Source organism: Actinoplanes flavus, assembly GCF_017592555.1.
Classification (GTDB): domain Bacteria; phylum Actinomycetota; class Actinomycetes; order Mycobacteriales; family Micromonosporaceae; genus Actinoplanes; species Actinoplanes flavus.
Map to the genome: position 1 here is coordinate 299446 of NZ_JAGFNS010000006.1, position 46592 is coordinate 346037.

Here is a 46592-nt window from a genome sequence, read left to right on the forward strand (position 1 = left end):
GCCAGTGCGTCACGGTCGGTGACTCGGGCCTGAATCATTGCGCCGCCCCTTCCAGGTCGCCGTCCAGCAAATGCCGAAGAGTCGTCACGGTCAACAGGTTCCGCAATGGAACCTCGACCACCACGCTGCCCGGCTGCCCTTCACCCATGGGACGAAGATCCTGGTCCGCCAGCGAAAGCCAGTATGCGGCGGTCGAGAGCGTCATGTGCGCATCCGTGCAGACCGCGTACTCGGCGGCATCAGCCGGCACCGAGACCAAGGCAAGGAAGCGGGGAATCTGAAAACCCGGGCCTGCCAGGTGGTTGAAGTGCGGGACCAGCAGCCGATGGCGAATCCTGCCATCCCTGACCTCGATCTCAGCCGAGGTCTTCACCTGAACCTCGATCTTGGGCGAGCGGGTCGTCCCGCGCGGGCCAGGGCATGCGATCTGCCAGTCGACACCGTCGATGTCCAGGTTCATCTTGGAAGTGGTGAGGTCACGTCCACCGAAGTGGTGTATGAACTGGACTTCCAGGACGAAAGAGGCGGCCACCGCAGATCCTTCGGATTGATTGAAGATCACGAAGGAGAGACCTGCGATGGCCGCAGAACCGAGTTTGGACCTTGCCGGGTTGCTGGGCGCGCATTTGGAATCGGCGAGCCCTGATCTGCTGCAGTCCCTGGTCAAGACGTTCGCCGACGCGTTGATGTCCGCCGAGGCTGATGCTCTGTGTGGTGCCGGCTACGGCGAACGCACGCCTGAGCGGACCAACTCGCGTAACGGCTATCGGCAGCGCGAGTGGGATACCCGGGCCGGCACGATCGAGCTGGCGGTCCCGAAGCTGCGGTCCGGTTCGTATTTCCCGGACTGGCTGCTGCAGCACCGGCGCCGGGCCGAGCAGGCCCTGGTCAGTGTGGTGGCCACCAGCTACCTGCTCGGGGTGTCGACCCGGCGGATGGAACGCCTGGTGGAGCAACTCGGCGTCAAACAGCTGTCTAAGAGCCAGGTCTCGGAGATGGCCCGGCACCTCGATGCCCAGGTCGAGGCGTTTCGCAACCGGCCCCTCGACCAAGGCCCGTACACGTTTGTGTGGACCGACGCCCTGGTCATCAAGGTCCGCGAACACGGCCGCACGGTCAACGTGCACGCCCTGGTCGCGGTCGGCGTCAACGCCGACGGCGGCCGTGAGGTCCTCGGCCTTGACGTCGCCAGTGACGAGGACGGTGCCGGCTGGCTGGCCTTCCTGCGCGGCTTGACCGCCCGCGGCCTGTCCGGCGTCCGGCTCGTGATCTCCGATGCCCACCGCGGCCTCGTCAGCGCGATCGGCGCCGCGCTGCCCGGCGCGCAGTGGCAGAGATGTCGCACTCACTACCTGCGAAACCTTCTCTCACGCGTCCCGAAGAGCGCGCAGCCGTGGGTGGCCACCCTGGTCCGCACGATCTTCGACCAACCCGACGCCGTCGCGGTCAGCCAGCAGTTCGACCGCGTCTTGGACAGCATCACCGAGAAGTTCCCGGCCGCTGCCGAACACCTCGACGACGCCCGCGCCGACCTGCTGGCCTTCACCGCGTTCCCCCGCGAGCTGTGGCGCCAGATCTGGTCGAACAACCCGCAGGAACGGCTGAACAAGGAGATCCGCCGCCGCACCGACGTCGTCGGGATCTTCCCGAACCGGGCCGCGATCATCCGCCTCGTCGGCGCGGTCCTGGCCGAACAGACCGACGAATGGGTCGAAGGCCGCCGCTACATGGGCCTCGAAATCCTCGCCAAAGCACGCCTGACCAGTATCAACACCGACGGACACGACACCGGAATCATCGAAACGACCGCAATCGCCGCATAAGATCAACACACACGGATCAGCGCTGGCCGCCTCTTACACCACGCCAGCGGACGCGACCAGTGGTGAAGCCACCCGCACACGCCAGTGCATGAATGAACCCCTCACCGTGCAACCCTTGGTGAACGTTCTTGTTCAACGCATCCCGCCCTGAGGATCCCCGACCGTCCAGCAACAGACTAGTTGTCTTGCGCCAACTACGGGAAGGGCCTTCCCCGAACGGGGAAGGCCCTTCGTCGTGGGCGTTGGTCAGCTGGTTTCGCCGGCCAGGCTGAAGGAGCCGAGGCGGTTGATGGCGAAGACGGTGCCGGCGATCGTGAAGATCGCGCTCATCACGATGGCCGTGGTGAGGGTGACCGGGGTCTGCATCATGCCGTTCGGGGCGATCTCGTCGGTGATGGCGATGACGTACTGGCCGATGGCCAGGTTCTTGGTGCCGCTCACGAAGTTTCCGAGCAGGCCCTCCCAGACCAGGATGTAGACCAGGCCGACCAGCACCGGGCGGCGGCTGATCAGGCTGAACAGCAGGAACAGGGCGGAGTAGGCGAAGGCGCCGACGGTCGCGGCGACGGCCAGGGCGCCACCGAGCTTCGCCGAGCCGGCCAGGACGCCGGTGACGAACAGGGGTACGGCCGAGACCACCGTGGTGACCGAGGCGGCCACGGCGTACTTCGCGAGGATGATGTCGCGGCGGGCCAGCGGCTTGGTGAGGATGTGCACGATGGTGCCGTCGTCGACCTCGGAGCCGAGGACGCCGGTGCCGACGATCAGGGCGACGACCGGCAGCACCACGGCGAGACCCAGCGCGACGATCACCGCCTGGCCCCACATGTCGGGCGACACGTCGTACATCCGGCAGAGCAGGGCCAGACCGACCAGCAGGATCGGCAGCGGCAGGAGCAGCAGCGCCCGGCGGCGGCCGAACAGGCCGCGCGCGGTGATGAAAGCGACCGTGGACATCAGCCCTCCAGCAGGTAGGAGAAGACGCTCTCCAGGGACTCGTCGGACGGCACCAGCTGGTGCAGGCGGATCCCCTGGTCGAGTGCGATGCGGGGCAGCACGCGGGTGAAGCTGCCGTAGTCGGAGGCGCGAACGGTCAAGCCGGTGGCCTCGATCTCGATGCCGGCGACCGACTTCTCGGCCATCAGCGCGACGGCCAGCCGGCGGTCGTCGGAGCTGCGCACGGCGAAGACGTGCGGCCGGTTGGTCATCAGCCGGCGGATCTTGCGGTAGTCGCCGGAGGCGGCGAGCCGGCCCGCCACGATGACCTGGACCAGGCCGGCGACCTGCTCGACCTCCTCCAGGATGTGCGAGCTGAACAGGATGGTGTGGCCGCGGTCGCCGAGCGCGTGCAGCAGTTCCATCATGTGCATCCGCTGGCGCGGGTCCATGCCGTTGAACGGCTCGTCCAGCAGCAGGACGCGGGGCTCGTGGACCAGTGCGGCGGCGACCCGGGTGCGCTGCCGCATGCCCTTGGAGAACGTCTCGATGCGGCGTTCGGCGGCGCCGGTCATCTCGACCAGTTCCAGGGCCCGCTGGGCGGCGCCCTCCGGGTCCTTGAGCTTCTGCATCTTCGCGCAGGCGGTCACGAACTGGCGGGCGGTCAGGAAGCCGTGCACCGCCTCGCGCTCGGTGACCAGGCCGAGGTCGCGGTAGACGGCCGGGTTGCGCCAGGTGGGCTTGCCGTCGATGGTCACCAGGCCCCGGGAGGGGGCGAGGAAGCCGGCCATCATGTGCAGCACGGTGGTCTTGCCGGCGCCGTTGGGCCCGAGCAGGCCGGTGACGCCGGGGCTCAGCGACATGGTGATGTCGTTGACCGCCACCACGTTGCCGTACCAGCGGGAGACGTTGACCAGATCGACCACGCCGGTGGTGGCGGCGGGTGTCTCGGCCGGGATGGTCTGGGCGGTCACAGCGAGGCCACCTTCCGGTAGCGGGCCAGCAGGAGCAGGAGGCAGGAGGCGATCAGGCAGAACGCCTCGATGGCGTAGACCGGGCCGAACCGGCCGAGGTCGAGGCCGGTGCCCTCGGCGCCGCTGACCCACTGGTTGATGCCGGCGATCAGCGTCATCGGGCTGGCCAGTCCGGCCAGGCTGTTGGCGGTGGTGGAGGGCAGGGAGGCGAGGACGCCGACGATCGGGGCGGTCATCAGGAAGACCGCGACGATGCCGCCGGCCGCGAACGCCTGCTTGCCGGTGAGGGAGGCGATCAGCAGGCCGATGCCGGCGAACATCAGCGCCCACAGCAGGCTGTAGCCCCAGCCGGGGACCAGGTCGAGGACCTCGTTCCACACGCCCTTGAAGCCGGTCTTGGTGGTGAACGCGGCGCCGAGGAACATGATGAACTGCGGCACGCCGAGCAGCAGCCAGATGGCGCTGGCCAGGGCGGCGTACTTCGCGGCCACGTAGTCGGCGGCGCGCAGCGGCCGGCTGAAGTAGAGCGGCAGGGTGCCGGACCGCAGATCACGGGAGACCAGCTGCGGCGCCACGATCGCCACGAAGAAGATGATCAGGAAGCTCATCTGGTCGGCGAACTGGCTGTAGGTGAAGATCACCTCGCCGATGGTGGACCGGACCGCGGCCACGATCACCGCGACCAGCAGCATGATGCCGAAGACGAGCCAGGGGAAGATCTTCGCCTTGGCGGAGCGGCCCAGCCCGTACGCCGCGCGCAGCCCGTGCACGTAGAGCGCCTGCTGCATGGCGAAGCGGCCCAGACGGGGTCCGTCGTACCGCTGGTATCCGATGTCATGGATGACGCCGGCCTCAGACATCGGCGGTCTCCTTCGTGGTGAAGAGCTCGGCGACACGGTGCCGGCGCTGGTCGAGGCGGTGCAGGTTGAGGTCGAGGTCGGTGACGGCCCGCAGGATGCGGTCGTACGCGGTCTCCGACTCCATCGGCACGAGGAGCATCCGGCCGTCCCGGCTGACCTCCATGCCCATCTCGGCGAGCGCGGCGGCGAGTTCGTCGGTGCCGTCGGCGACCTCGACCGCGAGCACGTCGGAGGCGGCGGTCATCGACGAGATCCGGTCGGCGCGCAGCAGCCGGCCGCCCTCGATGGCGATGAGCGAGTCGCAGATCCGTTCGACCTCGCCGAGCAGGTGGGAGCAGACCACCACGGAGATGCCGAACTCGGTGCCGATCCGCTGGACCAGGGCGAGCATGGCGTCGCGGCCGGCCGGGTCGAGGCCGTTGGTGGGCTCGTCGAGCAGCAGCAGGTCCGGGTCGTGCACGAGCGCCTGGGCCAGCTTGACCCGCTGCTTCATGCCGGTGGAGTACCCGCCGATCTGCCGGTACCGCTCCTCGTAGAGGCCGACGTGCCGGAGCGCCTCGGAGGCGCGCTCCCGGGCGGCGGTCTTCGGCAGCCCGCTCATGCGGCCCAGGTGGGTGACGAACTCGGCGGCCGACACGTCGGGCGGCAGGCAGTCGTTCTCCGGCATGTAGCCGACACGGGCGCGGACCTGATCGGTCTGCGTGACGGGGTCGAGATCGAAGACCCGGACGGTGCCGCCGGAGGGCGGCACCAGCCCCAGCATGATTTTGATGAAGGTGCTCTTGCCGGCGCCGTTGGCGCCGACGAGCCCGATGACGCCGGCATCGACCGCGACGGTGAGGTCCGCGAGGGCGGTCACCCCGCCGCCGTACGTCTTGGTCAGCCCGTCCGTAACGATGATGGTCACGGGGTCAGCCTATGAAGGCGGCGCACCTCGATGGATCGGGAAAACCCCTGAGCCCCTCTCCGGGTCTCTCAGCCGGCTCTCAGTTTACTGACACCTGGAACACCGGAAGCCGGCCGAGACGACGGTATTCGCGCAGCGCCGCCGGGGTGCTGTCCACCGACGAGTCCTGGCCCTTGTGGTTGGCCGGGGTCTCGAAGTGCACCATCGCCTTGATGCCGGGGAAGCGGCCGATCTGCTCTCCCACCTCGCGATAGAACTCGGCCATGTGGCCCGGGTTGCGCTCGGAGAACCAGACGCCCCACTCGGCCACCATCAGCGGCTTGTCCGGGTGGCGCCCGCGGACCCAGTTGTAGAAGCCGGGCCAGCCGGGTTTGCTCGCCGAACGGCGGTTGAGCAGCTCGGCGAAGTCGCCGTGGCCGTAGCCGGGGTCGCTGTAGGAGTAGGTGTCGAAGCCGATCCAGTCGACCACCTCGTCGCCGGGGTACATGTGCTGGAACCAGCTCTTGGTGGTGTGCGGGACGTAGGCCATGTGCACCAGAACGGTCACCACGTTGGTGGCGCCCTTGGCCCGCAGCCGCTTCACCACGTGCCGGAACATGGCGGCGTAGTCACGGGCCGTGTAGCCGGAGCCGACCCGTTCGCGTACCTGGTCCTCGGCCTCGTGGTGGATCGCGAAGAAGAACCGCTCCCGGAAGTTCTCCCGCAGGTGCGCGGCGAGGCGGTCCAGGAAGTCGTCGGTACGCCGGTCCCCGCGCGCGATCCGCGCCCAGGTGGTGGTCTCCGGCTTCCAGTTGAGCAGCAGGATCCGCTTGCGCCCCGGCTCACGGGCGATCCGGATCTCCTGCTCGGTCGGGAACAGCTGCCGGGTGCCCTTGTGGTAGCCGTGGAAGACCGCCTGATGCCGCCCGGTCTTGCGCTCGAACTCGGTGAGCGCCCGCAGGCCCTGTGCCTCGGTGTGTGCCCCCGGCGCCACGCCCCACAGGATCCCGCAGGTCGGCACCAGCCTGGCCCCGGTACGGCACGTCCGGTCCGGCCCCGACTCGAAGCGGTGCCCCACCGGCACGAGGCGGGACGGCCCGGGCAGGTCCGGCAGGGCGGAGACCGGCGGCCGGTACGACGGGATGCCGAGCCGGTCGGCGCCACCGGTCCACGCCCAGGAGAGCGTCGCGGTCACTGACATCGTGAAGGCCGTGGTCAGTGCGGCGAGGTGCAGTAGTCGGGATCGGGTCTGTCTCACAAAGGCCGAGTATCAGACGATCAAGCATGTTTGTCCAGTAAAAAGCGGTTTTGCACTGAGATTGCTATATGTGGCATTCGTACCGAGTGAGGGAAGACCGAGATCCCGACTCGACCGGTGGGATCGAGGCTGCGAAACTGTCCCCCAAATACCTGCAGGGGGATTCGAAGTGAATGGTTCGGTACTGCCCGAGGACGTGCTCCGGGACGCTCCCTCCTTCACCCCGCGCCCCTACGAGCTGGCGGACCTCGAGTTGCTGCTCTCCGGCGCCTACGCGCCGCTGACCGGTTTCCTGGGCCGCGCCGACCTGGCCTCGCTGGCCCGCCGCGGCCGGCTGGCCGACGGCGCGTCCTGGCCGGTGCCGGTGACCTGCGAGATTCCCGGCGAGGTGGCGTCGGCACTGGACCCGGCCGATCCGGCCCGGCGGACCCTGGTGCTGACCGACCCGGAGGGTGCCCCGGTCGCCGCCATCGAGGTGACCGACATGTGGCGGACCGGGGAGAACCGGTTCGGCATCGGCGGTCCGGTGCGCCGGATGGGTGACGGCGGCCACGGCCCGTTCCAGCGGCTGCGGCGCATGCCGGAGGAGGTCCGGGCGCTGCTCCCACCGGGCCGGGTGCTCGGGGTGATCGCCGACCGGCCGCTGCACCGGCCGCAGCTCGCCCAGATCGCGCACGCCGCCCGCACCCTGGCCGCTCATCTCCTGATCCTGATCCCGGTGAGCGGGCCGGGCCCGGACGGCCTGCCGCCGGAGGCGCTGGTGCGCTCGATCTTCGCGGCCCGTGACCGGATGCCCCCGGCCACCGTGGTCGCGGTTCCGCTGCTCACCCGGGGCGACGAGATGCGCGACGCGCTGCTGCGGGCGCGGGTGGCCCGGGCGTACGGGGTGACGCACGTCCTGTCGACCGGTGACTCGCTGTCCGGCGCGGGTCTGCGGGTCCTGCTGCCGCGTGAGCTGGCCTACGACAACCGGGACGGCCAGTGGCGCTGGCGCGACGACATCCCGCCGCGCAACCGGCGCCTGGCGATGTCCCCGGCCGAGATCGACGACCTGCTGGACCGCGGTTTCCCGCTGCCCGAATGGCACACCCCGCCGGCCGTCGCCAAGGAGCTGTCCCGGGTGCGGCCGCCGCGCCGGCAACGCGGTCTGGTGGTCTTCTTCACCGGCCTGTCCGGCTCCGGCAAGTCGACCATCGCCCGGAACCTGGCCGACGCGCTCCGGGAGACCGGCGACCGGACCGTGACGCTGCTCGACGGCGACGTGGTTCGCCGTGAGCTGACCGCCGGGCTGGGCTTCAGCAAGGCCGACCGGGACCGCAACGTCCGCCGGATCGGCTGGGTCGCCGCCGAGGTGGGCCGGCACCGGGGCATGGCGGTGGCCTGCCCGATCGCACCCTACGAGGCGGCCCGGGCGGCGGCCCGGAAGATGGCGGTGGAGGCCGGGGCCGGGTTCATCCTGGTGCACGTGGCCACGCCGCTGGAGGTGTGCGAGAGCCGGGACCGCAAGGGCCTGTACGCGCGGGCCCGCGCCGGCCAGCTGCGCGGGATGACCGGGATCGACGACCCGTACGAGGAGCCGACCGACGCCGAACTGACCGTCGACACCACCACGATGACCGTCGCCGAGGCGGTCGAGATGGTCCTCGGTTACCTGGTCGAGAGCGGTTGGGTGGAGCCGAAACTCTCGTAGCCATCACTCACGGCGGGAGTGTGGCGTTGTCAGTCTGGGGCGAAACGCCCAAAGCTGACACGCACACTCCTCTCCCGGAAGGGCCGCCGAAGACTGATGGAACCGTCTCGCCCCTCGTCCGATCTCTCGCACTACCTGGGTGCCTTCCGCCGCCACTGGTGGATCGCCCTGGTGGCCACGGGTGCCGGCCTGGGTGGCGGCGCGGTGCTGACACAGGCCATGCCGAAGGTCTTCGAGTCCTCGGCGTCGGTGCTGGTGGAGCCGGTCGGGCAGGACACCAACGCGCAGGGCGGCCGGACCAAGGGTACGGTCAACCTGGACACCGAGGCGCAGCTGGTCGGCTCCGGGGCGGTCGCGGTCAAGGCGGCCACCCTGCTGCGCACCGACCAGTCGCCGATCGAGCTGGCCAAGTCGGTGTCGGTGCAGGTGCCGGCGAACACCACGGTCCTGGTGATCACCTTCCGGTCGGACGATCCGCGGAAGGCGCAGGCCGGGTCGCACGCGTTCGCCGAGGCCTACCTGCGTAACCGGGAGGAGAGCGCCCGGGCCCAGCTGGACAAGCAGATCAAGTCGCTCAGCCTCAAGGTGCGACAGCTCACCACGGTGCTGGCCGGGATCAACGCGAAACTGGCGATCGCGTCGAAGGACAGCCCGACCGCCGGCAACCTGCAGAGCCTGCGGAACAACTCGCAGAACCAGCTGAACTCGCTGACCGGGCGGCTCAACGAGCTGACCACCACCATGGTCGGCGGCGGCAGCATCATCAGCGACTCCCGCCTGCCGGACACCCCGAGCAGCCCGAACACGCTGCTCAACGTGGGTACCGGCGGCATGCTCGGTCTGCTGCTCGGGCTGTCCCTGGCATACCTGCGGGAACGGTTCGACCGGCGGCTGGTCAACCCGAACGACGTACGGGACCGGGGCCGGGTGCCGGTGCTGGCCGCGCTGGACGAGCGCAGCACGCCGCACTTCGACGACGTCCTCCAGCCGTACGGGCCGGGCGGGCGGGTCTTCAACCGGCTGCGCAACGAGGTGCTGGCCAGCCTGGGTGAACGCGACCAGATCATCGTGGTGACCGGGACCAGCCGGGGTTCGGCCAGCACCCTGGTCGCCGCGAACCTGGCGGCGGCGCTCGCGCGTACCGGAAGTGAGGTCGTGCTGATCGGCGCGCACCTGCCGGACAGCGTGATCGATGCCGCGCCGCTGGCGCGGATGTTCGGGGTCTCGGCCATGCCCGGCCTCTCCGACCTGCTCGCCGGGCGGGTCGCCCTGCCCCGCGTCCTGCAACGGACCCCGCGGATCCCGTCGCTGCGGGTGATCACCACGGGTGGCACGGCCACCGCGGCCGGGCTGATGCAGTCGCAGCGGCTCCGCGACACCCTCCAGGCGCTGCGCAAGCAGAGCGGGTACGTGGTCATCGAGGCCCCGTCGACCAGCAGCAGCGCCGACGCGCAGAGCCTGGCGAGCCTGGCCGACGCGGCGATCCTGGCGGTGGAGCTGCACCGGTCCCAGCGCCCGGCCCTGCTCGACGCCACCGACCAGCTCCAGCGGGTGGGCACCCGGCTGCTCGGCGCCGTGGTGCTGCCCCGGCTCGTCGTGGTGCGCCCGAGCGAGCCGGCCGAGCCGGCCGTCTCCCTGCCGGTGCCGGACGTCCGGGACGCGCCGGAGGAGGGCCAGACCCAGCAGCTGTCCTTCGCCGGCCGGCAGCGCCCGGGTGGCACCGAGAACCAGGAGGCCACCGCGATCATCGACCTCTCCAGCGCGGGCGCCGCGGACGGCGACGACAAGTGACCGCGGTCGCGGCGGTAGCGCACGCCGGGACCGCGCCCGGGACCTCCACCAAGAACCGCTCGCTGCCGTCCTGGCCGGTGGCCGGCATCCTGCTGCTCTATCCGCTGTGGTGGGCGCTCGGCCTGGGCGTGCTGATCTTCCCGATGATGGCCGCGCCGATGCTGTTCCTGCTGCTGCGCCGACGCTCGGCGGGCCGCACGCTGCGGCTGCCGCCGGGCTTCATCTGGTGGGTGATCTTCCTGGCCGCGGTGGTGATCAGCATCGCCGCGCTGGGCGTGGACCCGCCCGGCACGGTTCCGGAACGCGCGAGCGAGCGGTTGGTCGCCGTCGTCTACAAGCTTTCGATGTACGGGTCTCTCACGGTCCTTCTGGTGTACGCCGGCAACCTGACCGACGCCGAACTGTCCCGCCGCCGGCTGGTCCGCCTGCTGGGCGGGATGTTCGTGGTGACCGTGCTGGGCGGGCTGCTCGGCATGGTGGCCGGGAACTTCGAGTTCACCTCGCCGGTGGAGTGGCTGCTGCCGTCCGGGGTGCGCAACAAGGGTTTCGTCCGGTCGCTGGTGCACCCGTACGCCGCACAGATCATGGACCTGGTCGGCGGCGAGAAGCCGCGCCCGGCCGCCCCGTGGGGCTACACGAACACCTGGGGCAACAACTTCTGCCTGCTGGCGCCGTGGCTGGTGGTGGCCGCGTGGGCGAGTCACCGTACCGGCCGGAGGGCGCTGGCCGTGCTCTGCCTGGCAGTCTCGGTGGTGCCCGCGGTGGCGTCGCTCAACCGTGGCCTGTGGATCGGCGTCGGGGTGCTGCTGGTCTACGTGGCGGCGCGTCACGTGCTGGCCGGCCGGCTCTGGATCCTGGTCCTGCTGCCCCTGCTGGGTGCCGCGCTGGCGGTGGCGCTGACCGCCACCCCGCTGGGCACGACGGTGCAGGCGCGGCTGGACAACGGCAAGTCCAACGGGGTCCGGTCGTTCCTCGTCGACAAGGCACTGGACGGTTTCACCGGGTCGCCGGTGATCGGGTACGGCGGCACCCGGAACACCCTGGGCGGGCGCAACTCGATCGCGGTCGGCGAGAGCGCCGGCTGCGAGCGGTGCGGCAACTTCACGGTGGGTGGCAACGGCCAGCTCTGGCAGCTGCTCTACGCGCACGGCGCGGCCGGCACGGTGGGATATCTCGGCTTCTTCGGGTACGGGCTGTGGCGGTTCCGCCGGGACCGCACCCCGATCGGGATCGCCGGGAGCGCCGCGCTCGTCTCCTCCTTCTCCGCGATGCTCTGGTACAACTCGCTGGTCACCCCTCTGGCCTTCATGGTTCTGGCATATGCGCTGCTCTGGCGCAACTGGATCGAGGGGAAAACCGATTGAGCCCAGTTAGAACGGCTCCAGCTGAGTTGACGGCCGGGGACGCGGCCCTGCGGACGCAGTACCTGACCGAGGTTCTCCACCTGCTCTACCCCGCGCCCTGCCGTACCGACGGCACCCCCGGTCCCCTGGTCACCGAGTACCTGGTCGTTCCGAACGCGCACCGGCCCCGGCTGCTGGTGCCGACGCACTCGCCGGCGATCGCGGCGGCCGCCGTGCGGCGCTACGCCGAGCCGCAGAGCCGGATGGCCCGGCTCAAGCGGGGCGCCGTGGTCGCCGCGGTGCACGCCCGGGCCACCGGCCTGGTGTTCCGGGACCGGATCCGGGTGACCGGCCCGCTGTCGGCCGGCATCGACGGCTACCTGAGCGAGGCGCTGCGCCGTGATCTCGCGATCAGCATCCACATCGGCCCGGCGCGGGCCAACCGCAAGCCGGTGCTGCAACTGCTCGGCCCGGACGGCGACACCTTCGCCTTCGGCAAGCTGGGCACCGGCCCGCTGACCCGGCGCCTGGTCAAGGCGGAGACGGCGGCGCTCACCACGCTCGGCGGCAGCAACCTGACCAAGCTGACCGTGCCCCGGGTGATGCACTCCGGCCAGTGGCGGGGCATGCAGGTGCTGGTCCAGTCGGCGCTGCCGGTCTGGCTGCCGCGGGCGCCGCTCAGCCGGCGCCGGCTCACCGCGGCCATGCTCGACGTCGCGGGCTGCCGCGGCTACACGACCGGGCCGCTCACCGGCAGCGGGTACTGGCAGGACCTCCAGGAACGGCTCGGAACGGTCGCCGACCGGCCGGAGGGGGCGGCGCTGGCCGCCGCCGTGGACGTGCTGGCCGCGCACAGCGGCGAGACGGCCCTGCGGTACGGCGCCTGGCACGGTGACTGGGCCCCCTGGAACATGGCGAACCTGGCCGACGGCCTGCTCGTGTGGGATTGGGAGCGGTTCGCCACCGGGGTGCCGGCCGGCTTCGACGCCATCCATCACGAGCTGCAGAAACGTATCCAGTCCACCGGCGACGCCCGGGCCGCGGTCGAGGCGACCGTGCAGCGGGCCGACGAGCTGCTCTCCCCGTTCGGGGTGGCGCCGGTGGCCCGCGAGATCACCGCCCTGCTCTACCTGGTCGACCTCGCCGTCCGTTACCTGACCGACAAACAGGCCGAGGCGGGCGCCCGGCTGGGCGTGCTCGGGACCTGGCTGCTGCCGGTGCTGATCCGGCGCGTGGAGGAGCTGTAGAACCATGCACGTACGCAATCTGCCCGCACCGGTGAAACGGGTCGTGCACCTGGGCTCCCGGTCGTTCGGGCGGCTCACCGCGGAGAGCCGGATGCTGCCCTCGTTCCTGATCTGCGGCGGGCAGCGCTGCGGCACCACGTCGCTGTACCGCGCGCTGGCCGCGCACCCGGTGGTGCTGAAGGCGGTGCTGCACAAGGGCGTGCACTACTTCGACACGTCCTACCAGCGGGGGCCGGAGTGGTACCGCGGCCACTTCCCGACGTTGCGCAGCGCCGAGCGGATCGCCGAACGGTACGGGGTACGCGCGCAGACCTTCGAGTCCAGCCCGTACTACATGTACCACCCGCAGGCGGCCGCCCGGATCGCCCACGACCTGCCCTACGCCAAGCTCGTGGTGCTGGTCCGGGACCCGGTGGAACGCGCCTACTCGCAGCACCACCACGAGGTGGCCCGGGCCTACGAGTCGGAGCGGGACTTCGGCGCGGCCCTGGCCCTGGAGCCGGCCCGGCTGCACCGCCAGGAGGAACGGCTCGCCCTCGACCCGGCCTACTACAGCTTCGCCCACCAGCATCACGCGTACCGGGCCCGCGGCGAGTACGCCCGCTACCTGAGCGTGGTGGCCCAGCACGTGGGCCGGGAGCGGATCCACGTGGTGGAGAGCGAGCGCTTCTTCACCGACCCGGAGCCGGTGTACGACGAGGTCTGCGCCTTCCTGGGGCTGCCCGCCGGACTGGAGCGGCCGGCCTTCGAGCAGCACAACGCCCGGCCCCGGCATGCCGACATGGATCCCGGGCTGCGCCGTGACCTGTACGCCTACTACCAGTCGCACGACGAGGCGCTGGCCGGCTGGCTGGGGCGCACCCCCATCTGGCGCCGCCGATGACGGCAACGACCACGCAGCCGGATCCGGGGGCCACCCGGGGCGCGGCCCGCGGCGGGCTGGCCAACATGGCCGGCTCGGCGCTGGCTGGCGGCACCGGTGTGGTGGTCACCTGGGTCGTGGCCCGGGCGCTCGGCGCCGAGCAGGCCGGCGCGTTCTTCGCCGCCACGGCCGCGTTCGTGCTGGTCGGCGGGCTGGCCAAGCTGGGCACGCAGACCGGGCTGGTGTACTGGCCGGCCCGGCTGCGCAGCACCGGGCAGGAGCATCTGCTGGGCGCCTGCCTGCGTGCCGGCATCCCGCCGGTGGCCGGGTTCTCGCTCGTCCTGGGCGTGGCGATGTGGCTGGCCGCTCCGGCGATCGCGCACCTCACCGCGGGCGAGTCGCCGGAGGTGGTCGCCGGGCACACCGCCGGGCTCCGGGTGCTGGCCGTCTTCGTCCCGCTCCAGGCGCTCACCGACGTGCTGCTCACCGTGACCCGCGGCTACCGGAGCATGCGGCCGACCGTCCTGCTGGACCGGCTGCTGCGCAGTGGGCTGCAACTGCTCGCGGTCGGCGCGGCGGGGGTGGCGGCGCTCTGGGTCACGGCCTCGCTGCCGGTCTTCGCGCTGGCCTGGGCGTCGCCGTATCTGCCGGTGGCGATCCTGGCCGCGGTGGCCGCGCGTCGCGCGTACACCTCGGGTCGAACGACGGTGAGCACCGATCGGGGCGAGCGTCACCGGGTGCGCAGGGAGTTCTGGGTCTTCACCGCCCCGCGGGCGGTGGCCGCGGTCGCCCAGCTCGCGTTGCAGCGGGTGGACGTGCTGCTGCTGGCGGCGCTGGGCGGGCTGGCGCCGGCGGCCGTCTACGCGGTGGCCGGCCGGTTCGTGGTGCTGATCCAGTTCGCGAACCAGGGTCTGTCGCAGTCGGTGCAGCCGCGTCTGGCCGAGACGCTGAGCACCGGCGACCTGGCCGCCGCGAAACGGCTCTACCAGACCGCGACCGGCTGGCTGGTCCTGGTGACCTGGCCGATCAGCCTGCTGGTGATGGCGTTCGCCCCCTGGTATCTGCGGCTGTTCGGCGACGGGTACGCCTCCGGCGTCCCGGTGGTGCGGGTGCTGGCCGCCGCGATGCTGGTGGCGACCGGCTGCGGGATGGTCGACATGGTCCTGGCGATGGCCGGGCGCACCTCGCTGAACCTGGGCAACGTGCTGATCGCGCTGGTCGTGACGATCGGCCTGGACGTGCTGCTGATCCCGCGCTGGGGCGCGCTCGGCGCGGCGGCCGGGCTGGCCGGGGCGATGGTGGTGAACAACCTGCTCCCGTTGGCCCAGGTCCACCGGAGCACCGGTCTGCACCCGTTCGGCCGGGGCACGCTCACCGCGGCGCTCCTGGCCCTCCTCTGTTTCGGATTCATCCAGTTTTTCCCGGCGGCCATCGTGATCGCCGTCCCGGCCTACGCCGCGTCGGCGTGGCTGCTACGCGGACCGTTGATGCTCGGCGCATTCAGGAGGAAGAGTTGACCAGCGATTACACAGGGGTGTTCCAGGACACCGAGGCGGTCGAGAAGTACGAGACCGTGACGTACGCCCCGGACAGCTACGCGTCGCGGATCAACGACCGCCAGCGGGACTACCTGCGCTCCCTGGTGCGCCGCGAGTTCCCCGAACATCCACCGGTCCAGCACGACTTCGCCTGCGGCACCGGGCGGGCGGTCCGGGCGCTGCACGGCCTGGTCCGGGAGGCGCACGGGTACGACACGTCGGCCGAGATGATGGCGAAGGCCGCCGAGGTGGGGTCGCGGGCCTACTGGCACCTGGTTCCCCAGGACGGCCCGGTGCCGCAGCCGGTGGCGGCCGGCTTCCCGGCGATCGTCACGATCTTCCGGCTGCTGCTCAACGTCGACGAGGGGGTCCGGGACCGGGCTCTGGCGTTCGCCGCCAAGGTGCTGCCGCATCGCGGATCCGGGCTGCTCGTGGTGGAGAACCACGGCAACGCCGGATCGGTCCGGCACCTGCGCGCCCGGCGGCACAACGGGGAACGCTGGTTCGCCGAGCTCTCCCACGACGAGGTCGGGCGGCTGCTGGCCCGGCACGGTTTCGAGATCGTCGAGCGGCGCGGCTTCTCGATGCTCACGCCGTCGCTGCACGACCACCGGGTGGCCCGGCTGGCCGACGCGGCGGCACGACGGGTGCCGGGCAGCGACGCGTACGCCGTGAACGTCCTCTACACCGCCCGGCGGCTCCATGCGTAGGGGGCTGGTCGCCGCCGCCCTCGCGCTCCTGCTGCTCGGCGGCTGCTTCGCGGACGACCGGAAGGAACCCGCCCCGACACCGCCACCGGACCTGAGCAGTCCACCGCGGGCGGTCGCCACCAACCGGGGCCCGTTCCAGGCCGGTCCGTTCGAGGCGCCCCGCCGCGGCGCCTACCTCGGGGCGTGGATCAAGCCGGACGAGATGACCCAGGTGGGCCGGCTCGCCGCGGTCGGCGCCCTGGAGCAGTCGCTGGGCCGGAAACTGCACTTCATCAACACGTACCGCCGGTTCGAGCAGATGATGGGCACCCCCTCGGACGAGGCGTTCCTCGCCGACGGCGCCAAGCTGATGATCAGCTGGGCCACCGGGGACAACCGCTCCATCCTGACCGGCGAGCACGACGAGCTGATCCGCGAGCAGGCCCGCGCGGTCCGGCGCATCAAGGATCCGGTGATGCTGCGGATGCGCTGGGAGATGGACCGGCCCAACCTGCGGGCCACCATGTGGTCCGGCGAGGACTACATCGCGGCCTGGCGGTACGTCCGGAAGATCTTCCGGGAGGAGAAGGCCGACAACGTCTCCTGGGTGTGGTGCCCGACCGCCGAGGGCTTCATCCGCGGCGACGCGCCGGCCTTCTACCCCGGCGACGACCAGGTCGACTGGACCTGTGTGGACGTCTACGCCGGTTTCGAGTTCCAGCCGATCGGCACGCTGATGGGGCCCTTCCTGGAGTGGGCCGCCCAGCGTCCGAAACCGATCGTGATCGGCGAGTTCGGTGTGGCCAAGGCCTGGGGGTCCGAGGGCCGGGCCGCCTGGCTCAAGGACGCCGAGCGCACCTTCAAGGCGAACAAGCAGATCAAGGCCGTCGCCTACTTCGAGTCCGATCCCGACGGGAACGGGCCCAACCAGCAGTTCCAGCTCGCCGGTGACGACCGGGCCTTCAAGGCGTTCCTGCGGCTGGTCCAGGACCCGTACTTCAATCCCTGATCCGCTCGAGGAACTCCAGCCGGTTGCCGTGCCCGTCGGCTGAGTAGAGCCGCCGGTGACCCGGGAAGTGGGGATCCCACTCGACCGGGTGCCCGGCGGCCGCCAGCCGCGCGGCCAGCGCGTCCAGGCCGTCGATCAGCACGCCCGGGTGCGACTTGAGCGCCGGGGTGAAATCCGGGACCACGCTGAGATGCACCTCCCAGCCGCCCGCCCGGAACCAGCAGCCGCCGCGGGCGGCCAGCACCGGCGGTTTCACGACCTCGGCCATACCGAGCACGCCGCTGTAGAAGGCGCGGGCCACACCCTCGCCACCCGGCGGGATCAGCAGCTGCACATGGTGCAGGTCATCGATGCGAAAACCCATGATCCGATCTTAACCGTACGCTCGTACGGTTTGCCAGCCCGGAAAAGTGTCGTACGTCTGTTCCATAGTGAGCTCAGCCAGTTCGGGCCGAGCCACGGGGGTGTCACCGATGTCGTACCTCGACGACTTCTTCGAGGAGCAGAGCGAGATCATCGAGCGGTTCGGGTGGGCCGTCGTGCACGTCCTGCCGGGTGACGACGATCCGGTGGAGACGGTCCCTTTCGCCTACACGGTGGGCCTCACCGGCTACGGCTATCCCGAGCTGGCCATCGCCGGGGTGCCCCCGGAGGTCGGCCACCAACTGCTCAACGAGGTGGCCGGGCGGGTCCGCGACGAGGGCCTCCAGCTGCGCCACGGTCACCGCATCCGCGGCCTGATCACCGGCCGGGAGGTGCGGATCGTGGGCGGCGACATCCGGGCCGAGCTGTTCCCCGGCGCCGCCCTGATGCGCTACGGCGACGACCGGGTGCGGTTGTTGCAGCTCGCCTGGCCCGACCCGGGCGACCGGTTCCCCTGGCAGAGCGGCTACGACGCGGCGCGCTTCCCACAGCCCACACTGGGCGCTCCCCTCACCCGGGCCGGCCGCCGTTGCGCCGCCCTCCGCGGTCTCCCGGGCGGCGCCCGCCGCCGCCGGGCGCCCCGGTCCCGCCGGGACTCCCCGGGCGGCGAGGGCGGCGGCCTCCGCCCGTGACGATCAGCGCCGGCCGGCCCAGCGCGGCGCCCAGGCCAGGAGCCGGAGAGCGTAGGGGGCGTCCCGGCGCAGGTAACGACCGGCCAGGCGGCGCGGTTCGGCGCCGAGGCGGTGGACCCACTCCAGGCCGCTGCGCTGCATCCAGAGCGGGGCGCGCCCGACGTCACCGGCGACGAAGTTGACCGCGGCCCCGCAGCCGACGAACCAGGTTCGGGGCAGGTCGCGGCGGAGACGCTCGATGACGTCCTCCTGCTTGGGGAAACCGAGCCCGACGAAGACCAGATCCGGCTCGGCGCCGATCACCGTCGCACAGAAGCCGGCATAGGTGCTCTCGTCGAGCTCGAAGCCGTAATCGGGGCTGATCGTGCCGGCGATCCGCAGACCGGGGCACGCGGCGGCGAGCTTGGCGGCCGCCCGGGCCGCGCCGTCGCCGGACCCGGCGGCCGAGGCCTTGCGCGCGGGGGTCCCACCGATCACGAAGATCGAGCGGCCGTCGCGGCCGAGACCCTCGGAGAGGGACCAGATCAGGCTGCTGCCGGCCACCCGCTCGGGCAGCGGGGCACCGCCGAGGCGGCTGGCCCAGATCAGCGGCATGCCGTCGGCGACGATGAGGTCGGCGTCGTCGAGATGGCGGCGGACGGCCGGGTCGGCGGCGGCGCGGCGGAGGATGTCGATGTTCGGGGTGACGATGCGGCCACCGCGGCCGTGGGCGAGCGCGTCCCGGACTGCGGCCACGACCTCGTCCTCGGTGATGCGGTCGATACCGGTGCCGTCCAGCTGCACACGGTCGAAAGCCTCGATAGTCACCTAACGCCTCCTTCTGCCTCTTTCACTCGTTACCTGAGCGAAACGAGCGAAGGCGAGCCAAAGTGGCACAAGTGCTTTTTCTGGGCGGATTCGGACGTAGCGGAACCACACTCGTCGAACGCCTGCTCGGGGAACTGCCCGGGATGTGTGCGCTCGGCGAGATCGTCCACCTCTGGCAACGCGACATCCGGGACGACGAGCGGTGCGGTTGCGGCGCCCGGTTCTCCGGCTGCGCGTTCTGGCGGCGCGTCGGCGACCTGGCCTTCAACGGCTGGGCCAACGTCGACGTCGACCGGGTCCACGCCCTCCGCGACGCGGTCGAACGGACCCGGCACATCCCACGACTCGCCTCGGCCACCGCCGCCACCGACGAGGTCCGCGAGTACGCCTCCTACTACGCCCGGGTCTACGCCGCCGCGGCCGAGGTGTCCGGCGCCCGGATGGTGATCGACTCCTCCAAGCACTCGGCCCTGGCCCACGTGCTGCGCTGGGCGGACGACGTGGACCTGAAAGTGGTGCACGTGGTCCGCGACGCGCGCGGGGTGGCGTACTCCTGGACCAAGACGGTGACCCGGCCGGAGACCGACGGCACCGACGAGATGACCCGCTACTCCCCGGGCCGCTCGGCGGTGCTGTGGAACGCGCACAACGCCGCCTTCGGCCTGCTGGCCCGCCGCGGCGTGCCGGTGTACCGGATCCGCTACGAGGAGTTCCTCACCGACCCGCGGGCCGGGCTGATCCGCCTGGCCGACTTCGCCGGCCTCCCCCTGCACCCCGAGAACCTGGACTTCCTCCGGAAGGAGCACGCCGACCTGCGGGTCGGGCACAGCGCGGCGGGCAATCCGATGCGCTTCACCGTCGGCCGGCTGGCGCTGCGCCGCGACGACGCCTGGGTCCGCGCCCTGCCCAGTGCCCAGCGCCGCCTGGTGGGCGCGGTCTGCGGGCCGCTGTTGCGGGCGTACGGCTACCCGCTGAACATCGCTTCGGAGGCATGATGAACTGGCCGTCGGTCGGGGTCGTGATCCCCACCCGAAACCGCCCCGAGCTGGTCCGCCGCGCGATCGCCGCGGTTCGCGAGCAGCGTTACCCGGGCGACCTCAAGGTCGTCGTGGTGTACGACCAGACCGAGCCGGACTACCTGCTGGCGTCCACCGACGGCGTACCGGTGCTGGTCCTGACGAACTGGCGGGCCTCCGGGCTGGCCGGCGCCCGCAACACCGGGCTGCTGGCGCTGGACACCGAGCTGATGGCGTTCTGCGACGACGACGACCAGTGGCTGCCGGACAAGCTGCGCCGTCAGGTGGCGGCGCTGCTCGCGGAGCCGTCGGCCGAGTTCGCCACGTGTGCGATCGAGGTCGAGTACGAGGGCCGCCGCACCCCCCGGCTGGCCGGCCGGAGCCGGGTGAGCGTGACGGACCTGGCCCGCTCGCGGATGGCGATGCTGCATTCGTCGTCGTTCCTGCTCCGCCGGGAGGCGCTGGCCGAGGACGCGATCGGGCTGGTCGCCGAGGACGCGCCGGGCAGCCAGAACGAGGATTGGGACCTACTGCTAAGGGCGGCCCGCCGGAGTCCGATCGTTCATTTGGACGAGCCGTTGGTCCGGGTGCTGTGGGGGCGGACCTCGCAGTACGCGTACGAGTACGCCACCAAGATCTCGTCGCTGCGCTGGATGATGCGGCGGCACCCGGAGATCAGCGGCTGCGGTCCCGGGGCGGCCCGGGTGTACGGACAGCTGGCCTGCTGGTCGGCGGCGTCCGGCAACCGGGGCGCGGCCTGGCGCTACAGCAAGGAGGCGGTCCGGGCGAACTGGCGCGAGCCGCGAACCGCCATCGCGCTGGCCGCCATGACCGGAGCGGTGAAGGTGGAGAACGTGCTGTCGGCCCTGCACAAACGCGGCCGGGGTATCTGAACTCACCCTTTCGAACCGACCCGATCACGGGGTACTGTTCGAGTGTGTTCGAATTAGTGCGGTCCAACTGATGTTGGCACAGCAGAGACAGGCCGCGATCCTCGACCGGGTCCGCGCCACCGGCGGCGTCCGGGTCACCGAGCTCGCCGCCGAGTACGGCGTCTCCGACATGACGATCCGCCGTGACCTGGAAGCCCTCGCCGACCGTGGTTTGCTGGCGAAGGTACATGGTGGGGCGACCACCGTCAGTCCCGGTTCGGCGCACGAGCCCGGCTTCGCCGCCAAGTCGGTGCGCCAGCGCGGGGAGAAGACGGCGATCGCCATGCGGGCGGCCGCCATGGTCTCCCCCGGCGACGCCATCGCCCTGTCCGCCGGCACCACCACGGCGGAGCTGGCGCAGCGCCTCGTCGACGTGCCGAGCCTGACCGTGGTGACCAACTCGATCCCGGTCGCCGACGTCTTCTACCGCGCCGGCCGCCCGGATCAGACGGTCGTGCTCACCGGCGGCACCCGGACCCCCTCGGATGCGCTGGTCGGCCCGGTGGCGGTGGCCGCCATCGGCACCCTGCACCTGGACATGCTGTTCCTCGGCGTGCACGGGATGAGCGAGCGCGCCGGATACACCACCCCCAACCTCATGGAGGCCGACGTCAACCGGGCCCTCGTGGAGGCCGCCGAGCGCCTGGTGGTGCTCGCCGACCACACCAAGTGGGGCACCGTCGGCATCTCCTCGATCGTGCCGTTGGCCCGTGCCGACGTGTTGATCACCGACGACGGCCTGGAGGCCGGCGCCCGTGACCTCCTCACGGAAACTGTCCCCGAACTCGTGGTGGTGAATCCCCAGTGACTCCGACCCGATCGGCCGTCCGGCTCTCCGACGGCCGTGAGCTGATCTACTTCGACGAGGCCCCAGGCAGCGGCCGCTCCGGGTACCCGGACACCCGTCGGCTGCCGCCGCCCCCGCCGGCCTCGCAGTTGCGCCACGACCCGCTGACCGACGAGTGGGTCGCGATCGCCGCGCACCGCAACACCCGGACCTTCCTGCCGCCGTCGGACGCCTGCCCGCTCTGCCCGACCACCGAGCGGTTCGCCAGCGAGATCCCGGCGCCCGGCTACGACGTGGTGGTCTTCGAGAACCAGTTCCCGTCGTTCTCCGACCGGATCGTGCCGGACGAACTGACCCAGGTGACCGACATGGTCCCGGTCCGGCCGGGTCATGGGCGGTGCGAGGTGGTCTGCTTCACCAGTGACCACGACAGCGCCTTCGGGTCGCTTCCGCCCGCCCGCGTGCGTACCGTGATCGATGCTCTCGCCGACCGGACCGCCGAGCTGTCCGCGCTGCCCGAGGTGGCACAGGTGTTCCCGTTCGAGAACCGGGGCGTCGAGATCGGCGTGACCCTGCACCACCCGCACGGCCAGATCTACGCCTACCCGACGGTGACCCCGAAGACCGCGGCCTACCTGCGGGCCGCGAAACGGCACTTCGAGAAGACCGGGCGCAATCTGTACGCCGACGTCCTCGCCGCCGAGCAGGAGGCGAAGGTCCGGGTGGTGGCGTCCAACGAACACTGGACGGCGTACGTGCCGGCCGCCGCCCGCTGGCCGTTCGAGGTGCACCTGGCTCCGCACCGGCAGGTCCCCGATCTGCCGGCGCTGACCGACGCCGAACGGGACGCGTTCGGCCCGCTCTACCTGGACATGCTCCGCCGCTTCGACGGGCTGTTCGGCAAGCCGATGCCGTACATCTCGGCCTGGCACCAGGCGGTCACCGGCGAGGGCCGCGAGCTGGGCTATCTGCACCTGCAGCTGTTCAGCATCCGGCGGGCCGCCGACAAGCTGAAGTTCCTGGCCGGGTCGGAGTCGGCGATGGGCGCGTTCGTCAACGACATCGTCCCGGAGGCCGCGGCGCAGCGGCTGCGCGACATCTGACACGGCGCCGAACCTCTTTCAACCTGGCATCGGGCGGAAACCATCACGGCCGTGGACCGGCGCCGGGTGCCTTCGCCCTCGCCACGGTGAAAAGGTTCGGTGGGGAGGCCCGGGACAAGGCCTCCCCACCGTGCAACGAGCCGCGCGGGCTACCGGTTACCGCCCGTAGTAGGCCTCCTTCATGATCCGTTCGAGGTCGGCCAGCATCGGCATCCGCGGGTTGGCCGGCGCGCACTGGTCCAGGTAGGCGTTCATGGCCTGCCGCGGCAGCGCGTCCAGGAACTCCTTCTCGTCCACGCCGGCGGCCTGGAAGGACGACGGGATGCCGACGGCCGCGCGCAGCCGCTCGACGGCCCGGGCGTAGGACTCGACGCCCTGCTCCGGGGTGTCGGCGGGCAGGCCCAGGTGCCGGGCGATGTCCTGGAAGCGCTCGGGGGCGATGTACCGCTCGTACTTCGGCCAACTGTTCAGCTTCGACGGCACGGTGCCGTTGTGCCGGATCACGTGCGGCAACAGGATCGCGTTGGTCCGGCCGTGCGCCACGTGGAAACTCGCGCCCAGGGTGTGTGCCATGGCGTGCACGATGCCGAGGAACGCGTTGCCGAAGGACATGCCGGCGATCGTCCCGGCGTTGTGCATCTTCTCCCGGGCGACCGGGTCCTCCGGGCCGGCGGTGACCGCGCGCTCCAGGTTGCCGAAGATCAGCTTGATGGCGTGCAGGGCGAGGCCGTCGGTGAAGTCGCTGGCATACACCGAGACGTACGCCTCGGTGGCGTGGGTCAGCGCGTCGAAGCCGCTGTCCGCGGTGACCACCGGCGGCAGGTCCTTGGTCAGGTGCGGGTCGATGATCGCCACGCTCGGGGTGAGCGCGTAGTCGGCCAGCGGGTACTTCTGCCCGGTCGCGGTGTCGGTGATCACCGCGAACGGGGTGACCTCGGCGCCGGTGCCGGAGGTGGTCGGCACGCAGACCAGCTTGGCCAGACCGCCCAGGGCCGGGAACTTGAAGGCCCGTTTGCGGACGTCGAAGAACTTCTCCTTCATGTCCGCGAAGTCGACGTCCGGGTGCTCGTAGAGCAGCCACATCACCTTCGCGGCGTCCATCGGTGAGCCGCCGCCCAGCGCGATGATCGTGTCCGGCCGGAAGGAGCGCATCAGGGCCGCGCCGGTCTGCACCGTCTCGATGCTGGGCTCCGGCTCGACACCGTCGATCACCTGGATGGTCACCGGCTCCGGGCGCTCGCGCAGCACGTTGCTGATCCGGTCGACGTACCCGAGCCTGGTCATGGTGTGGTCGGTGACGATGGTGACCCGGGAGACCTCGGGCATGTCCCGGAAGTACCGGATGGCGTGCGGCTCGAAGTACATCTTGGCCGGCACCTTGAACCACTGCATGTTGTTCGTCCTACGGCCGATGCGCTTGATGTTGAGCAGGTTGAGGGCGGACACGTTGTCGGAGACCGAGGTGTGCCCGTAGCTGCCGCAGCCCAGGGTCAGCGAGGGCCGGAAGCCGTTGTAGATGTCGCCGATGCCGCCCTGCGAGGCGGGCGCGTTCCAGATGATCCGGACCGCCTTCATCCGCTTGCCGAACCGCTCCGACAGTTCGGCGTCCCTGGCGTGCACGACCGCGCTGTGCCCGAGCCCGTGGAACTCGACCATCCGCTCGGCGTACCGGATGCCCTGCTCCTCGTCCCCGGCCCGGAGCACGGCCAGCACCGGGCAGAGCTTCTCCCGGCTCAGCGGCTCGGCCGGGCCGACATCGGTGATCTCGGCGAGCAGGACCGAGGTGTCCGCGGGCACGCCGAAGCCGGCCCGCGCGGCGATCCAGACCGGCGACTGCCCGACGACGGCGGGGTTCAGCTTCCGCCCGTCCGGGAAGAGGAACCGCTCCAGCAGCGCCTTCTCCTCCGGCCGCACCCGGTAGGCGTGCAGCCGCGCGAACTCGTCCAGCGCTCCGTCGGCGATCCGCTCGTCGAGGATGACGGCCTGCTCCGAGGCGCAGATCATGCCGTTGTCGAAGGTCTTCGACAGCACGATGTCGTGGACCGCGCGGACCACGTCGGCGGACGCGTGGACGTAGGCCGGAACGTTGCCGGCGCCGACGCCGAGGGCCGGCTTGCCGGTCGAGTAGGCGGCCCGGACCATCGCGTTGCCGCCGGTGGCCAGGATCGTGGCGACGCCCGGGTGGTTCATCAGGGCGGCGGTGGCCTCGATGGACGGCTGCTCGATCCACTGGACGCAGTGCTTCGGGGCGCCGGCCGCGATCGCCGCGTCCCGGACCACCCGCGCCGCCTCGGCGCTGCACCGCTGGGCGTTCGGGTGGAAGGCGAAGACGATCGGGTTGCGGGTCTTCAGCGCCAGCAGCGCCTTGAAGATGGTGGTGGAGGTGGGGTTGGTCACCGGCGTCACGGCGCAGACCACACCGACCGGGTCGGCGATCTCGGTGATGCCGTCGACGTCGTCGCGGTGGATGACGCCGACCGTGCGCATGCCGGCCATGCTGTTCGTGACGTGCTCACAGGCGAAGATGTTCTTGACGGCCTTGTCCTCGAACACACCGCGCCCGGTCTCCTCGACCGCCGCCCTGGCCAACTCGCCATGCTTGTCCAGCGCGGCCACGGAGGCCTTGCCGACGATGTGGTCGACCTGCTCCTGTGTGAAGTCCGCGTAGTCGGCGAGAGCCTTCTCCGCGTCCCGCACCAGTAGGTCGATCGTCGCCTCCAGCTCGCTCACGATCTCTTCCCCTCGCCTCGGGTCGGCGGGGATCCATCCCCGCCGCTTTCATCCTTGGCCGGGCGGGGATCGGTGTACGCGGCGCGAAGGCCCGTTCTGAAAGGACGAAGGTCCCGCCGGCACGGTGGCCGGCGGGACCTTGGAGGTGTTACCGCTGAATTCAGGCGGCGAGCTTGCGCGCCAGGTTCTCGTCCAGAGCGTTCATGAACTCGTCAGTGGACAGCCACGGGGCGTCGCGGCCGATCAGCAGCGCGAGGTCCTTGGTCATCTGGCCACCCTCGACGGTCTCGATGCAGACCCGCTCGAGCTTCTCGGCGAACTCGGTCACCTCGGGGGTGCCGTCCAGCTTGCCACGGTGCTTGAGGCCGCCGGTCCAGGCGAAGATCGAGGCGATCGGGTTGGTCGAGGTCTTCTCGCCCTTCTGCCACTGCCGGTAGTGCCGGGTGACGGTGCCGTGGGCGGCCTCGGCCTCGACGGTCTGGCCGTCCGGGGTCATCAGCACGCTGGTCATCAGACCGAGCGAGCCGAAGCCCTGGGCGACCGTGTCGGACTGCACGTCGCCGTCGTAGTTCTTGCAGGCCCAGACGTAGCCGCCCTCCCACTTCAGGGCGGCGGCGACCATGTCGTCGATCAGCCGGTGCTCGTAGGTGAGACCGGCCTCCTTGAACTGGTCCGCGAACTCGGTCTCGAAGATCTCCGCGAACAGGTCCTTGAAACGCCCGTCGTAGGCCTTCAGGATCGTGTTCTTGGTGGAGAGGTAGACCGGGTAGTTACGGGCCAGGCCGTAGCGGAACGAGGCCCGCGCGAAGTCACGGATCGACTCGTCGAAGTTGTACATCGCCATGCCGACGCCACCGGCCGGGAAGTCCGCGACGTGGAATTCCAGCGGCTCGGAGCCGTCCTCCGGGGTGAAGGTGACGGTGAACTTGCCGGCCTTCGGCGCGACGAAGTCGGTCGCCTTGTACTGGTCGCCGTGGGCGTGACGGCCGATGATGATCGGCTTGGTCCAGCTCGGTACCAGCCGGGGTACGTTGCTCATGATGATCGGCTCGCGGAAGACGACGCCGCCGAGGATGTTGCGGATCGTGCCGTTCGGCGACCGCCACATCTTCTTGAGGCCGAACTCCTCGACCCGCGCCTCGTCCGGCGTGATGGTGGCGCACTTGACGCCCACGCCGTGCCGCTTGATGGCGTTGGCCGAGTCGATCGTCACCTGGTCGTCGGTCTCGTCCCGGTACTGGATCGACAGGTCGTAGTACTCGAGGTTCACATCGAGGTACGGCAGGATCAGCTGCTCACGAATCTGCTTCCAGATGATCCGGGTCATCTCGTCGCCGTCGATCTCAACGACCGGGTTCTTGACCTTGATTTTCGCCATCGGCCGGCGCTCCTCTCCCGAAACACACGCTTAGCAGTACGAGCGTACTGCCCGCTCCCCGTAGATCGCCGGGCGGCCCCGTTCCGGCGCTCCCCTCTACCATCCCAGGCCGGGACGAATCGGTACGCCGATCCGCGCCACCGCCCATCACCGAGCGGATCGGTGATGGTGCTCACCCATTAGCATCGGGCGATGCCCAAGGCCCGTCCCCGAAACCGGAGAGCCGGACGACGCGTCCCGGCCGTCAAGACCAGGCCGAGCCGTGCGCAAGGCCTGGCGAAGCCGCCACCGGAGCCGGAACCGGAGCCGAAATCGACCGGGCTCTTCCTGCTCCAGGCGCTCGGCTGGCTGGTCGCCGCAGCCGTCTACCTGGTTCTCATGGCGGCCGGCGAGATCACCGCCCAGGCGTACGCCGACGCCGCCCGCTGGCTCACCGGCGGACAGGCGGTCGGCATGGCGTTCGCGGGCTGGCTGATCAGCTTCGTGCTGTTCGGCGCGGTCTGGGCCCTGATCCTGCTCCGTAAGCGGGTCGCGAGACCGTGGCTGTTCGCCATCGGCGGGGCGGCCACGCTGCTGCTGCCGACGATCTTCGTGCTCTTCCCGTACAGCGGCAACTACGTCGCGGACCTGGTCGGCGGGACGGGCGGCGCCGCGTTCATCAGCGGTCAGCAGTTCGGCGCCTGGGCCGGGATCCTCCCGTTTCTGGTGGTGCCGTTCGTGATGTTCAGCGAGCGGCTACGGGACCGGTTCGGCGAGGAGCAGCTCAAGCGGACCACGACCGCCCTCACCGTGCTGTTCGTGATCGTGATGCTGTACCTCGGCCTGTATTAGAGACGACGAAGGCCGAGGCGATGTCGCCCCGGCCTTCGTCAGCGAGATCTCACTCGCTCAGCGAAATGTCACTCGCTCAGCGAAATATCAGAGGTGCGCGACGTCCGCCTGCTTGGCGCGGACCGCCTCGGCGGCCTCCTTCAGACCGGCCAGCTCGCTCTCGGTGAGCTTGTCCTCGACGACCTTCTTGATGCCCTGCGCGCCCAGCTCGGCCTCGACGCCCAGGTAGACGCCGGAGATGCCGTACTCCCCGTCGACCCAGGCGCAGACCGGCATGACCACGCCGGAGTCCTCGGCGACGGCCTTGGCCATGCGGGCCGCGGCGGCCGACGGGGCGTAGTACGCCGAGCCCGTCTTCAGCAGCGCGACCACCTCGGCGCCACCGTTACGGGTACGGACGACCAGCTCCTCGATCTTGTCGGCCGGCAGCAGGTCGGACAGCGGCTTGCCGTCGACCGTGCAGCGCGACGGAACCGGCACCATGGTGTCGCCGTGCGAGCCCAGGGTCAGCGCCTTGACGCTGGCCACCGGAACGTTCAGCTCCTCGGCGATGAAGTTGGTGAACCGGGCGGTGTCGAGCACGCCGGCCTGGCCGAAGACCTGGTTCTTGGGGAACTCGGTGGCGAGCTGGGCCAGCGCGGTCATCTCGTCGACCGGGTTGGACACCACGATGACGACGGCGTTCGGCGCGTACTTCTTGATGTTCTCGGCGACCTGCCGAACGATCTTCGCGTTGACCTCGAGCAGGTCCATCCGGCTCATGCCCGGCTTACGCGGCAGACCGGCGGTCACGACCACCACGTCGGAGCCCGCGATGGCCTCGTAGCCCTCGCCGTTCGGGCCGGTGCTGACGCCGACGACCTTGGTCTCGAAGCCCTCGATCGACCGGGACTGGTTGATGTCGAGCGCGAGACCCGCCGGCTTTCCGTCGATGATGTCGGTGAGAACCACCGTCTCGAAGATGTCGTACTCGGCGAGACGCTGCGCGGTCGTGGACCCGTAGAAACCGGCGCCTACGACGGTTACCTTCTTGCCCATAGCTCTGCTCTCCCAGTGTCCGGGCGAATTTTCGCGACCGTATCAGCCGGTTAACGGACGATTACCAGCCGGTCGGCTGAACGGGAGATAAGCCACCTCAGCCGACCCTGCCAGCAATGTGATCAGTGGTAGAAGTGCCGCGTCCCGGTCAGGTAGACAGTCAGGCCGGCCTTCTCGGCGGCCTCGATCACCAGGTTGTCACGGATCGAGCCACCGGGCTGGACCACCGCCTTGATTCCCGCCTCGATCAGCACCTCGAGACCGTCCGGGAACGGGAAGAACGCGTCCGAGGCGGCCACGCTGCCGGCCGCCCGCTCGGCGCCGGCCCGCGACACGGCCAGCTTCGCCGAGTCCACCCGGTTGACCTGTCCCATGCCGACGCCGACGGTCGCGCCGTCCGCCGCCAGCAGGATGGCGTTGCTCTTCACGCTGCGGATCGCCCGCCACGCGAACACCAGGTCCGCGAACTGCTCGGCGGAGGCCGGCGCGCCGGTCGCGAGGGTCCAGTTCGCCGGGTCGTCGCCGTCGGCGTCGATCCGGTCGGCCATCTGCACCAGCACGCCGCCACCGACCTGCTTGATCTCGACGGCCGGCGGGTTCCAGGCCGGGGCGACCAGGACGCGCAGGTTCTTCTTCTCCCGGAACAGCTCCAGGGCCTCGGGCTCGTAGGACGGCGCCACGATGACCTCGGTGAAGATCTCGCCCAGCTGCCGGGCGAGCTCCGCGGTCACCTCACGGTTCACCGCGACCACACCGCCGAACGCCGAGACCGGGTCGCAGGCGTGCGCCTTGCGGTGCGCCTCGGCCACATCCGTGCCGACCGCGATGCCGCACGGGTTGGCGTGCTTGATGATCGCCACGCACGGCTCGGTGAAGTCGTTGGCGCTGCGCCACGCGGCGTCGGCGTCGACGTAGTTGTTGTAGGACATCTCCTTGCCGTGCAGCTGCTCGGCCTGGGCCAGCCCGGGGGCGGCCTCCGGGTCGAGGTAGAGCGCCGCCTTCTGGTGCGGGTTCTCCCCGTAGCGCAGCACCGACGACCGTTTCAGCGCGATCCCGGTGAACTCCGGCCACTCCGACGGCGCCAGCTGACCGGCACACCAGTTGGCGACGGCCACGTCGTACTCCGCGATGTCCGCGAAAGCGCGGGCCGCGAGCAGCTTGCGCTGCGCCAGCGTGAAGCCGCCGTTCTTCACGGCCTCCAACACCAGGGGGTACGCCGAGACGGCCGTGACGACCGCGACGGACGCGTGGTTCTTGGCCGCGGCCCGGACCATCGCCGGCCCACCGATGTCGATCTTCGCGATGCACTCCTCCTCGCCCGCACCCGAGGCGACCGTCTCGGTGAACGGGTAGAGGTTGCTGATCAGCAGGTCGAACGGCTCGATGCCGTGCTCGGCCAGCTCGCTCACGTGGCTCTCCAGCCGCATGTCGGCGAGCAGCCCACCGTGGACGCGCGGGTGCAGCGTCTTGACCCGGTCGCTGAGGATCTCCGGGAAGCCGGTCAGCTGCTCGACCCGGGTGACCGGCACACCGGCCGCCTCCACGGTCGACGCGGTCGACCCGGTCGAGACGATCTCCACCCCGGCGGCGTGCAGCGCCTGCGCCAGCTCGACGATGCCGTCCTTGTACCAGACGCTCAGCAGCGCCCGCTTGATCGGACGACGACCCTCTGTGGAGGTGGAACTCATGCCGACACCTCGCTGCGCTCGGTCATGGAATCCGTACCTTTCTGTCCTCGATGGTCCAGCCCTCACGGACCAGGCGGCCGACGAACTCGACCAGCTGGGCCCGCTCGGCCACCTTGATGCGCTCGGTGAGCGTGCCCTCCGTGTCGTCGTCGAGCACGGGGACCACGGTCTGGGCGATGATCGGCCCGGTGTCGACACCGGCGTCCACGAAGAAGAGGGTCGCGCCGGCCACCTTCACCCCGTACGCCAGCGCGTCCCGCGGGCCGTGGATGCCGGGGAAGGCCGGCAGCAGCGCGTTGTGCGTGTTGATGTACCGGTCGCCGAACGCGTCCAGGAACTGTTTGCCGACGAGCTTCAGGAAGCCGGCCGAGATCACCAGATCCGGGTGGTACGCGGCGACGTGTCCGGTCAGTGCGGCGTCCCAGTCGTCCCGGGTCGGGTAGGCCTTCACCGAGTCCACGAAGGTGGGAATCCCGGCGGCCGCGGCGTGGTCCAGGCCGGCGATCCCGTCCCGGTCGGCGCCGACGGCGACCACGGTGGCACCGTACGCCGGATTGGCTGTCGCTTCGAGGAGAGCCTGCAGGTTGCTGCCCGATCCGGAGATGAGGACGACCAGGCGGGCGGGCGCGGGGTCAGTCACCTGTGCACCCTATCGTCGCGCGGGCCGGTCCCCGACAACGGGGCGTTTCCCGGGCCGGGTCGGTCACTCCTGCGTTAAGCTGCGGCGACTTGGGCATCCGTACCGAATCAATGGCCGCACGCCGGATCCGGAGGACCGAAGCATGAACACTCCCCCGCCCTACTACGGCCCGGGCGGCATGCCGCCGCCCCGCGCCGACAACAACCAGGGCCTGATCTCCATGATCCTGGGCATCGTCTCGATCCCGGCGCTCTGCTGCTTCTACCTCGGGGTGCCGCTCGCCATCGCGGCGATCGTCCTGGGTGTCCTCGGCAAGCAGAAGGCCGATCAGGGCCGGGCCACCAACCGCGGGCAGGCCATCGCGGGCATCGCCTGTGGCGCCGCCACGCTGGCCCTGACCGTGGTCTTCGTGATCCTGGGCCTGGTCATGCGGGACTTCAACCCGGGGGACTTCCAGAACTTCTAGCCCTTGGCGCGCCTCCAGAACTTCCAGCCTCAGGAGCGGCGGAAGAACGCCCTGGTGGCGGTGGCTCCGAGGGTGACCGAGACGGCCACCACGAGGGCCGCGACGACGCCCGTCTGGACCGGGTCCGGCCCGATCCGGGACAGCCGCCCGGAGCCGACCGCGCCGCCGGAGAGCCAGGCCAGCACGCCCAGGGCGACTCCGGCGACCGGTCCGGCGAACAGGCCCGACGTCACCAGCAGCGACCAGCGTGGCTCGACCACGGCGGCGGAGCCCTTGCCGGCCCGCCGGGCGGCCCGCCACGCGCTGTCCCGGCCGAACCGCAGCCGCTGGGTGAGCGCCCAGCCGGCCACCGCCCCGGCGATCACCGGACCGGCCAGCAGCAGGGTGCCGATCGCCCCGACCGGGCCTTCCGGGAGCCCGGCGACCAGCGGCAGCATCGGTGGCGGCCCGACCGCCACCTCGGTGAGCCGGACGATGGTGCCGGTGCCCAGCGCGAAGCCGGGGCCGAGCAGGTAGGCGGCCGCCCAGATCGAGACGTTCGCCGCGTACCCGATGCTGATCAGGGTGATGCCGGCCTGGCCGGCCACGCCGGTCTGGTAGCCGGCGATGATGTCCGCCGCCTGGGCTCCGCCGAGCGCGACCGCGAGCCCGCCGGCGACCGCTCCGGCGCCGAGGATGAGGAACGCCGCGACCACCCCGGCCCGCAGCCCGTGCCGGATCGCGGGTGGCGCCCGGCGGGCCAGGACCGAGATCGCGTCGGTGCCGCGCAGCGCCCCGGCCAGCGATCCGAAGACACCGAGGGCGAGGAAGCGCGACGCGGCCACACCGGTGGAGACCTCCGTGCCGCGACCGTCGACCAGGATCGCGGCAAGGGCTCCGACCAGGGCGTACGCGCAGCCGACCGTCACCGCGACGAGGATCGCCCGGGGAAGCGAGCCGGTGCGCCGGGCCCCGATCGCCCGGGTCACGTGCAGCCCGGCCCGGTTGAGCCGCCAGAGCAGGAATCCGGTGAGTGCCAGCGGGGCGAGCGCGAGCGGCCCGATCGAGGTCCCGATCGGCACCCCGTGCCCGAGCAGCCACCCGGCCAGCCCGGCGTGCGCGGCCCCGGCCAGTCCGCCGGCGCCCTCCAGGGTGCGGGCCAGACCGATCACGGCGGCCACCGGGAGGTAGGTCAGCAGGGCCGCCCACAGCGTGGCGAAGAGGGCCGCCACCGGCAGCGGGGCGCGCCGCCCGGTGGCGGGCCGGCGCTGGGTGGGCACCCGGACGGTCTCCCGGCGCCCGAGCGTCTCCTCGTCGAGCACCACGGTGTCGCGCCGGCCGTCATCGGCGCCGATCGCCTCGGTGATCCGCTCGGCGGGGGCCTCCCGCTCGATGGCGGCGGTGTCCCGCACCACGGACTGGAGCGCCTCGGCGACCGCGAACGGGTCCTCCGAGCCGCCGGGCCGGTCGGGTGTGCTGGACATCGCGCCTACTTTTCCATGCCGATGCCGGAGCGGCGATACAGATACGGCGGCGCGCCGCCGATCGGGTCGCTTCCCGATCGACGGCGCGCCATGTGCACAGGACCGTTCAGCTCAAGATGTCGCGCATGAGCTGGGCGGTCTCGGACGGCGTCTTGCCGACCTTGACGCCGGCCGCCTCGAGGGCGACCTTCTTGGCGTCGGCGGTGCCGGCCGAACCGGAGATGATGGCGCCGGCGTGGCCCATCGTCTTGCCGGGCGGCGCGGTGAAGCCGGCGATGTAGCCGACCACCGGCTTGGTGACGTTGGCCTTGATGAACTCGGCCGCCCGCTCCTCGGCGTCGCCACCGATCTCACCGATCATGACGATCGCGTCGGTGTCCGGGTCCTCCTGGAAGGCCTTCAGCGCGTCGATGTGGGTGGTGCCGATGATCGGGTCACCACCGATGCCGACCGCCGTGGAGAAGCCGAACTCGCGCAGCTCGTACATCAGCTGGTAGGTCAGCGTGCCGCTCTTGCTGACCAGGCCGATGCGGCCCTGCGGGGTGATGTCGGCCGGGATGATGCCGGCGTTGGAGGCGCCGGGCGACGCGATGCCGGGGCAGTTCGGACCGATGATCCGGGTCTTCTCGCCCTTGGCCACGTTGTACGCCCAGAACGCCGCCGAGTCCTGCACCGGCACGCCCTCGGTGATCACCACGGCGAGCGGGATCTCGGCGTCGATCGCCTCGACGACCGCGGCCTTGGTGAACGCCGGCGGGACGAAGATGACCGATACGTCGGCGCCGGTCGCGGCGATGGCCTCGGCGACGGTGGCGAAGACGGGCAGCTCGGTGCCGTCGAAGTCCACCTTGGTGCCGGCCTTGCGCGGGTTGACGCCACCGACCACCTGGGTGCCCGCGGCGAGCATCCGCTTGGTGTGCTTGGAGCCCTCACCACCGGTGATGCCCTGGACGATGACCTTGGAGTCCTTGGTGAGCCAGATCGCCATTAGTTCACTTCCCCGCAGCCGCGAGCTCGGCGGCCTTCTCTGCCGCTCCGTCCATCGTGTCGACCCGCGTGACGAGCGGGTTGTTGGCGCCGTCGAGGATGGCTCGGCCGGCCTCGGCGTTGTTGCCGTCGAGGCGGACCACGAGCGGCTTGGTGACCTGCTCGCCGCGCTCGGCCAGCAGGGCGAGGGCCTGGATGATGCCGTTGGCCACCGCGTCACAGGCGGTGATGCCGCCGAAGACGTTGACGAAGACGGACTTCACGGCCGGGTCGCCGAGGACGATCTCCAGACCGTTCGCCATCACCTGGGCGCTCGCGCCACCACCGATGTCGAGGAAGTTGGCCGGCTTGACGCCGCCGTGCTTCTCCCCCGCGTACGCCACCACGTCCAGGGTCGACATGACCAGGCCGGCGCCGTTACCGATGATGCCGACCTCACCGTCGAGCTTGACGTAGTTGAGGTTCTTCTCCTTGGCGGCCTGCTCCAGCGGGTCGACCGCAGACTTGTCCTCCAGGGCCTCGTGGTCGGGGTGCCGGAAGCCGGCGTTCTCGTCCAGCGTGACCTTGGCGTCCAGCGCCAGCACCCGGCCGTCGCCCACCTTGGCGAGCGGGTTGACCTCGACCAGCGTGGCGTCCTCGGCGACGAACGCGGCCCACAGCTTCACCGCGATGTCGACGACCTGCTCGGCGACCTCGGCCGGGAACTTGGCGGCGGACACGATCTCGCGCGCCTTCGCCTCGTCCACGCCCTTGCTCGCGTCGATCGCGATCTTGGCGACCCGCTCCGGGTCCTCCTCGGCGACCGTCTCGATCTCCATACCGCCGGCGACGCTGGCGATGCAGAGGAACGTCCGGTTGGCCCGGTCCAGCAGGTAGGAGAAGTAGTACTCCTCCTTGATGTCGGCCGTCTCGGCCAGCATCACCTTGTGGACCGTGTGGCCCTTGATGTCCATGCCCAGGATGTCGGTCGCACGGGCCTCGGCCTCGTCCGGCCCGTCGGCCAGCTTGACGCCACCGGCCTTACCGCGGCCACCGACCTTGACCTGCGCCTTGACGACGACCTTGCCGCCCAGCCGCTCGGCGATCGCCCGGGCCTCCTGCGGGGTCTCGGCGACGCCGCCGCCCAGCACGGGCAGCCCGTGCCGTTCGAACAGGTCGCGCCCCTGATACTCGAACAGGTCCACGTGTCTCCTTTCGCTCGCGACGCCAAGCGCCGGCAAGCCGCACCGTTGCGTCCCGACCTGTGTGCGCGGCGCAGCGCAGCGCGCCGCCAGCGTGAGGATCGTCCGGCCCATCCGCAGGTGCGGAACGGCCTTCATCCGCAGACTAGCGACCTGATCGGCCTCCGTTAGCGCGCGGGTGCACGGTGTGCAAGACCACACACCAGAGTGACGAAAGAGCAGGCCGGGGCCATTGTGGCCACCGCGAGCAGAGTGCACCGGGATGACTCACCATCCGACGGCGGCCGATGTGGTGGCGAATCTCGCGGTCCGCGTCGTCCGCCGGAGCGACCGTGCCGGAGGACGCCGCCGAAAAAGTCGTACAGGCGCGCGTAACCCGCCCGGGAGGGGGTCGTTGAGTCAGGTGTCGGAGCGCCACGGCGCCCGTGCGGAAAGCGGCCGATGCCCTGTCGGTCGAGGGGTGGCGGCGGGGCATCGCGCATAGAGGGGCCGGACGTGTGAGGGGTGCGTCCGGCCTCTCCCTTTGCGCCCGGCCCGTCAGCGGCCTATTCAGGCGACCGGCGCCGCCACATTGGCGCGAACCCATTCGACGATGGATTCGAGTGACGCACCCGGAGTGAATAGACCGGCTACCCCGAGTGATTGCAATTCCGCGATGTCATCCTCGGGAATGATGCCGCCACCGAATACCACGATGTCGGCGGCGTCACGCTCCGCCAACAGTTCCAGCACCCTGCGGAACAGGGTCATGTGCGCGCCGGAGAGGACGGACAGGCCGATGCCGTCGGCGTCCTCCTGAATCGCGGTCTCCACGATCTGCTCGGGCGTCTGGTGCAGCCCCGTGTAGATCACTTCCATACCGGCGTCGCGCAGCGCCCGCGCGATCACCTTGGCTCCGCGGTCGTGTCCGTCCAGCCCGGGCTTCGCCACGACGACCCTGATCCGTGCTTGCATGCTGACCCCTTCGGGCTCTCCGACCCCGGCGTCCGGCCGCCGCACGCGGACTTCCTTCCGTGGTCACCTGAACGAACGGTAACCCGGGACGCCGGACCGGGGTAGCCGGTGGACCCCACCAGGGCGCCGAGGGAATAGTTGAGTGGGTCACATTACTTTCCGTTCTCCATGCAATTACGGAGGGTTGACTGAACACGCGACCGGAAAGCTCATCAATTCGGACAATAGATGATCAATACCGACCGTTAACTGTCACGAAATTGGCGCTGCGACTTGTGACCCGGCTGCCGTTTCGTTACCGTGGCGACGGCTGTCACACAGGTTCCCCCCACAACGACAGCCCGGCCGGACCACTGTTCAACCCAATTTTCCGGGGTTTGAACTTGCCGCGCCGCCGCAATGCCACCGACGGAGGATCCTTCGTGCGCCAGCGCTTGTCGTCTGAGCCCGATCGCTATCGCGGCCGGCGCCGCGTACCGACGCCTCCGCGCAGCCGCTACGCCGTCGTCGTCACCTCGGCCTTCGTCGGCGCGGGGGTCGTGGCCCTCGGCGCGGCCTCCAACCTCCCGGACGCCAAGGCGGTCAGCCCGGACGTCCTCCAGAGCCTCAAGACGCAGCAGGTCGCGGCCGACGCCCTGGAGAGCCGCTCGGACGGCGCCGCGTCCCGTGGCGAGAACCGCGAGGCCGCCGGCACCGAGCTCAGCGCCGAAGAGGCCGCCAAGGACATCTACCTGCTGCCGCTCGACGAGTACGAGTTCACCTCCGCGTACGGCGTCCGGTTCGGCAAGCTGCACGCCGGCGTCGACCTGGCCGCCCCGGAGGGCACGCCGTACAAGGCGGTGCACGGGGGCACGGTGACCGCGGCCGGCTACAGCGGCGGCTACGGCTACTCGGTCACGATCCGGCAGGACGACGGCACCGAGATCATCTACGCCCACTCCCGCCGCGTGGTGGTCGAGAAGGGCCAGCAGGTCAAGGCCGGTCAGGTCATCGGTGAGGTGGGCAACACCGGGTATTCGTACGGCACCCACCTGCACCTCGAGGTGCACGTCAAGGGCACGCCGACCGACCCGATCACCTTCCTCCAGGACCGGGGCGTCGACATCAAGCTCCAGATGGAGTCGATCTACGCCGGCATGGCCGCGGCCGCCGCCTCCTGATCTTTTCGCAACCGTTCCGGTTGCGACTTCGGAGAACCCCGCGTCCTCCCCTTCAGCGCCCCACACCCCGACCGACAGGTACGTGACAGCGAACGTCACGGCAGTCGGAGGTGTCAGCCGCGTGGGGCAGCATTCGTCATCGGGCCGGACCGGACGGCATCGGCAGGAGAATTTGCGCCGTCACCGCGCGCCCGTCCTGCCCGCGATGTTCGCCACCCGCGGCCGGACCGCTCTCACGATGACCGCGCTGGGCGCGACCCTGGCCACCGGGATCGGCGCCGCCGGCATGTCCGCCGCCTCGGCCTCCACCGGCGCCGTCTCCGAGCCGCCCGCCGCCGCACCCGCCACGACCACGCGCGCCGCGGTCGCCCACGCCCCGGACGCGCAGCCGGACGTGCCGCTCGCCGCTGACCCGGCGCCCGGCGCGGTGCGCCCCCGGCTCGGCGCGGCCTCGGGCACCCAGGGCCCGGTCGGCGCCCCGGCCCGTCTCAAGGCCCGCCCGCTGCCGAAGCGGCAGTGGGTCCACCCGCTCCCGTCGGCGGCGGTGACCTCCTGCTTCGGCCAGCGCTGGGGCCGTCTGCACGCCGGGGTCGACCTGGCCGCCGCGTTCGGTGCCCCGGTGGTGGCCGCGGGCGCCGGCACCGTCGTCTCGGCCGGCCTCCACGGTGGCTACGGCAACTCGATCCTGATCGACCACGGCAACGGCTACCTCACCCACTACGGTCACCTGTCGGTGATCGGCGTCGAGGTGGGTCAGGTGGTCAAGGCCGGCGAGCACATCGGCGACGAGGGCTCGACCGGGCACTCGACCGGCCCCCACCTGCACTTCGAGGTGCACGAGGGGCACTTCCAGAACCCGCTCGAGCCGACCACGTGGATGCGCACGCACGGGGTGGAGATCTCCGGCTGCGCCGCCGTGTAGGCCCTCATCCTGGCGGTCCACCGGCCGCGGACACACGGTTACGGCATCAGCCTGCCGCACGCCGCAGGGGCCTCCGCTCAAGGTGCCGGAACGACCCGCGGGCGCCTGCGGCCGGATAGGTTGATCACATGCCTGATCTCAGTTTGTCCACGCCTGCTGAGGCCTACGCCGCGCTGTTGGAAGGCAACGCCCGCTTTGTGCGCGGCGAACGAGAGCATCCCAACCAGGACGCCGATCGCCGGGCGAAGTCGGCGCCGGGGCAGCGTCCCTTCGCAGTGCTGTTCGGCTGTTCGGACTCGCGGCTCGCCGCGGAGATCATCTTTGATCGAGGACTGGGAGATCTGTTCGTGGTGCGCACCGCCGGCCACGTGGCCGGCGCGGAGGTACTGGGCAGCATCGAGTACGGGGTCACCGTTCTGGGCGCACCTCTCGTCGTCGTCCTGGGACACGACTCCTGCGGCGCCGTCACCGCGGCCGGCGAAGCTGAACGCGGGGGTGAGGCTCCGGCGGGCTACATCGGAGACGTGGTGGAACGCGTGATACCCAGCGTGCTCGCCGCGCGGGCGAAGAATCTCACCGACGTCAACCAGTTCGTCGACGAACACATCCGGCGCACTGTCGCAGGGCTGGTGGGACGCTCGCTGCTGTTGGCCACCGAGGTGTCTGCCGGCCGGTGTGCGGTCGTAGGCCTGTCCTACCGGCTGACCGAGGGGACCGTACATCCCGTGGCGCAGCGAGGGCTGCACGCGTGAGCAGCGCACGCCGATCAGCGTTCTGAGATCACCATGTTCCGGCGTTCGCCAAAGGGACCGGGCGTAGCGGCAGTTTCCGGATAGCGGTCTTGGGGGCCCGCCCCGGGCCCCCCGCAGGGGGCAAGGGCCCCCGGGTCACAGCCACCCAGGTGGGGGCGCGTCAAGCGAACATCGTCTTCGCGGCCATCCTGCTCGGCACGCTGGTCGCCGCACTGGACCAGACAATCGTCTCCACCGCGCTGGCGACCATCGTCGCGGATGTCGGTGGCGCCGGATTCATGTCCTGGGTGGTCACGGCGTACCTGCTGGCCGAGGCGGTGTCCGCGGTGCTGGCCGGCAAGATCGGCGACTTGGCCGGCCGCCGGGTGGTCTTCCAGATCAGTGTGCTGGTCTTCCTCGGCGGCTCGACCCTCTGCGGTCTCGCGCAGGACATGACCACGCTGATCTGGGCGCGGGCGATCCAGGGCATCGGCGGCGGTGGGCTGATCGTGACCGCGACCGCACTGATCGGTGACCTCATTCCGCTGCGCGACCGAGGCCGGTATCAGGGCATGCTGGGCGCGGTCTTCGGCGTCACCACGATGGTCGGTCCGACCCTGGGCGGGATCATCACCGACGAGCTGGGCTGGCGCTGGGTGTTCTACATCAACCTGCCGGTGGCGGCCGTGGTGCTGGCCATCGCCCTGCGCGCGATCCCGTCCACGCCCACGCACACCCGCTCGATCGTCGACTATGCCGGCATCACCCTGGCCGCCCTCGGCTCCGCCAGCCTGACCCTGGCGGTCTCCCTGGCCGGCGACAGGCACGACTGGGACTCCGCCGTCGTCATCGGCCTGTTCACCATCGCCGTGGTGCTGATCGTGGCATTCGTACAGACCGAGCTGAAGGCCAAGGAGCCGATGCTGCCGATGCGGCTGTTCCGCAACTCGGTCTTCGTGGTGTGTTCCACCCTCAGCTTCATCGTCGGCTTCGCCATGCTCGGCGCGATGACCGTTCTGCCCACCTACCTGCAATACGTGGACGGCATGTCCGCCACCGCCTCCGGCCTGCGGCTGCTACCCATGGCCGCCGGCGTCTTCACCACCTCGATCCTCGCCGGCCGTCTGGTCAGCCGTACCGGTCGATACCGGGTGTTCCCGATTGCCGGCACCGCCGTGATGACCCTGGGGCTGTGGCTGATGTCCACCATGAACCCGGACACCGGCTCCTGGCTGATGTCTGGCTACCTCTTCGTGCTCGGTATGGGGATCGGCCTGACCATGCAGGTGCTCACGATCGTCGTGCAGAACACCGTTCCCTACGCCGACCTGGGCACGGCGACCGCGAACATGACCTACTTCCGCGCGTTCGGCGGCGCGTTCGGCGCTGCCGTCTTCGGCACCCTGTTCCGTGACAAGCTGTCCTCCTACCCGGTGACCCAGAGCCCGGCCGCCGCCAGTCCGGCAACGCTGCGCCAACTCGCCCCGGCGGAGGCCGCCCCGATCATTCAGGCCTACGCGGACACCATCACGTACGTTTTCAGTTGGGTCGCCCCGGTCGCCCTGCTCGGCTTCCTGGTCGCCGGATTCCTCAAAGAGGTTCCGCTGCGCGACGGCGCCCGCTCACACGCCATGGACGTCGGCGAGGGATTCTCCGCGCCCGCCCCGTGCGACCGGTCTGCCCAGCTGGAGCGGGTGATCAGTGACACCATGCGCAAAGCCGGACATGCCCGGAAGGTGCTCGCTGACATCCTGGCCAAAGCAGGTGGCCGACTGAATCCGTCGCGAGCCTGGGCGATGGGCCAGACCCACCGGTATGCCCGGGCCCGGGGAAGCGCCGACCTGGCCGCGATCGCGCGGAGCTACCGCATCCCGGCGGAGGTCCTGCAACCCGCGTTCACCGACCTCTGCCAGGCCGGATACGCGAGACTCGACGGCAACACGGTGTGTCTCACCGAGGCCGGTCAAGACCAATTCGACCGGATGCAGCACGCCTGGCGGGAATGGCTCGACACCCGCTTGGACGACTTCACGATGACCGATCCCGGCGACCGGGTCCTCCTCGACCGGGCGCTCACCGACATCGCCACGACGCTCGTCGACGAACCAGTGCTAGCCGGTTCCGCCGACCGGGCCTGAGGCCCTGGAACGTTCACTACTGCCAGTGCGCCCCACCCCGGCCCGCCAGATCCGATGAGAACCCACACGCCGCCTAGAGTTTTTCGATCGGGGCGTGCCGCAGCACCAGCCACATCACCTGGTCACCGAAGTCGATCTGAGCCCGGGCGCCGGGGCCGTGGCCCTCCACGGCCACCACCCGGCCCAGGCCGTACCGTTGGTGGTTGACCCGGTCACCGGGATCCACCTTCGGCGCCTGCTTGAGGTCGCTCGCGGTGGCGAGCCGGCTGCCGTCGATACCGAGGCGTTCGGCGATCCGCTGTGCCTTGGGCGTACCCCCGGCGAAGCCTCCGCCGCGCTGGCGGTCTCCCCCACCGCGGCCACCCACTCCGCCGCCCGTCCCGGACCAGGAGGTGTACGACCCGCCGGTGCGCTCCCAGCGGACCAGCTCGGCCGGCATCTCGTCGGTGAACCGGGAGGGCGGGTTGTACTGCGGCTGACCCCACGCCGACCGGGTGACCGCCCGGGACAGGTAGAGCCGCTGCCGGGCACGGGTGATCCCGACATAGGCCAGGCGGCGCTCCTCCTCCAGCTCGGTGTTGTCGCCGAGCGCCCGCATGTGCGGGAAGACGCCGTCCTCCAGGCCGGTCAGGAAGACCACCGGGAACTCCAGGCCCTTCGCGGTGTGCAGGGTCATCAGCGTGACCACGCCCTGGTGTTCCGGGTCGTCGCTGGGGATCTGGTCGGCGTCGGCCACCAGGGCCACCTGCTCCAGGAACCCGGCCAGCGTGGCGACCTGCTCCTCCCCCTCGGCGGCCAGCGACTCGACGCGTTCGGTGTACTCCCGGGCGACGCTCACCAGCTCCTGGAGGTTCTCCACCCGGCCCTGGTCCTGCGGGTCGAGGCTCTCCTCCAGCTCACCGAGCAGCCCGGAGCGTTGCAGGACGGCCTCCAGCACCTCCTCCGGCGGGGCGGTGGTGGCCAGCACCCGCAGGTCGTCGAGCAGCGTCACGAAGTCGGCGATGCTGTTGGCCGCGCGGGTGGAGATGCCCGGCGCGTCCTTGGCCCGGCGCAGCGCCTGGCCGAACGACACCCGGTCCCGTGACGACAGCGCCTCGACGCAGGCCTCGGCCCGGTCGCCGATGCCCCGTTTCGGGGTGTTCAGCACCCGGCGGATGCTGACCGTGTCGTCGTCGTTGACGATCGCCCGCAGGTAGCCGAGCGCGTCCCGGACCTCCTTGCGCTCGTAGAAGCGCACCCCGCCGACCACCTTGTACGGCAGGCCGACGCGGATGAACACCTCCTCGAAGACGCGGGACTGCGCGTTGGTCCGGTAGAAGACGGCCACGTCGCCGGGGCGCACCTCGTGGTTGTCGCAGAGCCGGTCGATCTCCCGGGCCACCCAGTCGGCCTCGGCGTGCTCGGTGTCGGCCACGTAGCCGACGATCTGCTCGCCCGGCCCCTGGTCGCTCCAGAGCCGTTTCGGTTTGCGCGAGGTGTTGCGGTCGATCACCGCGTTGGCCGCGGTCAGGATGGTCTGGGTGGAGCGGTAGTTCTGCTCCAGCAGGATGGTCCGGGCGGCCGGGTAGTCGCGCTCGAACTCCAGGATGTTGCGGATGGTGGCGCCCCGGAACGCGTAGATCGACTGGTCGGCGTCACCGACCACGCAGAGCTCGCTCGGGTCCTCGACGCCGACCAGCTCGCGGATCAGCATGTACTGGGCGTGGTTGGTGTCCTGGTACTCGTCGACCATGACGTGCCGGAAACGGCGACGGTACGCCTCGGCGACCAGCGGGTGCGACTGGAACAGGTGCACCGTGGTCATGATGATGTCGTCGAAGTCCAGCGCGTGCGCCTCGCGCAGGCGCCGCTGATACAGCTCGTACGCCTCGGCGACGGCCCGCTCGTTGGGACCCTTCGCCTTCGCCTTGAACTCGTCCGGCTCGATCAGCTCGTTCTTCAGGTTCGACACCTGGGCGGCCAGGCCGCGAGCGGTGTACCGCTTGGGGTCCAGGTCGAGCTCGCGGGCGACCAGCTGCATGAGGCGGCGCGAGTCGTCGGCGTCGTAGATCGAGAAGGTGCTCTTCAGGCCGGCGTGCTCGTGCTCGGCCCGCAGGATGCGCACGCAGGCGGAGTGGAAGGTCGACACCCACATCATCCGGGCGCGCGGCCCGACGAGCTGGGCGACCCGCTCCTTCATCTCCCCGGCGGCCTTGTTGGTGAAGGTGATCGCCATGATCTCGCCCGGGTGGACCCCGCGCTCGCCCAGCAGGTAGGCGATCCGGTGGGTCAGCACCCGGGTCTTGCCCGACCCGGCGCCGGCCACGATGAGCAGCGGCGCCCCGGAGTGGGTCACGGCGTCTCGCTGGGGCCCGTTCAGCCCGGTGAGCAGGGACTCGGCGTCGAACCGGCGGGGCGCCGGGCGCGGGGGCTCGGGAGCCGTCGCCGAGAACAGGTCGGGGGTTTCGGAGGAAGGTCGCATCGCGGGAGCCAGTCTATGCCGACCCACCGACAGGTTTCCGGTGCCGAGCGGAGCGGACATCGGTGATCGGCAATCAATCTTTCACCGCGAAGAGGTAGCGGCGGATGGACCGATCCACCAGGCTGTCCAGATCGGCATCGCATTCTCACCGATCGGGGGAACGATCCCATGCCTCTTCCACAGCGGCGACACCTCGCCGTTCCGGTGGCCGTCCTGGCCGTGGCCGGCGCGCTGGGGGCGATTCCCGGCGCCGGGACCGCGGCGGCCGCGCCGCCAGCCGAGTTCACGCCGGTGTCCGCGGCGTACGGTCCGCCCAAGGGCCTCACGGTCAAGGGGCAGTTCCTCAGTTACAACGACTTCCACGGCGCGATCGACCCGCCCACCGGCAGCGGCGCGGTGGTCAACGCCAGTGGCACCAGCACCCCGGCCGGCGGCGTCGAGTACCTGGCCACCTTCCTGAAGCGGTTGCGCGCCGAGGCGAAGGCGGAGGGCCGGCCGACGATCACCGCCGGGGCCGGCGACCTGATCGGCGCGACCCCGCTGGTCAGTGCGGCGTTCCACGACGAGCCGACGATCGAGCTGATGAACGAGGTCGGGTTGCAGGTCAGCTCGGTCGGCAACCACGAGTTCGACGAGGGCGTGGCCGAGCTCGTCCGCATCCAGCGGGGCGGCTGCCATCCGGTGGACGGCTGCCAGGACGGCGACCCGTACCGCGGCGCGCGCTTCACCTATCTGGCCGCCAACACCGTCGACAGGAAGAGCGGGCTGCCGATCCTTCCGCCCATCGACATCCGGTACGTGGACGGCGTACCGGTCGGTTTCATCGGGATGACCCTGGAGGGCACGCCGAGCATCGTGAACCCGGCCGGCATCACCGGCGTGCGGTTCACCGACGAGATCGAGACCGCCAACAAGTGGAGCAGCGTGCTGAAACTCTTCGGGGTGAAGGCGCAGGTGCTGCTGCTGCACGAGGGCGGTTCGCAGGCCACGGCCACGCCGACGCCCGGGGTCTCCGACTGCGCCGGCTTCAGCGGGCCGCTGGCGCCGATCGTGGCCGGGCTGAACCCGGAGATCAGTGTCGTGATCTCCGGTCACACGCACCGCTTCTACTCCTGCAAGCTGCCGAACAGCAAGGGCGCCGACACGGTCGTCACCAGCGCCGGCAGCAACGGGCAGCTGATCACCGACATCGACTACACGCTGGACCGGCGTACCGGGCGGTTCACCGAGATCACCGCGAAGAACGTGATCGTGGAGAACGGGGTGCCGGACGGCAAGGGCGGCTGGCTGCGCGACGCCGCGGGCGCCTACCTGCGGAACCCGGACACCGTGGACGCGGCCGCCAAGAAGGTGGCCGACAAGTACCGCGCCGCGGTCGCGCCGATCGCGAACCGGGTGGTCGGCAGCATCAGCGCGGACATCGTCCGGACCGCCGGCCCGGCCGGGGAGAGCCCGCTCGGTGACGTGATCGCCGACGCGCAGCTGGCGTACACGCGGTCGGCCGGAGCGCAGATCGCCCTGATGAACCCGGGTGGGGTCCGGGCCGACCTGGACGCCGACCAGTCCAGCGGTGGGGAGACGTACGGCCAGGTCACGTACGGCGAGGCGTTCACCGTCCAGCCGTTCAACAACCTGGTGGTCACCCAGACCCTCACCGGGGCGCAGTTGAAGAACGTGCTGGAGCAGCAGTTCCCCGGCTTCGGCGGGCAGACCACGCAGCGGATCCTGCAGGTGTCGAACGGGCTCACGTACACCTGGAGCGCGTCGGCCGCCCCGGGCTCGAAGGTGAGCGCCCTGACGCTGAACGGCACGCCCGTCGATCCGGCCGCGAACTACCTGGTCACCACCAACGACTTCCTGGCCAACGGCGGGGACGGGTTCACCAACCTGACCCTGGGCACCGGGCGGGTCACCGCGCCGGGCTTCGACGTGGACGCGCTGGTGGCTCATCTCGCCACCGGCCCGATCGCGCCGGGTCCCGCCAACCGCATATCGACGGCCCCCTGATCAGCGCAAACTTTCGTCCCAACACTCGGGCGGTTTCCTTGCGGGACCGTCCGGGGCGGGGGCATACTCGGGTCGTGATCCAGCAGGCGCGATTTTTTTACTACGGCACCGGAGGCCCGGCAGCCGTAGGTCGCTCCTGAACCCCAGACCTACATCAAGCCCCGGGTTTCCCAGCCCGGGGCTTGATGCTGTCCGGGCCGGGCCCACCGGGACCCCAGCACCCGAGGAGCAGGACATGACCGCCGACGTGATGGACCAGACGACCGGCGCGGGCGAAGAGGCGGCCGCCGAGAAGATCCGCGCCATGCGCGAACGCATCAACGAGATCGATCAGACGATCATCGATCTTTGGCTGGAGCGGTCCGGCCTCTCCCAGGAGGTCGGCAAGACCCGGATGGCCAGCGGCGGCACCCGCCTGGTGCTGGCCCGGGAGCGGGAGATCATCGAGCATTTCCGCAACGCGCTGGGCCCGGACGGCACGCAGGTCGCGTTGCTGCTGCTGCGCTCCGGCCGCGGGCCCCTCTGATCCCGTGAAACACCGCAGCCGGACCGATCTCGGTCCGGCTGCGGTGGGGGATCTGTGTACTACCGGCGATCAGTAGACGCCGAACGGGCTGTTCGCGACCGGGCCGTTGACCCAGCCGCCGAAGCGCGGACCGTAACCGAGGAAGCCGTCGGTACCGTAGCGGTACTGGTAGCCCCGGTAGTAGTCGCGGAAACCGGGCCGGCCCCAGTTCCAGTCGAGGCGGTCGATCTCGAGCGCCCAGGCGCGGCCCCAGCGGTAGCCACCGCCACCCACCAGGTCGCAGTCGTAGTCGTCCCAGTAGCCGCGGACCAGGCCGACCCGGCCGGCCCGCTCGCAGCCACCCAGCGTACGGAAGAAGCCGACCACCTCGTCGCCGTAGTACGGGTAGTGCTTCTGGACCTTGCTGGTCGACGGCTTGGCCGGCGCCTTGTCGCCACCGTCCACCGCGAGCGCCGGCGCGCTGGCACCGAGCGCGGCCACCAGGCCGATGCCGGCCATCGTCAGAGTCCGGAGCACCTTCTTCATACCGTTTTCCTCACTTCCGATGAGTTCGGTTGGTTGCCCAAACTCTCCCATATCGGACATAAAAGTCTTGGAAGACCAACTGGTACTTTTAGTCACGTAAGTGTGATTTTCGGCGGACACATATGTCCGAATGATCTAGCGCAAACGGCAGCGGGGCGGG

General features: G+C 70.5%; 42 protein-coding genes (1 of these 42 running past the window's edge). 22 read left to right on the forward strand and 20 right to left on the reverse strand.

The window, feature by feature from the left end:
- Positions 1–38, reverse strand: the start of a protein-coding gene (locus J5X75_RS11720) for a hypothetical protein (RefSeq protein ID WP_208467373.1). It extends 1144 nt beyond the left edge of the window; only the first 38 of its 1182 coding nucleotides appear in the window; its start codon is at positions 36–38; the stop codon falls past the left edge of the window.
- Positions 35–532: a DUF4365 domain-containing protein gene (locus J5X75_RS11725; protein ID WP_307798029.1), complete on the reverse strand. Its 498-nt coding sequence runs from the start codon at positions 530–532 to the stop codon at positions 35–37. Before J5X75_RS11725 ends, J5X75_RS11720 begins: the two co-directional genes overlap by 4 nt.
- A gap of 46 nt (positions 533–578) precedes the next feature.
- Here J5X75_RS11725 and J5X75_RS11730 point away from each other — a divergent pair, with 46 nt between their 5' ends.
- Positions 579–1823: an IS256 family transposase gene (locus J5X75_RS11730; RefSeq protein WP_208467374.1), complete on the forward strand. Its 1245-nt coding sequence runs from the start codon at positions 579–581 to the stop codon at positions 1821–1823.
- Positions 1824–2069: 246 nt separating this feature from the next.
- Here the strand turns inward: J5X75_RS11730 and J5X75_RS11735 are convergent, their stop codons facing one another.
- The 5 genes from J5X75_RS11735 to J5X75_RS11755 all read right to left on the reverse strand — a co-directional run bounded on the left by J5X75_RS11735 (position 2070) and on the right by J5X75_RS11755 (position 6737).
- Positions 2070–2780: an ABC transporter permease gene (locus J5X75_RS11735; RefSeq protein ID WP_208467375.1), complete on the reverse strand. Its 711-nt coding sequence runs from the start codon at positions 2778–2780 to the stop codon at positions 2070–2072.
- On the reverse strand, positions 2780–3733 hold the full coding sequence (locus tag J5X75_RS11740; protein WP_208467376.1) for an ABC transporter ATP-binding protein: 954 nt from the start codon (positions 3731–3733) through the stop codon (positions 2780–2782). The genes J5X75_RS11735 and J5X75_RS11740 overlap by 1 nt, the downstream gene beginning before the upstream one ends.
- Positions 3730–4593: an ABC transporter permease gene (locus J5X75_RS11745; protein WP_208467377.1), complete on the reverse strand. Its 864-nt coding sequence runs from the start codon at positions 4591–4593 to the stop codon at positions 3730–3732. Before J5X75_RS11745 ends, J5X75_RS11740 begins: the two co-directional genes overlap by 4 nt.
- Positions 4586–5500 carry an ABC transporter ATP-binding protein gene (locus J5X75_RS11750; protein ID WP_208467378.1) on the reverse strand — a complete coding sequence of 305 codons (915 nt, stop codon included), beginning with the start codon at positions 5498–5500 and terminating at the stop codon, positions 4586–4588. The genes J5X75_RS11745 and J5X75_RS11750 overlap by 8 nt, the downstream gene beginning before the upstream one ends.
- Positions 5501–5579: 79 nt before the next feature.
- A complete protein-coding gene (locus J5X75_RS11755; RefSeq protein WP_307798030.1) occupies positions 5580–6737 on the reverse strand; it encodes a glycosyl hydrolase in 1158 nt (385 codons plus the stop codon).
- 169 nt (positions 6738–6906) lie between these two features.
- Here J5X75_RS11755 and cysC point away from each other — a divergent pair, with 169 nt between their 5' ends.
- The 8 genes from cysC to J5X75_RS11795 all read left to right on the forward strand — a co-directional run bounded on the left by cysC (position 6907) and on the right by J5X75_RS11795 (position 16906).
- A complete protein-coding gene (gene cysC / locus J5X75_RS11760; RefSeq protein WP_208467379.1) occupies positions 6907–8427 on the forward strand; it encodes an adenylyl-sulfate kinase in 1521 nt (506 codons plus the stop codon).
- A gap of 96 nt (positions 8428–8523) precedes the next feature.
- Complete coding sequence (locus tag J5X75_RS11765) at positions 8524–10218, forward strand: lipopolysaccharide biosynthesis protein (protein WP_208467380.1); 1695 nt, start codon at positions 8524–8526, stop codon at positions 10216–10218.
- A complete protein-coding gene (locus tag J5X75_RS11770) occupies positions 10215–11582 on the forward strand; it encodes a hypothetical protein (RefSeq protein ID WP_208467381.1) in 1368 nt (455 codons plus the stop codon). Before J5X75_RS11765 ends, J5X75_RS11770 begins: the two co-directional genes overlap by 4 nt.
- Complete coding sequence (locus J5X75_RS11775; RefSeq protein ID WP_208467382.1) at positions 11579–12808, forward strand: hypothetical protein; 1230 nt, start codon at positions 11579–11581, stop codon at positions 12806–12808. Before J5X75_RS11770 ends, J5X75_RS11775 begins: the two co-directional genes overlap by 4 nt.
- Before the next feature lie 4 nt (positions 12809–12812).
- Positions 12813–13691 carry a sulfotransferase domain-containing protein gene (locus J5X75_RS11780; RefSeq protein ID WP_208467383.1) on the forward strand — a complete coding sequence of 293 codons (879 nt, stop codon included), beginning with the start codon at positions 12813–12815 and terminating at the stop codon, positions 13689–13691.
- Positions 13688–15187 carry an MATE family efflux transporter gene (locus J5X75_RS11785; RefSeq protein WP_238487696.1) on the forward strand — a complete coding sequence of 500 codons (1500 nt, stop codon included), beginning with the start codon at positions 13688–13690 and terminating at the stop codon, positions 15185–15187. Before J5X75_RS11780 ends, J5X75_RS11785 begins: the two co-directional genes overlap by 4 nt.
- Complete coding sequence (locus J5X75_RS11790) at positions 15184–15918, forward strand: methyltransferase domain-containing protein (protein ID WP_208467384.1); 735 nt, start codon at positions 15184–15186, stop codon at positions 15916–15918. The genes J5X75_RS11785 and J5X75_RS11790 overlap by 4 nt, the downstream gene beginning before the upstream one ends.
- A complete protein-coding gene (locus J5X75_RS11795; RefSeq protein ID WP_208467385.1) occupies positions 15911–16906 on the forward strand; it encodes a glycosyl hydrolase in 996 nt (331 codons plus the stop codon). Before J5X75_RS11790 ends, J5X75_RS11795 begins: the two co-directional genes overlap by 8 nt.
- On the opposite strand, the gene J5X75_RS11800 is transcribed toward J5X75_RS11795, so the two are convergent.
- Positions 16896–17270 (reverse strand): VOC family protein, encoded by a 375-nt coding sequence (locus J5X75_RS11800; protein WP_208467386.1) that lies wholly within the window; start codon positions 17268–17270, stop codon positions 16896–16898. The two genes, J5X75_RS11795 and J5X75_RS11800, sit on opposite strands and share 11 nt — an antisense overlap.
- Positions 17271–17379: 109 nt before the next feature.
- Here J5X75_RS11800 and J5X75_RS11805 point away from each other — a divergent pair, with 109 nt between their 5' ends.
- Entirely contained in the window at positions 17380–17961 is a 582-nt protein-coding gene (locus J5X75_RS11805; protein ID WP_208467387.1) for a DUF4262 domain-containing protein, read from the forward strand.
- A gap of 3 nt (positions 17962–17964) precedes the next feature.
- On the opposite strand, the gene J5X75_RS11810 is transcribed toward J5X75_RS11805, so the two are convergent.
- Positions 17965–18768 (reverse strand): WecB/TagA/CpsF family glycosyltransferase, encoded by an 804-nt coding sequence (locus J5X75_RS11810; RefSeq protein WP_208467388.1) that lies wholly within the window; start codon positions 18766–18768, stop codon positions 17965–17967.
- Positions 18769–18830: 62 nt separating this feature from the next.
- Between J5X75_RS11810 and J5X75_RS11815 the strand changes: the two genes are divergently transcribed.
- The 4 genes from J5X75_RS11815 to galT all read left to right on the forward strand — a co-directional run bounded on the left by J5X75_RS11815 (position 18831) and on the right by galT (position 22606).
- Positions 18831–19763, forward strand: coding sequence for a sulfotransferase (locus J5X75_RS11815; RefSeq protein ID WP_208467389.1), 933 nt, complete (start codon positions 18831–18833; stop codon positions 19761–19763).
- Positions 19763–20677, forward strand: a complete 915-nt coding sequence (locus J5X75_RS11820; RefSeq protein WP_208467426.1) for a glycosyltransferase family 2 protein — start codon at positions 19763–19765, stop codon at positions 20675–20677. The genes J5X75_RS11815 and J5X75_RS11820 overlap by 1 nt, the downstream gene beginning before the upstream one ends.
- 70 nt (positions 20678–20747) lie before the next feature.
- Positions 20748–21524: a DeoR/GlpR family DNA-binding transcription regulator gene (locus tag J5X75_RS11825; protein WP_183222931.1), complete on the forward strand. Its 777-nt coding sequence runs from the start codon at positions 20748–20750 to the stop codon at positions 21522–21524.
- Positions 21521–22606, forward strand: a complete 1086-nt coding sequence (galT, locus tag J5X75_RS11830) for a galactose-1-phosphate uridylyltransferase (RefSeq protein WP_208467390.1) — start codon at positions 21521–21523, stop codon at positions 22604–22606. Before J5X75_RS11825 ends, galT begins: the two co-directional genes overlap by 4 nt.
- A 156-nt stretch (positions 22607–22762) precedes the next feature.
- Here the strand turns inward: galT and adhE are convergent, their stop codons facing one another.
- On the reverse strand, positions 22763–25336 hold the full coding sequence (gene adhE, locus J5X75_RS11835; protein WP_307798032.1) for a bifunctional acetaldehyde-CoA/alcohol dehydrogenase: 2574 nt from the start codon (positions 25334–25336) through the stop codon (positions 22763–22765).
- A 160-nt stretch (positions 25337–25496) separates the two neighbouring features.
- Positions 25497–26714, reverse strand: a complete 1218-nt coding sequence (locus J5X75_RS11840) for an NADP-dependent isocitrate dehydrogenase (RefSeq protein WP_208467391.1) — start codon at positions 26712–26714, stop codon at positions 25497–25499.
- A 192-nt stretch (positions 26715–26906) separates the two neighbouring features.
- On the opposite strand from J5X75_RS11840, the gene J5X75_RS11845 reads away from it, so the two are divergent.
- On the forward strand, positions 26907–27545 hold the full coding sequence (locus J5X75_RS11845; protein ID WP_208467392.1) for a hypothetical protein: 639 nt from the start codon (positions 26907–26909) through the stop codon (positions 27543–27545).
- Positions 27546–27632: 87 nt separating this feature from the next.
- On the opposite strand, the gene mdh is transcribed toward J5X75_RS11845, so the two are convergent.
- The 3 genes from mdh to purN form a co-directional block, all read right to left on the reverse strand.
- Positions 27633–28583, reverse strand: coding sequence for a malate dehydrogenase (gene mdh, locus J5X75_RS11850; protein WP_208467393.1), 951 nt, complete (start codon positions 28581–28583; stop codon positions 27633–27635).
- Between the two features lie 122 nt (positions 28584–28705).
- Positions 28706–30271, reverse strand: coding sequence for a bifunctional phosphoribosylaminoimidazolecarboxamide formyltransferase/IMP cyclohydrolase (gene purH / locus J5X75_RS11855; protein ID WP_208467394.1), 1566 nt, complete (start codon positions 30269–30271; stop codon positions 28706–28708).
- 22 nt (positions 30272–30293) lie between these two features.
- Complete coding sequence (gene purN, locus J5X75_RS11860; protein WP_208467395.1) at positions 30294–30911, reverse strand: phosphoribosylglycinamide formyltransferase; 618 nt, start codon at positions 30909–30911, stop codon at positions 30294–30296.
- Between the two features lie 142 nt (positions 30912–31053).
- On the opposite strand from purN, the gene J5X75_RS44165 reads away from it, so the two are divergent.
- Positions 31054–31377, forward strand: coding sequence for a DUF4190 domain-containing protein (locus tag J5X75_RS44165; protein WP_238487697.1), 324 nt, complete (start codon positions 31054–31056; stop codon positions 31375–31377).
- Between the two features lie 29 nt (positions 31378–31406).
- Here J5X75_RS44165 and J5X75_RS11870 read toward each other — a convergent pair whose 3' ends face one another.
- The 4 genes from J5X75_RS11870 to icmB form a co-directional block, all read right to left on the reverse strand.
- Complete coding sequence (locus J5X75_RS11870) at positions 31407–32840, reverse strand: cell division protein PerM (RefSeq protein WP_208467397.1); 1434 nt, start codon at positions 32838–32840, stop codon at positions 31407–31409.
- 106 nt (positions 32841–32946) lie between these two features.
- A complete protein-coding gene (gene sucD, locus J5X75_RS11875) occupies positions 32947–33828 on the reverse strand; it encodes a succinate--CoA ligase subunit alpha (protein ID WP_208467398.1) in 882 nt (293 codons plus the stop codon).
- A 4-nt stretch (positions 33829–33832) separates the two neighbouring features.
- Entirely contained in the window at positions 33833–35011 is a 1179-nt protein-coding gene (gene sucC / locus J5X75_RS11880) for an ADP-forming succinate--CoA ligase subunit beta (RefSeq protein WP_208467399.1), read from the reverse strand.
- A gap of 546 nt (positions 35012–35557) precedes the next feature.
- Positions 35558–35962, reverse strand: coding sequence for a coenzyme B12-dependent isobutyryl CoA mutase small subunit (gene icmB / locus J5X75_RS11885; protein ID WP_183222921.1), 405 nt, complete (start codon positions 35960–35962; stop codon positions 35558–35560).
- 422 nt (positions 35963–36384) lie between these two features.
- Between icmB and J5X75_RS11890 the strand changes: the two genes are divergently transcribed.
- The 4 genes from J5X75_RS11890 (at position 36385) to J5X75_RS11905 (ending at position 40913) form a co-directional block, all read left to right on the forward strand.
- Entirely contained in the window at positions 36385–37122 is a 738-nt protein-coding gene (locus tag J5X75_RS11890) for a M23 family metallopeptidase (RefSeq protein ID WP_208467400.1), read from the forward strand.
- A 205-nt stretch (positions 37123–37327) separates the two neighbouring features.
- Positions 37328–38044 carry a M23 family metallopeptidase gene (locus J5X75_RS11895; protein ID WP_208467401.1) on the forward strand — a complete coding sequence of 239 codons (717 nt, stop codon included), beginning with the start codon at positions 37328–37330 and terminating at the stop codon, positions 38042–38044.
- A gap of 128 nt (positions 38045–38172) precedes the next feature.
- Positions 38173–38796: a carbonic anhydrase gene (locus J5X75_RS11900; RefSeq protein ID WP_208467402.1), complete on the forward strand. Its 624-nt coding sequence runs from the start codon at positions 38173–38175 to the stop codon at positions 38794–38796.
- A gap of 149 nt (positions 38797–38945) precedes the next feature.
- Positions 38946–40913 (forward strand): MDR family MFS transporter, encoded by a 1968-nt coding sequence (locus tag J5X75_RS11905; RefSeq protein WP_208467403.1) that lies wholly within the window; start codon positions 38946–38948, stop codon positions 40911–40913.
- A gap of 73 nt (positions 40914–40986) precedes the next feature.
- Here J5X75_RS11905 and pcrA read toward each other — a convergent pair whose 3' ends face one another.
- Entirely contained in the window at positions 40987–43374 is a 2388-nt protein-coding gene (gene pcrA / locus J5X75_RS11910; RefSeq protein WP_208467404.1) for a DNA helicase PcrA, read from the reverse strand.
- A 168-nt stretch (positions 43375–43542) separates the two neighbouring features.
- Between pcrA and J5X75_RS11915 the strand changes: the two genes are divergently transcribed.
- Both J5X75_RS11915 and J5X75_RS11920 read left to right on the forward strand, forming a co-directional pair.
- Complete coding sequence (locus J5X75_RS11915) at positions 43543–45381, forward strand: bifunctional metallophosphatase/5'-nucleotidase (protein WP_208467405.1); 1839 nt, start codon at positions 43543–43545, stop codon at positions 45379–45381.
- Between the two features lie 235 nt (positions 45382–45616).
- On the forward strand, positions 45617–45907 hold the full coding sequence (locus tag J5X75_RS11920) for a chorismate mutase (RefSeq protein WP_208467406.1): 291 nt from the start codon (positions 45617–45619) through the stop codon (positions 45905–45907).
- Positions 45908–45976: 69 nt separating this feature from the next.
- Here the strand turns inward: J5X75_RS11920 and J5X75_RS11925 are convergent, their stop codons facing one another.
- Positions 45977–46432, reverse strand: coding sequence for a hypothetical protein (locus J5X75_RS11925; RefSeq protein WP_208467407.1), 456 nt, complete (start codon positions 46430–46432; stop codon positions 45977–45979).
- Positions 46433–46592 lie beyond the last annotated feature (160 nt).

Bases quoted from the DNA above. Each gene is read 5' to 3' on its own strand.
- J5X75_RS11780 (WP_208467383.1), top strand. From the start codon at position 12,813: ATGCACGTACGCAATCTGCCCGCACCGGTGAAACGGGTCGTGCACCTG.
- J5X75_RS11820 (WP_208467426.1), top strand. From the start codon at position 19,763: ATGAACTGGCCGTCGGTCGGGGTCGTGATCCCCACCCGAAACCGCCCC.
- J5X75_RS11785 (WP_238487696.1), top strand. From the start codon at position 13,688: ATGACGGCAACGACCACGCAGCCGGATCCGGGGGCCACCCGGGGCGCG.
- J5X75_RS11845 (WP_208467392.1), top strand. From the start codon at position 26,907: ATGCCCAAGGCCCGTCCCCGAAACCGGAGAGCCGGACGACGCGTCCCG.
- J5X75_RS11800 (WP_208467386.1), bottom strand. From the start codon at position 17,270: ATGGGTTTTCGCATCGATGACCTGCACCATGTGCAGCTGCTGATCCCG.
- J5X75_RS11925 (WP_208467407.1), bottom strand. From the start codon at position 46,432: ATGAAGAAGGTGCTCCGGACTCTGACGATGGCCGGCATCGGCCTGGTG.
- icmB (WP_183222921.1), bottom strand. From the start codon at position 35,962: ATGCAAGCACGGATCAGGGTCGTCGTGGCGAAGCCCGGGCTGGACGGA.
- J5X75_RS11915 (WP_208467405.1), top strand. From the start codon at position 43,543: ATGCCTCTTCCACAGCGGCGACACCTCGCCGTTCCGGTGGCCGTCCTG.
- J5X75_RS11920 (WP_208467406.1), top strand. From the start codon at position 45,617: ATGACCGCCGACGTGATGGACCAGACGACCGGCGCGGGCGAAGAGGCG.
- J5X75_RS11735 (WP_208467375.1), bottom strand. From the start codon at position 2,780: ATGTCCACGGTCGCTTTCATCACCGCGCGCGGCCTGTTCGGCCGCCGC.
- sucD (WP_208467398.1), bottom strand. From the start codon at position 33,828: ATGGCGATCTGGCTCACCAAGGACTCCAAGGTCATCGTCCAGGGCATC.
- purH (WP_208467394.1), bottom strand. From the start codon at position 30,271: ATGAGTTCCACCTCCACAGAGGGTCGTCGTCCGATCAAGCGGGCGCTG.
- J5X75_RS11730 (WP_208467374.1), top strand. From the start codon at position 579: ATGGCCGCAGAACCGAGTTTGGACCTTGCCGGGTTGCTGGGCGCGCAT.
- J5X75_RS11870 (WP_208467397.1), bottom strand. From the start codon at position 32,840: ATGTCCAGCACACCCGACCGGCCCGGCGGCTCGGAGGACCCGTTCGCG.
- J5X75_RS11765 (WP_208467380.1), top strand. From the start codon at position 8,524: ATGGAACCGTCTCGCCCCTCGTCCGATCTCTCGCACTACCTGGGTGCC.
- pcrA (WP_208467404.1), bottom strand. From the start codon at position 43,374: ATGCGACCTTCCTCCGAAACCCCCGACCTGTTCTCGGCGACGGCTCCC.
- J5X75_RS11895 (WP_208467401.1), top strand. From the start codon at position 37,328: ATGTTCGCCACCCGCGGCCGGACCGCTCTCACGATGACCGCGCTGGGC.
- J5X75_RS11840 (WP_208467391.1), bottom strand. From the start codon at position 26,714: ATGGCGAAAATCAAGGTCAAGAACCCGGTCGTTGAGATCGACGGCGAC.
- J5X75_RS11745 (WP_208467377.1), bottom strand. From the start codon at position 4,593: ATGTCTGAGGCCGGCGTCATCCATGACATCGGATACCAGCGGTACGAC.
- mdh (WP_208467393.1), bottom strand. From the start codon at position 28,583: ATGGGCAAGAAGGTAACCGTCGTAGGCGCCGGTTTCTACGGGTCCACG.
- J5X75_RS11805 (WP_208467387.1), top strand. From the start codon at position 17,380: ATGTCGTACCTCGACGACTTCTTCGAGGAGCAGAGCGAGATCATCGAG.
- J5X75_RS11795 (WP_208467385.1), top strand. From the start codon at position 15,911: ATGCGTAGGGGGCTGGTCGCCGCCGCCCTCGCGCTCCTGCTGCTCGGC.
- J5X75_RS11825 (WP_183222931.1), top strand. From the start codon at position 20,748: ATGTTGGCACAGCAGAGACAGGCCGCGATCCTCGACCGGGTCCGCGCC.
- J5X75_RS44165 (WP_238487697.1), top strand. From the start codon at position 31,054: ATGAACACTCCCCCGCCCTACTACGGCCCGGGCGGCATGCCGCCGCCC.
- J5X75_RS11900 (WP_208467402.1), top strand. From the start codon at position 38,173: ATGCCTGATCTCAGTTTGTCCACGCCTGCTGAGGCCTACGCCGCGCTG.